The sequence below is a fragment of the Microbulbifer maximicatervae (SeqCode) genome (genome assembly GCF_052467825.1).
In genome coordinates this window covers 870,828-928,498 of sequence record NZ_CP174327.1, presented here as the reverse complement: position 1 = coordinate 928,498, position 57,671 = coordinate 870,828, and the positions used below count along the sequence as shown (strand labels likewise).

Below are 57,671 nucleotides of genomic sequence, written 5' to 3'. Positions count from 1 at the left end.
GAAGCCCAGGCGCTGGCGCACCAGTGGCGGGGGGGGGCTTCCAGGCCTATATGGCTGGCGGCTAGTACCCATGTGGGTGAAGATGAGGTGGTCCTGGAAGCTTTCTCTATTTTAAAGAAAGAATATAGAGACCTATTACTCGTGCTGGTGCCCAGGCATCCCCAGCGTTTTGATAGTGTTGCTCGCTTGTGTCGGGAGCGTGGCTTTGCCTTGGCTCGAAGGAGTGAAGGCACAGCCGTTAAAGCTAGTGATGAGGTTATTCTGGGAGACACCATGGGGGAGTTACTGTGCTTCTATGGGGCCAGTGATATTGCTTTTGTGGGAGGTAGCCTGGCCTCTGTTGGTGGCCATAACATGATTGAACCCGCTGCCTGGGGTGTACCAGTTATTTCCGGTCCCCACCTGCATAACTTCGCTACTGTATCCAGTTTGTTACAGGAGGCTGGAGCCATGGTTGTAGTCGAAGACAGTGAATCGATGGCTTCACAGGTTCAGGCTTGGCTGGAAGATGTGGGGCAAAGAAAAGCCGCCGGTCAGAGAGCGAAAAAAGTAGCTTCAGAAAATAGTGGTGCTTTGCAGCGCTTACTGGGCGAAGTGGAGCGGCTGGCTACACAAAATGAAGACCAGAGAGAGAATAAAAATCCTGCTCTCTGGTAGATCGTATACGCAGTTACTTCGAAGGTGCTGGAAGGCTGGTGCCTCCAGTTTCCTCTACGCGAGAGACATTATTTGTAGGATTCAGCATCATATCCAGATCCTGAAGGTCTTTAGGGGATAAGAGTCCTGCAGCTTGCTTTAAGCTCAGTGAATTTAGAATGTAGTCATAGAGGGAGTTGGCATAATCGGTTTGCGACTGGAACAGTGTGCGCTGTGCCAGCAGTACATCAACAATATTACGGGTGCCTACTTCATATCCTGCTTGGGTGGCATCCAGGGCGCTTTTAGCAGAGATAACGGCTTGCTCACGGGCGGACACTCGGGATACATCTGTGACTACGGCGCGGTGTAGGGTGCGGGTGGTTTGTATTGTATCTCTCTCTGTCAGTATGCTCAGGTCCTGGGCCTCGAAAGCCTGGTTGCGGGCTTGGCGGCGATTGGCACTGAGAAGGCCCCCGGTGAATAGAGGCATGGAAACTGTAACCGCTGCTGATGACTCCCATGACTCAGTATCTTCTGGGAATCTGGTGAACTGAGTTCCAGATACATCAGTAGTTCGGACCCTCTGCTTACCATCAGAGCTAAAGTTCGAATAAGCCAGTGTTCCGGTGACTGTGGGAAGGTGCTCACTGGCCACTGCACGGGCATTGTAACGGGCTGCATCCGATCCAAGGCGCGCCGCCTTCAAAACAAAATTATTGGCCAAGGCAAACTCAACCCAATCAGCACGATCGGATGGAACAGGTGGCGTTACCTTAAAGCTGGCAACCAAAGGTGCCACTTCGTCGTGATAACCGCCGGTCAAAACAGACAGGGCGTCAAAGTTGCTGAGCAAGTCATCCTGGGCGGTAAGGCGGCGGGCGACAGAGCTGTCATAGGCCGCTTGGGAGTCGTAGACGTCGGTAATAGCTGTGAGGCCGACTTCAAAGCGCTGTTGCGTCTGCTCTAACTGCTTGGCCAGAGCCTGCTCTTCAGCAATAGCTGCTTCGAGAACATCGTATGCTCGCAATACGTCAAAATATGCTGTGGCAACACGAAGTATCATTCCCTGTTGATTGGCACTGAACTCAGCCGTTGCTTGTTCGGTAAGCATCTTGCCGCGTTGGAAATCAAACCAGGCTGGAGCATCAAAAATAGCTTGGTTTAGAGTGGCGGCATAAGTCCTTTCTTGTACAGATTTACTGCTTCTGGGTCTGAAGTTAATTAGCTGTATATCTTCCGGTTCACCCTCTTCACTTACATCTACAAGTTGGAAGTTGTTTGAAGCGCTATATTGATGGCTTCTCTCGGCTATGTAGTTAGCCTCCACTTGAGGAAGCAGGAATGCGCGGAATTGATATTTGGCCTCGATACCCGCGTGGTAAGCAGCGCGATCAGCTGCTAGTTGAGGGTCATTCTCCAGGGCCTGTGTATAGATATCCCACAGGGTGTCGGCTTGCGCCTGCATGGCGCCCAGGCCCAGCAGCGTAGCGGCGATTAGTTTTTTCAGCGGACGCAACTTGCGGCCTTGCGGCTCTGTGCGGTTACTTCTTTTCATCTGTTTCGACTTCCTGTGGAGGGTACGGTCTTCAAGCTTTTGCAAGTTATTTGGAGCTGATGTCATGTAGTGGGGATATAGAGGGCTCCAGCTTGCGGTTATTACTAATATTGCCAGTCTCCCCAATAGCAGTCGCGAGAGTTTACCCGGGGTCAAACCGACCGTCGAGACGGCAATCGGCTTTTTGCTATATCTTCGTTAAACCGACATCTATGTGCGTTTATCGGTAATTTTTTGGCAATAACACGGGCCCATTGAATAAGGTTGAGGGCCTATATTTCAATAGACGCGCCTCATAAGCATTTGGATGCGGCAAAAATTGTGCAGAATAAGGCAAGGACTGACTGTCCATGAATGAGGAGCGCAACGCAGTGCTGACCGATTGGCAGAGGGTCTGTCACGAATGCGATCTACTTTTAACCGGCGGCTTGGCGCCTCCGGGACAAAAGCTAATTTGCCCCCGATGTCGCTGTACTTTGCATCGCAATGGCAATCATAGTATTTACTACACACTGGCTCTCAGTCTAACCGGCCTATTACTGTTTATTCCCTCTGTCAGCTTGCCATTACTCGACTTTTCCCTGTTCTCATTTGGTGCAGAAAGTACATTGCTTAATGGCGTTTACTCTCTTTTCAAGGCGGGGTTTATTTGGCTCTCGGCACTGGTGCTTTTCTGTAGCGTTCTGGCTCCGGTAGGTAAATTTGCCCTGTTGTTATTTATTTGTTGGGGCAGTGCTTGGGCCTGGCTTGACCGGCCGGTATCCAATGCTGTTCGTTTTTACCAGCACTTAAAAGAGTGGGGCATGCTCGATGTCTATATGCTCGGAATTTTGGTAGCCCTGATTAAATTACGGGACTTGGGCAAGATGGAGGTAGAACCTGGTCTGTACTGTTTTGGTGCCATGATGCTACTGGCAAATCTCTCTTCCCTGAGTTTTGACCAAACAGCAATTTGGCACCGCTTAGCACAGCGTCGTGCGCTTAAGGGACAAGCTTGTGAATAGCGTACCAAATAAAGGTTTAAAAAAAGGCTTAACCAGCTGCCTGTGCTGTCATCAATTAATTATTCTTCCCCAAAATGGTCGTTGCCGATGTCCGCGCTGTGGAGCGAGAGTACACAGCAGAATCGAAGGAAGCTTAATGTTAACTTGGGCTCTGACGATTACTGGCACTTTATTGCTTTTACCTGCCAATGTGCTACCGATAATGACGGTAGTTTATTTAGGTGCCGGTGATCCCAGCACTATCATTAGCGGGGTCATGCAACTCTATAACTCGGGAATGTGGGGAATAGCTTTAATTGTCTTTGTTGCCAGTATTGCAGTTCCTGTGATGAAGCTACTGGGATTGGGATTGCTCCTGATCCAAATTCAGTTGCGCCTGTCCTTCGACCCCATTCAGTCCATGAAAATATATCGAGTAGTTTCCGGCATCGGGCGCTGGTCACTCTTAGACTTATTTATGATTTCAATTTTGGTGTCGCTAGTGGATATGGGATTTATTTCCCAGGTAACTGCTGGAGCTGGTGCGACAGCTTTTGCCTCTGTGGTAGTGGTAACCATGTTGGCGGCACGAACTTTCGATTCCCGTTTAATTTGGGATGCCTATGACGGAGATTTATATGAGTCTGCAGTAGAGCCAGAAACGGCTCATAGGAGCGCCGCAGAAAATGGCTGATGAGCTGCCCCCGCAGGATACGAGTGATGCGTCTCGCTTGGATGGAGGCGCTCAGCGGGGAGTAGTGCGCGCAAGCAGGGGGTTACCCCTAGTGTGGATTTTACCTTTGATCGCGGGGCTGATTGCTCTCTGGTTGCTCTATCAGGATTTGTCAGAGGGAGACGTTAAAGCCACTATTTTATTTCATTCTGGCGACGGCCTGGTAAAAGGAAAAACGGTGGTCAAATATTCCGGGGTCGATATTGGTATGGTCCAGGATGTGCGCCTTGTACCTAATGCGAAAGAGCTGAATGGAGCCGATGGCGTTCTGGCCGAAGTTAGTTTAAATCGCAGTGCAGAATATTTATTGGTAGAGGGCACTGAGTTTTGGGTAGTAAAACCCGAGTTATCTATTACCGGAATTAGCGGCTTGGAAACACTACTTTCTGGCAATTATATTGCCGTTGAATCAGGTAGTGGTAAGCGCAAACGCAACTTTGTTGCCCTGGATCAGCCTCCTGCATTTATCCGTGGGGATGGCTTGCGTGTTGTTTTGCAGTCCCGTCGTTTGGGCTCTTTAAGTCGTGGATCGCCAGTATATTATCGTCAGCTGCGAGTTGGTCAGGTAGCGGATTACCGTTTGGATCGAAACGGAACTGAAGTCAGTATCGAATTATTTATTCGTCGGGAATATGCCTATCTGGTTCATCGGGGCAGCCGCTTTTGGAATAGTTCAGGGATCTCTATTGAAGGCGGTATTAGCGGTATCAGTGTCAATTTAGAATCCCTGGCAGCACTTTTTGCCGGGGGCGTAAGTTTTTATACCCCGGAAAATCAACGTCAGTCTCCACTCGCTGTAAATGGCAGTGAGTTTGAGTTATATAAAAATTTTGCCGCAGCAGATGCGGGAATTCCAGTGACGTTAAATTTCGATCAGGGGGTGAATGTTACTCCGGATTCTACGAAGGTTTACTACCAGGGCATACAGGTAGGGGAAGTCAGTGGGACCAAGGCAAACCGCCGTTTGAATGGTATGGAAGTCAAAGTTCTGATGGATCCGACAACGGATGAATTGCTCACCGAAAATACACGTTTTTGGCTAGCCCCCCCGAGCTTCGATTTTACTGGCGGACTAAACGATTTAATCCAAGGTAATCGCATAGAAGTAGATTTGCGCAAAGGACAGCGCTCCCAGCGCAATTTCACTGCGCGAACCTCTGCGCCACCGATGGACCCCCGTGTGCCGGGGCTGCATTTACGCCTCACTTCACGCAATCCCGGGTCTTTGCAGCGGGGCGCGCCGGTTTATTTTCGCCGTATAGAGGTAGGAAAAGTCCAGGGAATGGAATTGCGTAGGGATGGCGAGGGGGTAGAGGTTTATGTGGTGATAGAGCCCCGCTATGCCCACTTTGTGCAGGAAGGCGTTCGGTTCTGGAATGTGAGCGGATTGCGGGCAACAGCAAGCTTGACCGAGGGGGTGGAAGTGGAGGCAGATTCTCTGATGTCACTCCTGCGTGGCGGTATCGCCTTTGGCATACGCCGGGAAGACCTTGGAAAAGGCGGGCAGGCAAAAAATGGAGACCAGTTCCCTCTTTTCAGCAGTCGGGAAGCGGCTATGGAGGGGGGAATACAAATTCAAGTCAGCCTTGTCAGTGCCGAGGGGCTGAGAGTTGGAGCACCGTTGCGCTACCGTGGGGTACAAGTTGGAGAGATTACTCGCCTGAGACTCGATCGCTCTTTGGGCGAGGTGTGGGCCAGGGCCAAGCTTTATCATCGCGGAGAGCAGTTTGCTCGGGAGGGCACACGTATATGGGTGGTTTCCCCGCAAATTAGCATCGATAAGATTGCCCATCTGGATACCCTGATTACAGGGCGCTACCTGGCGCTTGAGCCTGGCTTAGGAGATCCACAGACAAAGTTTTACGCTTTGGAACAGGCACCGGAAGAGGATCTTGCAGAAACTTTTACTCGCCCTGGACTGGGAATTATTCTGGATGCTGCGAGGCGAGGATCTCTGGTGGCAGGGAGTCCGGTTTATTACCGCCAGGTAAAAGTGGGAGAGGTTACAGGTTTTTCCTTGGGGGAGTATGCTGATCGAGTGTATATCTATGTTCATATCGAACCCCAATACCAGCCCTTGGTGCGAGAGCACACGGTGTTTTGGAATGCCAGTGGCGTCGATGTGAATTTCGGTCTGAAAAGTGGGCTTAATATCAACACAGAATCGGCTCAGGCCCTGTTGCAGGGGGGGATCGCATTTGCCACGCCAGAAGCCCCTTTTATGGGATTTGAAGTGGAGTCGGGCAGCCATTTCCCTCTCTACCCGAAAGCTGAACCCAAGTGGTATACCTGGAGTCCTAAGATAGAACTTTACGGCACGGTCGAACCAGTAAAATAAGTACGGGAATGTAGGAGTTTTTATGCGCTATTTATTAACAGGCTTGCTGAGTATCTTGGTATTGGCGAGTTGCCAGGAGATACAGGTTGAAAAAGCCGCTACCGGGGAGCCACCGGTTGCCTTTGCCACGTATAAATGGGGGGTAGCGCCGTTGAGTGGCTCAGAAGATGCCTCTGCCCAGCTGGTGGAGTTGGATGAAGAAATGCGGGATACCGTTGCCGCAGAGTTACAGCAACGAGGATATCGCCAAGTCTCCCAGGACCAGGATGCGGATATGGTGGTGGATTACCAGGTTGCGGTAGTCGATGAGTTTTTCTCCGGTGATACCCGGGATCCCAGCTGGGACAAACAGTTTGATAGCAATGCGCCACAGGATGTGGTGGAACTACCGCCCCTGACAGATGCCCCCTTGGTGATTATGAGTGTGGGTATTGGGCGCCCGGGCGGGGCTGTGATTTGGGGGGGGAGAGCCAGCGAATTGTTAACACGCCCCGATAGTATTGAGCAGCGTCAACGACTGATCGCCAATGGGGTTAGCGCTCTTTTGCGGGATTTGCCCCCGGCCTATCAATAAGTACGATTTGGCACGAAACGAAAAATACGATTTAGCAGCCACCGGGTATTCGGTGGCTGCCATTCACCGCTAGCGCCCTTTCTTCATCAGGTTTTCGTATAGATCGATATAGGAGTCGACGATAACCTGTTTCGCATAAGTCGTTGCGTACTCCTCAGCCGCATTTTCGATCAGGCTTTGGCGCAATTCCGGCGACTCGATAACGGACTTCATGGCTTTGGTCAGTTCATCGGCATTATCGATAGGGGTAATCAGACCGGTTTTGCCATTGGTAATCACTTCTCCAGGGCCCTGAGAGTCCGTCGCCACTATAGGGCAGCGATGGGCCCAGGACTCCATCACAATAGAGCCCAGGCCCTCATGTCGAGAAGGGCACACGAACATATCCGCAGTGCGCATTAACGTGGTGACATCGTTGCGCCAACCCAGGAAGCGTACTCTCTCCTCCAGGCCAAGCTGGTGACACAGAGATTTCAATTTACTCTCTTCGGGACCGCTACCGGCGAGCCACAAAGTGGCATTGGGAACCTGGGTGAGTGAATGCAGGAGGGTGTCGAACCCTTTATTGATATGCAGGCGGCCTGCAGCCAGGATCAGGGGCCGGTCTTCCGGAGTATTGAAGCTGTTTCTAGGCAGCGGATTAACTGGTGTCTCATCGGCAAAATTGGGGATATGGAAAATTTTATCCTTGGGGATGCCTCCGTCCCTTAAATGCTGGCAGATACCTTTGCTGATGCCGATCCAATAATCTGCGTGACGGTAATACTTCAGGTTGTAATAGTGCCCTAGGCGGCTTACCAACCGGTATTTTTCAGAGTTGGGGGTGATTGAAGTGGCACGCCCCATCCAAGTCATCACGATATCCGGTTGCCATTGGTTCAGGGCATCCCGGTATTTTTTTCGGCCGAGAAAATCCAGCTTGCCACCAAACTTAAAACCTTCGGTTTCAACACTGTTGCTACGCAGTGCCTGTACCCGGTGATCGTGGTTGCGAATAAACGCTTTTTCTGTAATTTCGCTGCGGGGATTTAATCCACTGACGAGACGCACAAAGAAATTCTCAGCACCACCGTGCTCAGCACCGGCGAGTATCTGTGCGACTCGAATTGGGTTGTTACTCATAATCTATTGCATCTGATCGAATAGAGTGGGTGCAACACTACCTGAGTGTGCCATCCAGATTGATATCTTGAGCCCAAGCATAGTCGTGGCTAAAAGGCAGTAAGCTTGTGGCTTCGACAATGTACTGAGCGTAGAGCTTCGAGTTCATTTCATTGTGGAAAAATTCTCTGGCCCGTGCGGCCCAGGCACGTCGCTTGGCATCGTCACCGTTAAATTCGCGGATTTTTTCCAGTAGGTCCTGCTCATCGGAGAAATAAACGACGCTCTCAGCAGGCAACAAGTCGTCAAAATGTAATTTATCACTGGTGAACTGCAAAATACCGTTGCCCGCCAACTGCGCCATACGTGCTGAGGAATACCAGTAATGGGTATCCTGGCGATTGAAATTCAATCCCATTTTGGTTTGAGATAGGGCGTGGTCGTAGTCGCGGCCCCAAACGGGAGCCTCGCCGAAGCTGCCATAGGTTTTAAAGTTCAGCGAATCCCCCAATGCATCTTTCAGGTTTTTAACCATTTGCAGACGCTTGGTGAAATTATTGCTGTTACTGCAGAAAAGCAGGTCGATAGCTAAATCTGTGCGTTCAGCGTTATTGAGATTTTCAATCGAGGGTTCAACCGGGTTCGGCATGTGATAAACACGAGCACCAAAGCCCTCAAATATTTTCAGTTCTCTTCGCCCAGTAGATACAAATACTGCATCGGTGACTTCCGCGCGGTATTTGATTCGCTCGACATTGCTGGGAACAAAGAGGGGATCATTATTGCAGTGAGCGATAAAGCAATTGGGCAGGCGTTGCTTAATGGCCTTCAGGGTGTCGTTAGTGATCATATCGCAGTGGCCTGCGATGATCAGGTCTGGCTCAAAGGCCTCGACAGTTTCCATCAAGCGTCGGTTCGCCTTTTTTACACCCAGGTCGCGAATACCAAAGGGTGCCTCAAACGCGGCGATATCGCGGTCGCTGAACACTTGGGTGTAGTGGTCATTTTTAATCAGGCCGAAGGTGAGCTTTTGTGCCCAGCTAACCCTTGTCTTGCCATAGCGCCGTAGCTGCTGATAGGCGATATTCAGCACTCTCATGTTGTGTACTCTCGAAATTCAACACGGAAACCCGGATAGCCTCTGCAGTCAGCGGCTGGTACGGTGGGCGCAGAGTATAACAGCTGGTACCCCGGTCTTGTCGCGGAAGCAGCGCGGCAAAACCGAAACCTAGGGAAAGACGAACCATGCCACAAGATAACAGTCGAACTGATTTAAACCCGGAGTTCACCGCTGATTCGGTAGACATAATTTCCAGGGAAACCGTGTTTAAGGGATTTTTCACTATGGTGCGCCTGCGATTGCGCCACCGCTTGTTTCGCGGGGGTTGGAGCAATGAAATAGAGCGGGAACTGTTTCAGCGCGGAGAGGCCGTTGGAGTCTTACTTTACGATCCTGTCAGGGACCTGTTGGCACTTACCGAGCAATTCCGCACTGGTGCCCTGGGGCGCCCAGCAGGGCCTTGGTGTCTTGAAGTGGTAGCCGGTATGGTGGAGAAAGGGGAGAGTCTGGAGGATGTAGCGCGCAGAGAGGTGTTGGAAGAGTCTGGATGTACTGTGGACGCCCTGCATTTTATCCACAGTTATATCCCCAGCCCAGGGGGCAGCTCGGAGCGGATACATCTGTATTGTGCCCTGGTAGATTTGGAGCAGGCCGAGGGCGTATTCGGCTTGGCTGAGGAAAATGAGGATATCCGTTTGCGGGTATTCCCGAGGCAGAACGTCGTAGATGCGATGCGGGGGAATTACGGCCCGGGAGAAAACCCGATAGACAATGCCACCACACTGATTTCGGTGCAGTGGCTAGAGTTAAATCGGAAGCAGTCTACTCATATGACGCCACCCTCCTGAGCGGTCACAGCTCTTTGCGCTACTTTACCCGCACAAAAGGTAAACTGAGATGTAAGTCACGGCGGCAAATGAATTGGAGTGTTGATAATGGCTCTAGTACGTGAGGTAGGTGCGCGCCAGCGCAGGCAGATGAAAATGTCGCCAAATGGCAACGGTAAAGCAGTATATCGCGTCGATTTACCGTCTTATCATGCCGACTGCGACGCTAACTACCTACGTCTACTGAGGCTGCTACCTGAGCTTTCAGAGAGAGAGCAATGGTGCTATCAAATCCCTGGTGGCAGCTTAAAGCTGAGAGTGGTAGCGAGATCCAGGTACACCACAGAAGTGTCACTGGACGCAGAGGTAAATCTCAGTGAAAGCCACTGGCTGGCATCTCCTAACCTGACCGCTCGTCTCTATCACGATGCGCGGATGGCAGAGGTGATAGCAGTTAATGGCTGTGGACCGGTAGGTGGTAAAGGAGTGGATATCGCTTACCCAAATTCCCGTATGCAGCGCGCAGATGAGAGGCCTCAGGCCAACCGTTTTCTCGGTGAGTGGCTTGAGTACTGTCTTGCAAATGGTCGCGCAGAATTTCAATTAGTGCTGGATGGCCGAAAAATTTAATTCTGCGGTAGAACACATGGATGTGATTACAAGGTGAGCAAGTGATTCGCGAGCACAATGAGCCTAGCAGGTCCGATAAGACCAATTCATATCGTCTGATCCAAATAACAGACCCACACATTGGCAGCCGGCCGGATTATCAACTACTGGGTTTGGATACCGGTCATACTTTGGATGAGGTACTGTCCGCAATCGTTTCCAGGCAGCAGGCAGCGCAGCTGCTGGTGGCGACAGGAGATATTAGCGCGAATGGGGCCGAGGCCTCTTACCGCCGGTTTCTTCAGAAAATGCGCAGGGTGCAGAAACCTTGGTATTGGCTACCGGGGAATCACGACTTAAGCTCTCGTATGAAACAGCTGGCCCCACAACGCTGTACAGAAGTGGTTGCCCTAGGAAATTGGCGCCTCTTGCTTCTTGATACCAGTGTTGAAAACCAGATATGTGGCGGTCTCAGCGAAGCTCAGCTTGAGCGTTTGCAGCTGCTGCTTTGGGAAACCCGGGAACACCCGGTAATGATCATGATGCACCACCAACCGGTACAGGTGGGTAGTAAGTGGATTGATGGCCATATGTTGCGAGATGGACGTGAGCAATTCTTGCAAATGGTATCCATAGCGCCCCAAGTCAAAGCGCTCGTGTGGGGCCATGTACATCAGCAGTTTGATAATCATGAGGGTCGGGTCGGCTTACATGCGACACCTTCCACGTCTGTACAATTTACTCCGGGTAGTGGGCCTTTTGCTGTAGACGACGAGATGCCGGGATATCGTTGGTTCGATTTATATGATGACGGTAGCTATAAAACCGGGGTCGAACGGGTTGAGGTTTCAAAATACTCTGTCGATTTTGCGTCTTCCGGCTACTGAGTCACCTCTCCTTGAAATGTGCCTACTTTTTTGAAGTCCCACTTTGTGGGATTTCTGTCGTGTTATTTAAGAGTTTCTAGCTCGCCTTTATTTGTAAAGCCTCCCTTTACGAACTTACCGTTATCTTTTTTGTCTTCTGACCGTACAATGAAATTTCCCCAGACTTATGATCATTGATGATATTTGTTTAATGGGGCATACCAGAATCAATAGTAGTATTTGACAGTTGATAAAATACGCTAATAGGTACTGGGGTTTTATTTGCGCTACTGCCCCTCATTTCATGCGTATTTTGCAGCTACTCCGTCCGCTAAGTGGATAACATCGGGAAGTGAGGAATAATAATGAACAGAATATTTGTTTTACCGCTCATTGGCTTGGCGTTATTAGTCGGTGCCTGTGCTCATGATCCCAGTAAGGTGGGGGACTCAAAGTTGGCTGAACAGGAGGATAGCCAAGGTTTGGTTCCCAGATCCAGCTCGCTGGATGAAGTTGCCGCGGCCTTTGCTTTTGATATGAGCGGCTCCAAAGTGTTTATTGCCCCTGTGCAAATTGACTACACCAAGCGTTTTTCTTCGTTGCCACGCACCCGCTACAGAGAGAAAGATTACGAGCTGGATGATAGGGACCTACAGCAGATGAATGCACTGTTGGTCAAAACCTTTGCCGAGAAGTTTCTCGAACCGCGTAACAGCGTGGTAGCAGAGGAGCAGGAAGAGGCAGATTACACATTGTCCTTATCCCTGGAGAAATTTTCGGTAGCTGCGCCACTGGACCCCTCTCCCTGGACCTGGCGCGTCTACACCGAGCAGAGTGCCTATGGCGTACTGGTTGGAACTCTTTATGATCGAGAAGGCAATGCAGTGATGCGCTTCCGGGATCGCCGCGATATCGGTGAGAACTTTGGTGCCTATGGCCCGGGTGGACGCTTGGAGCGCTTTACCAGTGTTACTTTCTGGTCTGATATGCGTGTAGATATGGGGCGGGTTTTTGCCAGTTTGAATCGCACATTGCTGTGATTCCCACACGGTTTGAGGCTTCTGGTTACATAGCGCCCCCGATTGACGATATGGGCGCTATAATCACCGCATATGCAAACTAATGATCTTCAGGGAAGGCCGGTGCTGATATATCTGCACGGCTTCCTTTCATCACCACAGTCCTTCAAATGCCAGTTGATGCGAGAACGGCTCCAGGCCCAATACCCGCATGTTACCTTCTGTGCACCGCAGATTCCTCCCTATACAGAGGAGGCGCAGAAATCTTTGGTGGCTCTTGTGGAGGATCTCCTTCGGCAGTCCGATAGGGGACCCATTGGATTGGTGGGGAGTTCTATGGGGGGCTTTTGGTGCACTTACCTTGGTGAGCGCTTCCGATTGCCCGCTGTACTGATAAATCCCGCAGTGCGCCCCGCGCGCTTTATTCCAGCCTATGTGGGGAAGGTTTTAAAACCCTATAGCGGTGAAGAAGAGGAATTCCGTCTTACCCAGGTTGATGTAGATGCCATGCAGCGGGTACAGGCTGAATTGGAGAAGCCGTTGCAGAGTTGCTACTGGTTACTTGCCCAGCGCGGGGATGAAGTTCTGGATTATCGCGATGCGCAGGATTTCTACCAAGGGCAACGCCAGACCATTGAAGACGGTGGCGATCATAGTTTCCAGGAGTTCGCACGCTATTGCGACCCTATCACCGAATTTCTATTTAACGAGCAGTAATCAATAAGAATTATGGCTAATTATTCCGCCGAAGATATTGAGGTACTCACGGGACTAGATCCGGTGCGTAAGCGCCCCGGGATGTATACCGATACCGCACGCCCAAATCACCTGGCTCAGGAGGTAATCGACAACAGTGTCGACGAAGCCCTGGCCGGACATGCCAAGAAAATTGAAGTGGTGTTACACAAGGACCACTCGCTTTCTGTCAGCGACAACGGCCGCGGTATGCCTGTCGATATCCACCCCGAGCAGGGACGGCCTGGTGTAGAGGTTATCCTCTCCACTCTGCACGCCGGCGGTAAGTTTTCCAATGACAATTACCAATTCTCCGGCGGCCTTCACGGTGTTGGTGTTTCGGTGGTTAATGCCCTCTCAAAAGTACTGGAGGTTACTATCCAGCGAGATGGCAAAGTTCATCGCATTGGCTTTAAGGATGGAGAAAAGGCCTCCGACCTGGAAGTAGTAGGTGAGTGCGGCAAGCGCACAACAGGCACCAGTGTTCGCTTCTTACCTGACCCCAAGTATTTTGATTCCGCCAAATTTTCAGTGGTGCGCTTGCGACATCTTCTGCGTGCCAAGGCGGTTCTCTGCCCGGGTCTCACGGTTACGTTTATCAATGAGCAGGATGGCGAGTCCGATGAGTGGTATTACGAAGATGGCCTCAAGGACTATTTGGCCGCTGCAAATCAGGGCTGGGAAGTACTGCCAGCAGAACCATTTGTAGGTAGTTTTGCAGCTACCACTGAGGCGGCAGACTGGGCGGTCCAATGGTTGCCAGAGGGCGGAGAGGTCACCGCTGAATCCTACGTAAACCTGATTCCCACCGCCCAGGGCGGTACCCATGTTAACGGTTTGCGGGCCGGCCTGCTGGAAGCAATGCGCGAATACTGTGAAATCCGCAATCTGCTACCGCGCGGAATTAAATTGGGACCAGAAGATATTTGGAGCCAGTGTTCTTACGTTCTCTCTGCCAAACTGGCTGATCCCCAATTCTCGGGCCAGACAAAAGAAAGACTTTCCTCCCGTGAAGCGACCGCATTTATTTCCGGTGTCGCCAAAGATGCATTCAGCTTGTGGCTGAACCAGCATACGGAAGAGGGCGATAAACTGGCGGAACTGTGTATTGGCAATGCACAGAAGCGCATGCGCTCCGCGAAAAAAGTTGCACGTAAAAAAGTTACTCAGGGACCGGCCTTACCTGGCAAGCTGGCAGACTGCTCCAGTGGCGATACCACGCGCTCCGAACTCTTTCTGGTGGAGGGTGATTCGGCCGGTGGCTCCGCCAAGCAGGCGCGAGACCGGGAGTTCCAGGCTATCATGCCGCTGCGCGGTAAAATCCTGAATACCTGGGAAGTTGACTCAGGGGAAATTCTCGCTAGCCAGGAGGTACATGATATTGCTGTAGCCCTCGGTGTGGACCCGGGCAGCGATAACCTGGAAGGCTTGCGTTACAACAAGGTCTGTATCCTCGCCGATGCCGACTCGGATGGCCTGCACATTGCCACGCTGTTATGCGCGCTTTTCTTGCGTCATTTCCGTCCGTTGGTTACTAACGGTCATGTCTATGTGGCCATGCCCCCACTGTTCCGAATTGATATCGGTAAAGACGTTTATTATGCATTGGATGAAGCTGAGAAACAGGGCATCCTTGATCGTATCAGTGCAGAAAAGAAAAAGGGCAAGATTCAGGTAACCCGATTTAAGGGATTGGGAGAAATGAATCCTATGCAATTGCGTGAAACTACGATGGATCCCAATACCCGACGTCTCGTACAGCTCTATATCGATACCGGTGATGATAGCAACCAGCTTTTGGATATGTTATTGGCCAAGAAGCGTGCTGGGGATCGCAAGCAATGGCTGGAAAGTAAAGGGAATCTGGCTGAAGTGGGTTAAGCTTTCTAACATAGGTATTGGTGTTGCCTTAGTGTACTAAGGCAACAGATCAATGCATATGATTAATATGGAGCGCTCTTCCTTTTGAGGGGCTCTATCTCTCTTTCAGAAGTTGTATCAGTTATTCAGCTTAATGGATGCTAATTCAGCTGCATATTATTTAATTCCTTCAGTTTAAATTTCTTGTTTTAGCATTATACTTATTTAAAACAGATAACTTCATTGATACGAAAATATATAGCCTTAGCATCTATGTGATTTTTTCGATAAAAAAGAAGTGCACAAATCCATTCTATTGGTTTTACTATTTTGTCATTTCTAATTACCTATAGTCTAAATTTTTTAAAAGATGAAATAAGCACCATGTGACAAGTGCCTATATAATGTCTCAATAGTAAGGCTAGCAGTGTTGGGTATTTTGAAAGTCTAAAGCGACAGCATCAAAAGTTATATAATTAATGCCTGCTTGACGAGATTAAATTTTGAGTATGCTGTGGGATACATTAAGTGCCGTTGGTGAGCTTGTTGGTGCCTTTGCGGTTGTCGCATCTTTAGTCTATCTTGCCGCTTTAATAAGAGTTCAGAATAAAGAATCGAAGATCGCTTCTATGCATGAGATATCCATTGCTCATCGAGAAGCTGTAGCAGCAATTTGTGACGGACCAATGGCAGACATCTTTGCGAAGGCGATGAAGGATTTTGATTCTTTGTCGAGTGCCGATACTTTAAGGATCATTGGTTTTGTATATCGTTTTTTTAAGATCTGGGAAGAAGCTTATTTCCAATACAAGGCAAACAGACTCGATTTTACTATTTGGGACTCAATGACTCGTCAATATACAGCATACTTATCAATGGAACCTTTTAAAAGGATATGGGAGTTGCGCTCTGAATATGTAGCTCCCGAATTCCGTGATTATGTCAATTCAAGAAAACCAGTGGATTTGGTTTTACCAAATTCAATTAGTAATAGGGGTGACTCCAAAGGTTAATCTTAAATCATGCCTTAATAGGGCTATGATTTATCTAGATGTTGTAAAAGGAATCGTCATATTAAATTTGGCTGCTGGTGGCATTACACTCAATAAGATCAAGTTGTGAAAGAGGTGTTTTCTCTCTCCAAGTGCCAACAGGAGCTTGTACAACCGATAGTCAACCAAAAATATATAATGAATGAATATTGCGAGGCCATGGGAGTTAGTAAACCCAGGATGAGGCTGTGGATTCGAAAAATACGTGCAGAGCGAGCTGGAAGAGTAGTTGAGTATCTAATAGTTTGAGCTCCAAATAAATATTGAAATACTCACAGATTTTTGTTGCAAGAAATGACTGCCACATATTTTTAAACTGCTTTCATGTATAAAAATTATGAGATACGATAAAAGTATTACTCTATTATCTAAATGGACAGAAGCTCACACTTCTTAATTTTGACGCCCGAAAATTGTTAAGCTGTCATCTCTTCATCGATTTATTTTGTGTAATCATGTGGGATATCTGGTTTAAAATTTCTAAAAGCTATTCGTATTTTTGTTTGCTAAGAAATTTTTAGTCACATTTCTTTATGAAAACGTACCCTCAAGTTCGGACAGATGTCTAGCCATTAAAGACTTTTAGTTGGGCCTATTGTTCTAATTTGGAGGATGAAAATATATTTATTAAAAAAAGTTCACTCTGTCAGTTGAATCTTGTAGGCTGCTTAAAAGTATCAGAATGTTTAGATAGCAGTTTCATTATAGGTGCCTTATAAAGTCTCGGCTGTAATGTGAAGGGTGATAGTTTATAGGTTAAATTAATAAGTTATGTTTATAGGTGTTGCTATTGATTTTGTATTGGTCGGTTGCTCCATTTGGTGTGCAGGATAATTGGCGCAAACCCAATAATAAAAGATAAATAGTATAGACGTTGATAAGTTTTTTGCACCTTATTTAGTAGTTATCACTGCCGGCTGCTGAACAAATAAAATATACATAATAATGTCTGCTCGTCTGAGTGTTTGCTTTATATGTTTTTCATGCTGGTTAATTGGCTATTGTGAATTCAAGAATGAATTTCTAAGTCTTAATTGGCAAGTTAATAAAGCAGTCTGAGCCCTTAATCCTGTCAAGGCTCTAAAAGAGAATCAAACATAAATCTATAAAAGGGGATGTTTATTTACGAATATATTCGAAGTTTATTCTAATTTTACTTCTCGCAGTGGTTCTTGTTGGAGATATTTTAGTGCTAAGGCGATGCGAGAATAGTCTGTATTTTCGTGTTGACAATAAAAATCATATCTAATTAAGGGCTAAGGATGAGAGAGTTTTGAAAAATGATACGATGACCTATAAGGAAAGCATATAGTGAAATTTAATATTAACCTAGCAATCTTGATGTTCAGTGTCTATCTTTCAGGTTGTAATGGATCTTCGAGCGGGGGAGATGATCCAGACACAGGTGGCGAGCTTACAGCTGCTACGATGGCGGTCTATTATGAGAAACCTAAAACGCTAACCTTTCGCTGGAGCGATGTTTCTGGGGCAACTTATTATCAGTTGTTTGAAAATGCTGATGGGCACTCTGGGTTTGAACCTATTGGAAATCCCATTACGCCAAAAGAAGAGCGCATTGAATTAGTGGTGCCTTTATTCAAAAAGCTTAATGCCCAATACTTATTGCAAACCTGCGATGATCAGAGATGTATCGATTCTGATGCAGTAGCGATTGATCAGGATGTGATAGGCAGTATCGGTTATTTTAAACCCAGTAATACGGATGCTGACGATCAGTTTGGTTGGAATCTAGCAATTAGCGATGATGGCAACCTGCTTGCAGTAGGTGCTCCTCGCGAAGATAGCGGTGGTGACCAAGAGGATAACCTGACACCTGATTCAGGTGCAGTTTATATTTTTAGTCGGGAAGATGGCGAATGGACACAGCAAGCCTATCTTAAGTCTCCAGATCCTCAAGAAGCTGCAGAGTTTGGAACTGCATTGAGTCTTAGCGATGATGGTTATACGCTTGCAGTAGGGGCATTCAAGGAGAACGGGGAAAATGATAATTTTTCTGCGGGCGCTGTTCATATTTTTTCCCGAAGTAATGAAGGTTGGGTCCATAGCGCCCGACTTCAAGCAGACAATCAAGGAAATAATGACCTATTTGGCTATGCCCTTAGCCTTAGTGGGAATGGTTCTACTTTAGCAGTAACCGCACCCAGTGAAGATGGTGGTCTTGATGGCGATTCTATTGAAGATTCTGGAGCGGTATATGTGTTCCGTAATGAGGAGGGAAGTTGGTCACAGTATGCCTACATTAAGGCTGCTGATAGTTCTGAGGGGTTAGGTTTTGGTTCTTCGATAAGCCTTGATGATGCCGGGGCTTCATTCGCAGTTGGGGCTTATGCTGACAATGCAGAGGCAGGTTCCGTTTATCTATACCAGTTGGATGGTGAATCCTGGGTGGAAGATAGTAAGATATCGGCTAGTAATCCTGTCGCTGGTGATTGGTTTGGATTTGCGCTCAATTTAAGTGGTAATGGGGAAACTCTAGCAGTTGGCGCCCCATTACAAAGTGGATCTAACAGTGGCTCTGCCTACATTTTTTCTCGAAAAGAAAACGCTTGGGAGCAAACTGCCTATTTGAAAGCTTCCAATCCTCATGTATCGGCTTACTTTGGAGAGGCGGTAAACCTGAGTGATGATGGCAGTTTTATCGCCGTGGGAGCATGGGGAGAGAAAAGCTATAGCCAAGGATTGTTCGGAGATAGTACAGACGAATCTTCAACTAGAGCAGGAGCAGTTTATACCTATTTATTTAATGGCGTAGACTGGTCTAGTGAAGCTTATATTAAGGCGAGCAACACAGACTCGGGAGACCATTTTGGTGGCTCTGTTGCGCTAAGTGGAGATGGAGCTAGTTTAGCAGTAGGGGCGAACGGTGAGGATGGAGCGGATAGCGGTTTGTTCGCAAACCCTGAGAGCAATGAAGCTGAAAATGCAGGAGCGGTCTATATTTATTAATTAGGCTGTATAATTTATATTTACGTATAAAGCTAGTTGTTTGAGTTTAAATGGTATTGTTATCATTAATCTAGACCGAACGGAATACGCACAATGTAAATTTTAGATATCTTTATTCTAAGTATAGATTTTAGGCTGCTCAGGTAAATCAAAAGATTTTCCTAGAGCAGCAATATATCTAGAATTTTAGCTAAAACTTAGCTGGATAGTGAAAGAAAAGGATATCTTTAAAATTTATAGCTCTCTTGAAGTCTGAGCTTGTTATCAAGTTCTGGTAGTAAGGTATCTACAAGAGAGCTATTCTGCTCAATAGTTTTGCGAGTTTTTAAAAGTTTCCATAGAAGCTTATTTTTGGTTTGATGCCAGATAAACCGAAAAGCAAGGAAAGTAAAAATACACTTGCTCGCTGTAATATATATGCCATAAATTTGATGGGGTGCTTTAAGTTAAATGTTGGAGTTCGGATGTGAGGAATATTCTATGAATAATCCCGCGAAAAGGTTTAATACTGTTTCTAGAGTGTTTAAAGGTCCGATTTCTATGTAAAGTGAAAATTCTGAATTTAACAATCTGGAACTCAAGAATGCACTGTATATTTATCGGCGGCCCATTTTGAAAGGGTATGGGGCTTCGATTTGAATATATGGCTATGATTATGTAAATCCAAATAAACTTGTTAGTTTAGCTGGTCAAACTCGTCTAGTGAAGTGTAAGTTCGACCCTGAATATCAACCTCATATCTTTATTTAATACAATTCCTTAATGCAGAGTCATTTGACCTCTTTTTCGTGAGAATGGCGCGAAGCTCTTTTTTGCTAATCTGAGACAGTCCTTTGATCGATACTGGGGAGGCAGTCAAATGTGTGGGCTGCTAGGGGTATTCTCTATTGTTGCTACGTATAGCCGGGAACAGATCTCTCGTGCACTACAGACCCTTACCCATCGAGGACCAGACGGTGAGGGATTCTGGTCATCAGGTGATGGCCGAGCCTGGCTGGCGCATAAAAGGCTCAGTATTATTGACTTAGAGGGTGGTCAGCAGCCTCTGTTGAGCAGTGACGGGGAAATAATTTGTATTGTTAATGGTGAGTTTTATGATTATGTGAAAATAAAAAATGATCTTATTCGACGAGGATATAGTTTTCTCACGCAGTCGGATAGTGAAATTTTGATTGCTCTTTATCAAGAGTATGGTGTTTATTGCCTGGACTATCTTCGAGGAGAGTTTTCTTTCGTACTGTACGATAGAGGGAAGAAACTAATATTCTCTGCTCGAGACAGGTTTGGAATAAAACCTCTCTTTTATTACTGGGCAGATGGATGTTTAAGTTTTTCATCAGAAGTTAAGGCCTTAAAAGCCCTTGGCTTGCCGGTAGAGTGGAACCCTCATACTTACTGGCAGGAAATTAGTTTCTTGCATACTCCTGCTGCTAGCTCATTTATTAATATTTTTGAATTACCTCCTGGTCATTACGGTATTGCCTATTTGGATGATCTGCAATTTTCGACCCATCTTTATTGGGATCTCTATTTCCCTACTATTGTTGAGCAAAGAAAGACTCAGTTTAGAGAAGAAGAAGTTATAAGCGAAGTGCGAAAAAGATTCACTGAGGCGATTAAGTTAAGACTCAAAGCTGATGTGCCAGTTGCTTGCTACCTGAGTGGAGGATTAGATGCATCCTCTGTTTTAGGAATTGCTCAGAGCATGCTTGACAAGCCGATAGATGCATTCACCTTGTCTTTTGACCACCCGACTTATGATGAATCATCCGATGCCAGGTCCATGACCGAATATGCGGGGAGTAATTATCATCCAGTTGAAATTAATGGCGATATATTGGTTTCCTGTTTTGAAGAAACGGCCTACATCGGTGAAAAAATGTTCTTCAATGGGAACGCTATTACTAAATATGTGCTTAGTCGGGCTGTCCGAGATCTAGGGTATAAAGTCGTAATAACTGGGGATGGGGCTGATGAGGTTTTTGCTGGTTACGGTTGGTTTAGGCAAGACTTTATCGAGAATTACTTAGAAGATCTTCCCCAGGAAGAAAAAGAATTGATTCTAAAAGATTTGGAGAGTGGCGACCCTGTTTCTGATGGAGTTTTTATGTCCTCTGCGAGACTGCATCAGTCAAGGGTAGTGAAGTCTGCCCTTGGTTTCTTTCCAAATTGGATGCAGAGTTTTATGGATATGGGTATAAAAATATTTCCATTATTTTGTAAAGATTATGCTGATTATATAAAGAACAATCAGATTGCAGATACTCTCATGGAAAATTTAGGTGGCATGTCTGTATTAAAAAATAGACCTGTTTTATCTAAAAGCTTGTATACTTTTACCAAGTCTATGTTTCCTCATTTTGTCTTAACAATGATGGGTGATAGAACAGAAATGGCTCACTCGATTGAAGGTCGCCAACCATTTCTTGACCACCACTTAGTAGACTATCTATCAGTATTGCCAGAAAAATATAAAATTCGAGGATTAACTGAGAAATATGTATTGCGAGAGGCTATGAAGTCGGTGTTAACAGACAGGGCCTACAAGAAGCAAAAACAACCGCTATGGACTCCGCCTCTTACAGATAAGAAAAACAAGAAACTTCATGAGTATATGAAGGATATTATCCATAGCCGTGAGACTCTAGATATGCCATTTCTAGATCAAAAAAAGCTTATTAGATTTTTTGAAAAAGATGAGGGGCACTCGCAGGCAGACCAGAATGTAGTTGATGCTATTAAATTTCTTACCGTTAGTAGTATATTAATACATAAACGATTGGTGATGTGCTAGAAGTTAATTCTCTACTCTAGGCGGTTTTGATGGTTTACTCTGGATATTAAAATAAAATTTCTTTAGCAGGATTTGCAGTGCAGGAATTTCTCAAAATTGAGCCCGAATAAAATACTTCTATCCGGGCGTTTTGGTATTCTAATTTCTCCCAGCAATTACCCCGCCATCAGCGTCCCAAATGGCTCCAGTTACCCAACTTGCTTTGTCGCTTAAAAGAAAGTCTACGACATCAGCGATGTCCTTGGGGGTACCAACTCTGCCAATAGGGTGAAAGCTATCGAAGGAGGCAAGTACTTGGTCTATTTCCCCTGGATCGATAAAGGAATCATAAATAGGCGTCTTAACCACCGCAGGGGATACTGCATTAACCCGAATATTGTGATCGGCCAGCTCCATCGCCATATGTTGGGTGAGCGAATGTAAACCGGCTTTGGCCATTGAATAGGCAGAGGAGGGTGTCGCCTTTACGGATTGCTTGGCCCACATGGAGCCAATATTCACTACACTCCCTCCGCAGTTGTCAACCATGTTTCTTGTTACGGCCTGGCTAATAAAGAAGGTGGCACGGTTGAGGTCGAGATAAGTGTCGTAGTCTTCCCGAGTATGTTCAAGAAATGCAGTAGGATTAAAATATCCAGCGGCGTTTACCAGGTATTTAAAATGATGATTGCTGGATTTTATATATTCGATAATATTGCTGATATCAGCCTGTTGATAGAGGTCTGCCTGAAGTGCTTCTGCAGAGCCCATCTGAGTTAATTCGTTGTGGGCTCTTTCAAGTTTGTTGAGATTATTGCCAATAATAACTGTGTGAATTCCCTGTTTCACCAGCAGGTTTGCAATGGCGAGCCCCATACCACTGGAACCACCAACGATTAAGGCAACTTCTTTTTGTTCAGCAGAATCTGGTCTTTTAGTGGAGTCACTCATATTATTTCCTCACTGAGATATGCTCATTACGTGAGTGAAGTTTAGAAAAGAACCGGACAGGTTGAAAAGCAAGCACAAAATGGTGTACTAGTTACTTTTTGGTAAGTATTGATGAAATCAGAGAAAAATATGCTCACGCGAAAGCGCCCGCCCAAGAGAAGTGCCAGAATGGTTGAGACTATCTATGGTTGTAAATGGTCCCTTACTGTCTATCAGCTTCTGGCTAGAGGGGTAAATCGACCGGGGGAAATGGTTCGCAGCGTTGAGGGTTTGACCACCAAGGTCCTGAATGAATGTTTACGTAGAAATATGGAGTTCGGGATACTGGAGCGGATCAGCTATGCAGAGATTCCTCCCCGGGTGGAATATAACGTTACAGCATTTGGACAGAAATTCCTGAGAATTCTGGACGACTTGGAAAAGCTACAGGAAGAAATTGATGGCTCAGAATTACCTGAAAGTAAATAACTTTATCCCGCCAATACCTTCGAGTTACACTAAGTGTCTAAATGATACTTGTCGCTCCCTATGAATGAAGAAGACTATATAGCTCGCTATGAGAAGCGTAACTTTGACGCTCCTTTAGTTACTGTGGATGCAGTTCTATTTACCTATCACGAAGGTCTACTCAAGGTGCTCTTGGTGCAGCGTTCTACTCACCCAGAGAAAGGGAAGTGGGCTTTGCCTGGAGGATTTGTCTCTGAAATCGAAGATAATAGTCTGGAGGCGACAGCTAACCGAAAGCTAAAAGAAAAGACATCAGTTATACCGCCCTATTTAGAGCAGCTTTATACTTTTGGAGGGCCCAGCAGGGATAAACGGGGGTGGTCGGTAACGGTTGCCTATACTGCCTTGATTGCCCACCAATGCTGTGCAAGTGCAATCAATACTGTGTCGAGTGTGGACTGGTTGCCTTACTCTCAGATATCTCAATTATCTCTGGCTTTTGATCATCAGGAAATTATTAGTCGTGCCCATGAGCGTTTGGTTCAAAAAGCGCTCTATACGATTGTGCCTGCATTTGCATTACCGGAAACTTTTACCTTGCCAGAGTTGCAGCAAGTACATGAGGCAATAATTGGGAAACCAATACAGAAAAAATCATTTCGCAGGCGAATTGAGCAGGCCAATCTGTTAGTAGATACTGGTGAAAAACGTTCCGAAAAAGGTCGGCCTGCAGCGCTCTATCGTTTGAGCGAAAGCTCTGCTTATCATAAGTTTGTACGAAATCTGGAGCTTTAATAGTGTGATTTTTTGAATCCTCATGTCGATTGATTTTAATTCTCGTGGGAATTTTCGAAAATCGGTTGTGCTAGTAATATAGATGGAAGCGAGCTTGCGAATTTCAAGCTCGCTAATGATGAAAATTTTCTAAAAATTTATCTCAACTGGCAACAGCCAATATATCTCTACCCTCAACAATAACTGCCCGTTCCCGAATAGTTTCCAGATCTTGTTCTATAAGTAATTTCCCATTGCGGTAGACAGTTTCCAGCAGATTATTACGGCCGCCAATATCTTGCTCACGAATAGTGTAGGGCGTTCCGTCGGTACGATTTATTAATGCCAAGCGCCCTCTCTTGGAGCGCTTACCGCTATCGGTGGCGGGGTCTTTGTAAACATCCCGCCATAGGCCATCGACTCGAACCGCACTGGCTTTCATGGCGAACCTCATGGTATCTCGGTTAACTTTTTGTAAAAGCTCACCTCCCATACCGAAGCTAATATTTTCAGCGCTCTGTTTTCTGGCCTTCATTGCGCTGAGGATGCCCTCAATGGTGTGTAGAGAAATCCCGTCACCCTGGATCACCCGAATAAAGTCAGGAAGTACTCGGAAACCTTTACTATTAATGGTTGCTCCGAATATTCTCATCAAGCGCTCAATAGTCTGAGTGACTATATCAACGGGATCGCCGCTATCCGGGCGAATTACCAGGGTGCCGCCATTATTTTCTACCCTCTCTTTTAATTCACCGCCCCAGATATTCTCGATTGCACTCCAAAGATCGTAGCTGTCACTCACTACGGCGACCAGACGGTTGTCACCGCTGAATTGCGTCAGCATATTTTCATAGGCTTTGGCTTCCTGCTCGCGTCCCCAACTGGTCATGGTGCTGTGCTCTGCAGCGGGTATTGAAAATCCGGCCATTGGAGCTGCGTAGTAGCGGCGGCCGGCGAGTACGGCGGCAATGGTGTCTGTGCCTTGGAAATTTACCAGGTGGGCCAAGCCCCCAATCGCAGCTGTCTCTTCGCTGCTAGCACCGCGTGCGCCAAAGTCATGTAGCTTAAAGGGCAGTGAGTCGAGACCCTCAGCAGTTTCCAGTAAATATCGTTGAATGACCTTTTTGGCTTCCCGGCTTTGGGTGGCAACTGTGGTGGGGTACCAAATTGCGCGCAGCAGGGCGGTTTCGATATAGCTGGTTAGCCAGAAGCACTGAGGGTCTGTATTGACTACTTGGGCTAAGACATTCCTAGTCGGGATAACGCTGCCCTCGGGAACTGCTTGAATCTCAATGGGCAGGTAACCCTGATGCTCCTGGAGAATGTATTCCCATCCCTCGCGATTAAATGGCAGGCCATGGGCCAGACAGAGCTCCTCTGCCTCTTCGATGTGCTCTGCGTTGATCGGCGTAGTCAGGTACTGCTTGATAAATGCCTGTAGGCCAAAGAAAACAGCCTCTTTGAACTGGCCACCCCGGCTCTCGATATAGCTGCTGACATACTGGGTTCCCTCTGGGTACTGAAGGTAGTGGCTGGTTTTATAGCTGTCGACATTCAGGATTGGGTTGTACTGGTTCATCGCGGAAATCCTCCGTGAGTAGTTGTTAGCACCGGTCTCTCCAGTGCGGGCCTTGTCAATTATTGTCTAAAGGACACTAATAGAGCTAATAGTGTCTTTTAGATACTAAGTTGTCAAGTGTCGGCGTGTTTTTTTTGGGTATTGGTGGGGTAATGCGAGTTGTTGAATGTGCAAGAGGTGGCAATTGGCCACCTCCTACCAGCTTTAGGCGCCGCCAATCAGGGATTGAATGATGAAATAGTGGTCTTCAAATAGCTGCTGAGGGTCCAGATCAGCGAGGGGAACCCAGCGGGCATGGCGAGCGTCGTCACCGCCCTTTACCTTGGGAAGCTGTTGGCTGGGAGCCAGTTCTATGTAATAGGCGTGCGTGATGGTCCTTCCACGAGCCGAGCGATAGGGTTCATCGAATACATCCTGCCGGCGTATAGATCCTTTCAACACTGGTGTCGGGACTTTAAGGCGTGTTTCCTCTCGCAATTCTCGCAGGCAAGCATCGATCAGTCGCTCACCGGGGTCGACAAAACCACCGGGCAGCGCCCATAAACCCCGCCCGGGAAAAGCTCGTCGCTCTATCAGCAGGATATGGCCAGATTGGACCACTACAGCATCGACAGTAACGTGAGTTGGCGGATAGGGAGCGGTGGCCCAGGAGGATCTGTAGCGCTGGATAAATGCCATTTCTTCGCGCATCTCGCCGTAGGCTGGGTTGGTCTCCACAAACTCTCTTAAAGCGCCAACAGTGCCCTCTGGCAATTGCATTTCCTGGCCGAGTGAATTCAACAAGCTATCGGCGCTGTCGGTAAATAGTGCCTCCCTAAAGGGGGTTGCACTGATTTCGTTGTGATTCTCCACCCCAAGGGATTCCCACTGGGGGAAGAGGTTGAGGTAAAAACCGCTCTGGTCTTTCTGGTGCCCGATTAATGCAATTTGGGGTGGCTTGTGGGGAATGGTGTGACGAGCAGTCACTATGCCGTTAACTGAGTTTTGTACATTGCGTACCCACAGTTCATCATTGTAAGGCACATCCATTAAAGGTAGGCAGGTCAGGCGCTTGTTGTCACTCTGGCTTAAGCTTTTCCTGATAAATTGTTCCCGCTCGCGATGAGTCCAGGGGTTGCGAGGATTGCGGGGCTGGTTGGCGGAGCCAATCAGGATAATCAGGTGCTGGGCCTGAGCTAATCCGCACTGGACTACTTTTAGATGTCCGGAATGGAATGGCTGGAATCGACCGATGAAAACGGCAAAATCGTAGTGCTGGGCCATAGCAGCAAGCTCCTTGCTGTGAATAAACCCCGGTCTCTCCAGGGCTTGAATAATAGGTCTTGAAATATTATGTGTCCAATAGACACTAATGGCAAGTGGGCTCAAACTCAATTTTTAGTGGTTTATCGAAGAGGTGGGGTTATATTCCAGTGTTCGAGCCGATTTACTTTTTTCGAGTGTGTGAGTAGAACTGATGTGCCGCTGGTTATTGTTCATTTCCTTATTGAGTTTGGAAGCCTTTGCGCAGGAAATAGAACCATTTACTACTGATGGTTGTAGCGCATTTCCCGATGGAACTTTTGATCAACAGGAGTTGTGGCTCGACTGCTGTATTGCCCATGATTATGCCTACTGGAAAGGGGGCACATACGATGAACGGGAGCAGGCGGATAAAGATCTGGAAGTCTGTGTAGCTGGAACCGGGGAAGAAGAAGTTGCACTAATGATGTTACTTGGAGTTCGGGTTGGCGGTACGCCTTTTTTACCCACCCCATTTCGTTGGGGGTATGGCTGGCCCTATTTGCGTGGCTACAAGGCCTTGTCACCGGTGGAATTACAGGCAATAAAAAAATCAGAAGGTGAACTTTGACTGTAATCAGAAAAAGCTAGTCACATAGACAAATTGTTCATGTCTATTTGAGATACTATTATTCAATAGGGCTAACGGCTAAAGCCTGTAAATAAATATCCGCAAAACCCTCCTTGAGCCACTGCATCAAATTGCGCACCCGTAATAATTGGTGGCGTAGGGGCGGGCATACCATGGAGAGTTCGGTAGATTGAGACCAGCCGGGCAGAATTTCAACCAGGCGTCCACTGGCAATATCTGCCTGGACATAGATATCTGCCAGTCGGGTAATTCCAAGTCCCTCAATTGCAGCGCGATGCATTACCCTTCCGCTAATCAATTTAGTGCTGTTTTCAACTTGCACAACCTGTTGATTCTTACCTTGTGTCAGCAGCCATTGATCCACACTGCCAGAAATTAGCGGTACAGATGCTAAATCAGCAGGTTTTTCTATAGGTCCATATTCCTTAAGGAACTGTGGGCTGGCTACGTATCGGGTTTTGATAGTGTGAAGTTTACGCACGATCAGTGAGGAGTCCGGCAAACTGCCCATACGAATAACCAAATCGTACTGGTCTTGAATCAAATCTACTCGGGTGCTGGAAAAGTCCAGATGAACTCTAACTCCTGGATTGGCCTGCTGAAACTTGATCACCAGCGGAGCAATCAAGCTCTCTCCGATAACGCCACCAACAGCGTTGATGCGGATGTTTCCCTCCAGTCCTCCCTTTGATTCACTGGCCCACTCGGCGGCTGAATCCAACTGCTGCATCGCTTGCTTGCAACGCAAATAGTAACCCTCACCAATCTCGGTAAGACGCAGTTGTCTTGTCGTGCGGTAGAGAAGCTGTATATCCAGGGTTGTTTCCAGCTCTGTGACCAGTTGGCTCAAATTGGCCTTGGAAAAGCCGCTGTCCCGCGCTGCAGCGGTGAAGCTTCCGGCATCGGCCACGTGAATAAATGCACGAATAGCGCGCCATGAGATATTGTTCATAAAAACCAAACAATGTTTTCCAATTGGTTGGGCTAATCATATTAGTCGGAATTCCTATACTGGGTCTACTTAAACAAAACTATCCGCCGGGATAACTCATTGAAGGAGAGAGAGCCCATGTCCAAACCACTCGTTGTTATTACTGGAGCCAGTTCAGGTATTGGTGCTGCCATTGCCCAACATATGTCTGCTGCCGGGCATCCTTTATTATTGTTGGCAAGGCGTGTGGACAAACTGGAAGCTTTAAATCTGCCAAATACTCTTTGCAGGAAAGTGGATGTGACTGATATGGCAGCCTTGCGCGGGGCAATTCGTGAGGCTGAGACTCAGTTCGGTCCGGTTGACTGTCTGATTAACAATGCCGGCAAAATGTTACTGGGCAATATTGAAACCCAGAACCCCGATGAGTGGCGGCAAATGTTCGATGTGAATGTATTGGCCTTGCTTAACGGTATGCAGGCAGTTTTGGAAGATATGAAAACTCGCCATTCCGGGACCATTATCAATATCAGTTCTATTGCTGGAGTAAAAACATTTATCAATCATGCTGCGTACTGTGGTACCAAATATGCTGTCTCTGCTATTGGTGAAACCGTGCGCGAGGAAGTGGCGCCTACCGGGGTACGTGTAATGACCATATGCCCCGGCGCGGTGGAAACAGAGCTGCTAAGCCACACTACATCAGCAGAAATTATTGAGGCCTATCAACAATGGAAAGAATCCATTGGTGGTGCAATTAATGCAGAGGATATTGCTCGCACAGCAATGTTCATGTACTCCCAGCCCCAGCATGTAAATATTCGAGAGGTTCAAATTGCAGCAACAGGGCAGGGACAGTAATCCTGATTTTGTACTGCCCAAGCACTAATCGTTTTTCCAGGTAATATTTCTTTTGCTAATATTCCCAGCCTAAGCCAGCTAACCGGAGCTTGCTTAGGCTGGAATGGATAGTAAAGGATATGGAGATATCAGTGCGAAGAACGATTTTAATTGCCGGCCTGATTTTATGTTCCTCTGCGTTTGCACAGCAAAATACAGATGAGCAGGAGAGTGGCGTAGCGGAAACGGCAAAATCAGTGATGTCTAACATCGTCAGCTTTGGTAAAAACCTGATGGATGGTGCCAGTGAAGGTGTGGTTGATGGACGTAAAACAGGGCAGAGTACTGATGGTGCTGTACTTATCAATACGCTGGAAGATCTCAATAAGTATCTGGAAACCGATGTTATCGCAGTGACCGCCCATGCAGAGAGTGGTTGCTATGTTGAAGTTGGTTTTAAAAATCAAAATGACTTCCCCGTGCGGTTAATCGACCTGGATAACTCCGAGGCAGTGATCCTTATTGACCAGGATGGCTATGCAACCAACTTGTTTAGGGGAAAAGGAAACCCTGAAGAACTCACGATCCCCAGTAATGCTGGACGCAAACAAAAGTTCTACTTTGCTATAGAGTGGGATCAAGTGCGTGAAATCCGAATTCTCGGTAAAGTCATGCAACCATAGCTAGTAACGGGCGCGGAAAGAAGTGGAGCTGCGGCTGGGGTTGTGGATACCCAGCCTGCTACGCGGCTAATCCACTTCTTGAAATAGCTTTTGAATAGATGAGAAGTCCAAATCACTACCTCCCCGCAAATTGAGAATTCCATAGAGATTGCGCGCCATTGAGCCGAGAGGCGTATAGCTCTTACTCTGAGTGGCTGCTTCCTGCGCCAACCCCAGGTCCTTACACATAAGTTTTACCATAAAGCCACCGCTATAGTTTTTACTCGCTGGAACTTCGGGCATTACTCCGGGATAGGGATTGTAATTTTGTAGGGACCAGTTGGCTCCTGAACTCTTTAACATAATGTCGGAGAGCACATTGGGGTCGAGTCCATTATCTACCCCCATTTGTAGGGCTTCAGCGGTACCAATCATATGAATAGCCAGCAGCATATTGTTACAAATCTTTGCTGTTTGGCCAGATCCCGCTGCTCCGGCATAGAAAATATTGCTACCCATTGGCTCTAGAACTTCCCGGGCCCTGTCGACATCACCGGCCTCTCCCCCACACATAAAACTCAAAGTTCCTTTGCTAGCACCCGCCACTCCCCCGGAAACAGGGGCTTCAATGGCTTGCAGGCCTTTGATTCTGGCTTCACGAATAAGGCGCTTAGAACTGTTGGAAGAAATAGTGGAGCAGTCGATAATCAAACAGTCGCGAGAAATACTGTCGAGTAGTTTGTCGGTATCAATATACAGGCACTCAACCGCCGCGCTATTAGGCAGCATGCTTACCACAAAATCTGCTTCCTCGACGGACTCTTGGGGAGAGGAGCACTTTTTGATACCGCTTTCTACAGCGGTATCCAGTATTTCAGTGACCGGGTCAAACCCTTTAACTTCAAAGCCCGCCTGGACCAGGTTGGTGGCCATAGGCAGTCCCATATGGCCCAACCCTAAAAATGCGACTGTTTTAGTCATGCTGCTCTCCAGTTAACATTATTTGAGCTGTATGGTTAAGTTGGTGTGCTCTGCATGCTCTATATCACTGTCAAACCAGCGTGCCGTAACAGTTTTGGTTTCGGTATAAAACCGTACAGCTTGTTTTCCATAAGCGTGTTGATCACCGTAAAAAGACGCTCGCCAGCCGGTAAAACTAAAGAAAGGTAATGGCACTGGAATAGGTACATTAATACCGACTTGCCCCACTAATATTTCGTGTTGGAACTTACGTGCGGCAGCGCCACTAGCCGTAAATATTGAGGTGCCATTGCCATAGGGGCAGTTATTGATTAATTGGATTGCTTCTTCCAGGGAGTCGGCATTTACCAGGCAAAGTACGGGACCAAAAATCTCGTCGGTATAGATCGACATGTCCGAAGTTACATCGGCAAATAGGGTGGGACCAACCCAGTTTCCATTGGGAAACCCTTCGACAGTAATTTCAGAGCCATCTAATACACAGCGGGCGCCTTCCTTTTTGCCCTGGGCGATATACCCAAGCACCCTCGCACGAGCAGCGGGTGATATTAGTGGACCGAAGCCCGCTTGCGTATCCTTCCAATGACCGGGCTTGATAGCTGACATAGCGTCTTTAATGTCGTCTACCCATTGTTGTGTCTCTCCAACAAGTACAGCGACGGAAATCGCCATGCAGCGTTGCCCGGCAGCTCCGATGGATGATCCAACAATATTATTAATAGCCGCAGCCTTATTGGCATCGGGCATTACGACCATATGATTTTTAGCACCGGCAAAAGCTTGAACACGTTTTAGGTGCTGGGTACCCGTCTGGTAAATATGCCGCCCCACGGGGACTGAACCAACGAATGAAATGGCCTGAATACCGGGATGTGTTAGAAGAAAATCCACCTGCTCCCTGCCGCCATGTACTACCTGTAAAACACCTGCTGGAGCCCCCGCTTCAGCAAATAATTCGGCCAGTTTGCAAGGCGTGACAGGGTCCTGTTCAGAAGGTTTCAGAATAAAAGTATTCCCACAGGCAATCGCCATTGGAAACATCCACAGTGGAATCATTGCGGGGAAATTAAATGGTGTGATCCCCGCACAAACTCCAATAGGTTGTAGATAGGAGTAACAGTCGATGGTGTTGGCAACATTCTCTACGGTTTCACCCATCATTAGTGAAGCGATATTGGCTGCATGCTCAACAACCTCAATGCCGCGCCAGACGTCCCCTTTGGCATCCTCAAAAGTTTTACCTGTTTCCTCGCTGAGGATTTCAGCCAGCAGCTCCTGATTTTCTTTCAGAAGCGCCTGGTACCTCAACATAATCCGTGCTCTTGCGGTAACCGGCGTATTTCGCCATTGGTCAAATGTTTCTTTGGCGGAAATTATTGCATTCTCCAGCTCAATCTTGGTAGACAATGGTGCCTGTGTAAGAACATCGCCGGTAGCGGGGTTGGTTACATCCAGCCACTCAGTACTTTTGGACTGAATCCACTCACCACCAATCAATATTGGTAACTTGGAAGGAATATTCTTATTCATGTTAATTAAAGCGCCGAGAGGAGGGAATTTTATCCAACAGTTTAGGTGTTTATTCGCGATTAAAGAGGAATATCACGCTGCTTTTATGACTATCCACTTTTATTGAGTAGAAGGTTGATTGACCAAAAAATTAAAATAAATGTATTTGATTATCTTTGTAGAATAGATCGCAAATAATTAATACCCATAAGAAATGAAAAATAATCTTGTACTGTACGGCTAGTATCTTGTGGCTGGCAATTCGGCTTTGGATTAATGCCCAGCTTAAACGTTGTTGTCGTAATGTAACTAGTGAAGAGTAAAAGAGGATTATTCAATGTATTTTATGATAAAAAGAATACTGATTGTAATCGGATTAATGATATCTCCCATATTTGTTGGTGCTACCACTCTAAGTGACTTAAGTGCACATGAGCCTAGCTCTGATGAAACCTGGGCTGAGCAATGGTTCTATAACATTGCAATTCCCGATGTGGGATATTTCAAAGTTAGCTTACAAACCTATATTGCACCTGACTTTGCAGTTGCCAAGCCTAAAGCCTATATCCATTTAGCTTTTTCTTCAGAGGCCGGAGCTACCACGAAGTATGATCTCTTTTTTGATGAAGTGATCTTGAAGCACCCTGAAGGTATTGATGAGTTCTACTATGAAGTACCGGGAGTAGTTGTGGCCGATGAGCAGGGTGTACAGGTCTTACACCCAGATTTCCTGTTTAATATGGAGTGGGCTGGTGAACACCACCATTACTGGCATGGGTTAAACCCCGGTCAAACCCCTTTTGGATTTATTCCTGAGATACCTGGGGTAGGAGGAAAGTGGTTCCTATATACGGTCGGTACCCCAGTCAATTACAGTTACTTTGATGGTTCTATGTCTCTAGCCGGTGTTGGCTATGCGCAATTGGATAAGGGCTGGTATGACAAAGAATCCAGTGCCGGTATGATCTATTCAATGGGGCTAACAGGTGACCTCTACTATATGATTACCGGAGCTAAACTGGGTGACTCAGAGATTGAAATGTGGGCGGGGCGATATGTTTCTGAAGAGTATGACCTGATTTTTTTACCGGCTTTTAATGGTTTCTCTGTTAAGCGGGAAGCTGATGCTTGTTCAGGTTATCTACAAGTTGAACTTAACAAAATTTCATACAAGTTAGTTGTCGAAGCAAAAGCAGATATTGCCAGCTTTTATCCGCTGGAGTTTCCCTCTGTAATTATTTTTGGTGGTGAGCAGAGTTATATGAAATCCATGCAGGCAGATGTCAACTTCTATCTGTATCAATTTGGACAGCTGAAGGAGCAAATTCAAATGCCCCAGGCCTTGCTCGAATTTAGTGGGCCATTGGCGTGTGATGATTTTTTTGACTAAAGAAGAGTGATATAAAAGAAGAACTTATTGGGTTTGCAGGAGTTAAATTAACTCCTGCAAATACTTTATTGTATCTGATGGAGAGCGTATTGTATCCATGCAATGAAAATAGGTTTTCGAAATTTGTGTGAGCAATTGCAAAGCTTTGAGGCATTTTAGTTGTACATAGTTCTTTATGAAAAAGCTTAAATTCAATGTTTTTGGTAGAGAAGTCTTGATCGAAAGGCAGTCGAATAGCTGGGCCACATTCTATCAGGGCAATGAAGGTAAGCGTCGCAGTGCCGGGATATCAATACCTTCAGAAATTAGTGAGAAAGCTTTAGCCCAATACTTGGCAGATATCTGCCATGAATGGGCAAGTGAGCGGTACCCTGTTGTGGAGCGTATAAATACAAAATAAGTATATGGAAATTTGGCGGACGGTGGTGATCCAACTTTTCTTGAGGTCGTATTATAAAAGACCAATAACTGTAAGAAATCTGAGGTCGCCAAGGCTGTATTAGGAAAACGATGTAAAGTTAAGTAGAAAATAGGTGAAGCAAGTACCAAGGGCACCTGCTTCATATAGATAAATAAATATAAATATGGACTTAAATTCTAAAATTGCTCACTTACTCCAAATTTATTCGGGAAACTTCCTCTTTGTGACTAAAGCCATTAGTCTCAAGATTAGTTTTCAACTCTAGTGTATAGGTGAGCAGGGTATAGTCTTTGGCATCGGCTTTACAGGTAAAGCCCATGGATTTTGCGAAACTGTCCACTCGTCTATTTTGTGCTGACTCAATCGAATAGATTCGTTCAAGCCCCTGATCCTGAGCGCAGTTGATGAGTCGCTTTAACATTAAGCGTCCCAAACCTAACCCCTGCCAGTCATCGCTCACCACAACGGCACACTCACAAGCGCGTCCGTCAACGTCAAGTGCGTAGTGTGCTATAGCAACAGCTCTCTGTGCTCTGTCACTACTGCAGAGTGCAATAAAAGCTTCATGTACATGGTGGTCGTTATCTGTGAGTAACTCCAATAGCTTTTGGCTGGCTTTACAGCTTCCGCCAATAAAGCGATCGCGGCGAGTTTCTGGAGACAACTGTTCAATTAGTTCTTTCTCAAGCTGGCCATCACTGCGACAGATGGGGCGTATTGAGACTTTGCGTCCATTGCCGAGGGTGATCAGCTCAACTTGGTGTTCAGTATTCACACTGTTGTTGGGTGACATAACGGTTCCTATCCTGGCTGCTTTGAGCAGCTTTGTTTTACAAGTTCGCAACGGGATGGGGTACCTCAAAGATAGACGCTCGCGCTGCGAACGTGAAACTATGTTACGGTCCTGAAGACGACCTCCCCAACAACTGCTCTGTATAAACCTATAAAGGAAAGGAGTTTGGCTGGGTGAAACTATACAGTCAGCCTTTGTGTGGTATAGTACCGCCGCTGATTTTTCTCAGCTGCGTCATTTGTAGGCCGGTGATCCGCCGGTAGCCCCTCCGGAACTTTTCAAAAATTCTTCCAGGAAATTTCTACTGAATGCCGCGCGCCGGTTACGAGGACTGGCGATTAGACGGCTGTACACGCTGGGAGCAATACAGGCTCCCGATGTCGACTCCGATTTCTCTCTTCATTCCCTCAGGGGGAGTGAGTGTGTTTGATTGCGCCTGCGGCGCAGTTCGAGGTTTATTTATGTTGTTTGAAGATCTGGGCCTTGCCCAGGAGATTGCCCGTGCCGTTGCAGAGCAGGGATACACTGCGCCTACGCCAATCCAGGCACAAGCTATTCCAGCGGTAATGAAGGGCAGCGATATTATGGCCGCAGCCCAAACTGGTACCGGTAAGACGGCTGGCTTCACTTTGCCGCTGTTGCATCGTCTTAGCCAGGGTGAGCGCGCTAGAAAAGGGCAAGTACGCGCACTGGTGCTCACTCCAACCCGTGAATTGGCGGCTCAGGTTTTCGATAATGTGCAGGGGTACAGCCAGTACCTGCCTATGCGCCATGCGGTGGTGTTTGGTGGTGTGAAGATCAACCCCCAGATTTCTCGTCTGCGAGGCGGAGCGGATATTTTGGTAGCTACCCCTGGGCGCTTGCTGGATCTGCACAATCAAGGTGCAATTCGCTTCGATCGCTTAGAAGCTCTAGTACTTGATGAAGCAGACCGCATGCTGGATATGGGCTTCATCCACGATATCAAACGAGTATTGAGGATTTTACCGGCTAAGCGTCAGAACCTTCTATTCTCCGCAACTTTTTCACCAGATATTCGTCAGCTGGCGAAAGGCTTGGTAAAAGATCCGCTGGAAATTGATGTCAGTCCACGCAACTCCACTACTAAAACGGTGCGACAGAAGCTCCATCCTGTGGATAAGGCTCGAAAAACGAAACTGCTTAGTCATTTGATTAGGGATAATAACTGGCACCAAGCTTTGGTCTTTAGTCGAACTAAACATGGTGCCAACAGGCTGGTAAAACAGCTCGAAGGTGACGGCATCCTGGCAGCAGCCATTCATGGTAATAAAAGTCAAAATGCACGAACTCGTGCCCTGGCGGACTTTAAAGCCGGCAAAGTACAGATTCTTGTGGCGACTGATATCGCAGCCCGAGGCATCGACATTGACCAGCTGCCCCAGGTAGTAAATTTTGATTTGCCCAATGTGCCTGAGGACTATGTCCACCGTATTGGCCGCACAGGGCGTGCGGGCGCTCAGGGGCAAGCGGTATCCCTTGTTAGCGCTGATGAGATTAAGCAGCTTCGCGATATTGAGCGCTTGATCGGCAAGCCAATTCCGCGCGAGGAAATCGAAGAGTTTGAGCCGGACCACCAGGTGCCCGCATCCGGTAATCCAAAGCGGGGTGGGTTGCAAAAGCCCGGCTCCAGCAAGCGCCCAGCGGGTAACTCTCAGAAGAGTGAAGGGCGGCGTGAAGCGCGCGGCAATAGCGAGGAACGTCGGGGCAACCGCGGCAATGGACGCGGTAAGCCTGAGGGGCGTGGAAATTCTAGCAGCCGCAGTGGGAACGCCTCTGCGGGTAAAGGGGCCCCAGCCAAGCGCGCGGGCGGTAACGGTAAAGGGCGCGGTGCTGAGGCTGGTCGCAGTGATGGACAGAAACCACAACGAGCTCCGAGACGGCGTCCTACTACTAGAGGGCGCTCTGAAAGTGCCTAGTATTTTGCTGGACTCTTAATGCCGATAATAAGGTATTCACCTGCGAAGGTGTTGTAATCTTTAATATCGAGTTATAAGAGTGACAAGCATCTAAAAAAGAGCCTCAAAATGAGGCTCTTTTTACAATTACTGTTTTTTATAGTTCGCCATATAATCCAAAGTTAACAGAGTCAGCGCTTCAGTACCCTTGCGCAAAGCGTCCTCATCCACATAGAAAAGCGGTGAGTGGTTGCTTGGAGCTTGGCTGGCATCCTGATCCCTAGGAGTTACTCCCAGGAAGTAGAAAAAGCCAGGGACCTCATTGGCGTAGTAGGAAAAATCTTCTGCCCCCGTGATTTTGGGTACTTCTACAACATTCTTGTCGCCGACAGCAGATCTCAGAATAGGCAGGGCCATTTCTGTCAGCTCCGCATTATTTATTGTTACCGGATAGCCCTCCAGAATCTCCACATCTGCGCTTGCCCCGGAGCTTTCAGCAATTAACTCCGCAGTGGTTTTTAAGCGTTTGAAAATTTCTGCACGGTTATCCATATCAAAATTACGGATGGTGCCATTCAGATAGACACTATCGGGAATGATATTGTTGCGGACACCACCGTCAATACGTCCGAAAGAAACGACTGCGGGCTCTTTGGTGATGTCGATCTGGCGGCTGACAATGGCTTGGGTGCCCATTACGACTTGTGCTGCGGCGACAATAGGGTCCACTCCACCCCAGGGGCGTGAGCCATGGGTTTGGCGGCCATTGATGGTAATACGGAATTCATCGGCAGCGGCCATAAGCGGGCCCGAGCGATAGCCGATGACGCCGGTGGGTAGCGAGGAAGTGACATGCTGGCCAAAGGCCACGTCCGGCTTGTACTTCTTGAAGATCCCTTCTTTGAGCATCAACTCAGCGCCACCTTCTTCATTGTCCGGTGCGCCTTCTTCTGCGGGCTGGAATATAAACAAGACGTTTCCAGCCAGCTCATCGCGAAGGCCTGCCAGGACCTCGGCAGTGCCCATCAGCATGGCCACATGGGTATCGTGGCCACAGGCATGCATAACGCCAACATCTTTACCTTGGTAAGTGGTTCTCGCTTTGGAAGCGAAGGGCACATCGGTTCTCTCGGTGACTGGCAGAGCGTCCATGTCCGCGCGCAAGGCCACAGTTGGTCCCGGTTTGCCGCCTCTCAAAAAGCCCACAAGGCCGGTATGGGCGATACCTGTTTCAACTTCAAGGCCCAGTGCACGTAAGTGTTTTTCAATATATTTGGCTGTTTCAAATTCGCGATTGCCCAGTTCTGGGTTCTGGTGCAGGTGGCGGCGCCACTCAATCACTTTGGACTCAGTGTTTTCCAGCAATTGCTGAGGCTTAGGGTCGCTTGCAGAAGCATGGGTAGCTAGCAGCGATGCACCGATTGCGATGGGCAGGAGCAGTTTTTTCACAGCACAATTCCTTCATTCTCATTATCGTCGGCCGATTCTACCCCAGATTTTGCGTAACCGACTCCCTCGAGCTGGCTTGCCTTTATATATTTTCAGTTTCCGCTGTTGACATGATGAACCAAGCGGTTCAAGATGTTCTGCATAGGTTGTGGAAAGAGCTATAACCACAGAACAATGAGGATTGCAGGAGGCTCTCAAGGTTTTCACGAGACTGAGTGGCACAGAAAGTTATACTGATAGGTCATAGGTTGGAAATAATTAGAGATGTTTAACTTGTCGAGCCCTCTAATTATTTCTTAGAGGATAATTAACGGGTTAATTTATAGTGATAATAATAGGCAGGTTACGAATATATCTGTATGTCTCAGGCATATATAAATAATTATTATATTTATTGTTAGATTTACGACACTGTAAATTAGGTATTCTCTTAACTCGGTGGCTCTCTCGTGATGGGGAAAGTTAAGCTTTGCCTGATTATTGGCTACCATTAATTACAAAGAAGTGGTTTTTATAACGCCTAAAGCGATAACTCTTTATTGATGTCTCGGCCACATTTACGGTTTGGCTGATGGCATTAGTGTGCCTTTTTATCAAATTTTGTAGCTGATCTTATATTGGCTAATACGAGATTCTGTGGCCGTAAGTAAATACCCATTTGCTTAGGTTGTTGATTAATTATTTTTCTATTAAGTTGTTTGAAGAAGCTGATTTAATGTCATCCCCCCAATTACCTTCGAATTGGGTCAGCCGTTATGCGGATTGGCTTATTCGATATCGATGGCTGGTAGCCATTGGCGCACTATTGTTAGCCTTCTTTGCGGTAAGCGGAGCAAGATTCCTGGGTTTCAACAATGACTACCGGGCATTCTTTAGTGAAGCTAATCCTCAACTACAAGCTTATGAGCAAATCCAGCGCACTTACACCAAGAATGACAATATTCTGTTTGCGGTAGTGCCTAAAGATGGCAATGCCTTTTCCAATGATGCCCTGGCAGCTGTAGAGGAGATGACCGAGAAATCCTGGTTGTTACCCTATGCGCTGCGGGTGGATTCAATCACCAACTTCCAGCACACCATTGCCGAGGAAGATGACCTCCTGGTACAGGACTTGGTGGAAAATGCCAGCAATTTAGATGCAGAAACCCTGGCCTCTATCAAGGCTGTAGCGCTGGCAGATCCCACCTTGAAGGAGCGCCTGGTAAATAGTGATGGTTCCGTTACAGGGATAAATATCACCTTCCAGCTTCCACAAAAATCCATGCATGAAACCCCTGAAGCGGCTGAAGCTGCACAGGCATTGATGGAAGAGATTGAGGCAAAATACGATGTAGAGGTCTATGCGACCGGTATTATTTTACTGAGTAATGCATTTTTTGAAGCCTCTCAGTCAGATATGAGCACCTTAGTTCCGCTCATGTACCTGGTGATTATTGCAGTTGTATTTTTGTTGGTGCGGAGCTTCAGTGCGACTTTTGCAGCGCTGCTGGTTATCGTCTTCTCCATGGCCGCAGGAATGGGTTTGGCCGGTTTTATAGGTGTTAAATTGACACCGCCCTCCGCTTCTGCGCCCACCATTATTATGACTCTCGCAGTGGCGGATTCGATACATATATTGGTGAGCCTGTTTGCTGCAATGCGCCGTGGACTCAGCAAGCACGATGCAATTAAAGAGAGCTTGCAGCTCAACATGGGGCCTGTGTTCTTAACTTCGATCACTACCGCCATTGGCTTCCTGTCGATGAACTTTTCCGATGCGCCTCCTTTCCACGATCTGGGTAATATTACCGCGATGGGTGTGATGGTGGCTTTCTTCTTATCGGTTACCTTACTGCCTGCATTGATGGCGATACTGCCAGCCAAGAGTCGCGCCAGTGAGTCCAAAATTGGACGCTCCATGGATACTCTGGGAGATTTTGTGATTCGCCGTCAGCGCCCGATATTACTCGCGGGAGTCATTGTCTCGTTGGGATTACTGGCAATGATTCCAAACAATGAGATTAATGATGACTTTGTTGGTTACTTTGATGAATCTGTGGAGTTCCGAACCGATTCAGATTATATCAATGATAACCTCTCTGGTATTTACCAGCTGATTTACTCGATCGAATCCGGTGACAACAATGGTGTCAGCAATCCGGAATTTCTTGCCAATCTGGAGCGTTTCACTAAGTGGATGCAGGCCCAGCCCGGGGTGCGCCATGTCAATACCATTGGCGATACTTTCAAGCGCTTGAACAAAAATCTGCATGCTGACGATCCGTCCTACTACAGGTTGCCCGAAGACCAGGAATTGGCAGCCCAGTATTTATTACTGTACGAGCTGTCTCTCCCCTATGGCTTGGATTTAAATAATCAGCTGAATGTGGCTAAGTCGTCAACGCAGATTATTGTAACTCTCGATAACCTCAAGTCGAAAGAACTCAAAGCGGTAGCTGATGCCGGCAGTAATTGGCTGGAGAAAAACATTGGTGTAACTGCCTATGGTGTAGGTCCGGCGATCATGTTTGCCAATATTGCCGAGCGCAATATGGAGGGCATGTTGGTGGGCACTCTGGTTGCGCTGGTGTTAATTTCTGCACTGATTGGTATTGCCCTGCGCAGTGTCAAACTCGGTTTCTTAAGCTTAATTCCCAACTTGTTGCCGGCCGGCCTGGCATTTGGCCTCTGGGGTGCACTGGTAGCTGAAGTCAATGTGGCTGTCACTATGGTGACCGGTATGGCACTGGGTATTGTGGTAGATGACACAGTGCACTTCCTCAGTAAATACCTGCGCCAGCGCCGTGCAGGCTATAACGTGGAGGACGGACTGCGTTACGCCTTCTCTTCAGTGGGTGTAGCGATAGTTGTGACCTCAGTCATTCTGATTGCCGGATTTATGGTGTTGGCCCAGTCCTCCTTCGGTATGAATTCTTCCATGGCACTTCTGACTGCAATTTGCATTTTGATGGCCTTGCTGGCGGATTTCCTACTTCTTCCGATTCTCTTGATGAAGCTCGATGCCAAGGCGTACGACCCCGCTATTACCCCTATTGAAAATAAGGAGCAAAACTATGCAACCCAGCCGCTCTAAAAAACAGTTTTTGACACGGGCCCTAGCAGGTGCCCTGGCTCTGGCAGCTTTATCTGTTTCTGCCAGTGAACTGGATCTGGCCGCAGAAAAAGGTCTGGAAATTGCCAAGGAGGCGGACCGCCGCGACTTGGGATTCGGCGATCTCAGCAACAGCCTAACAATGACCCTGCGCAATAAATATGGAGAGGAGAGTGTGCGGGCTATGCGCACCAAAACTCTGGAGCAGGAAAATGACGGAGATAAATCCCTGGTGATTTTTGACAACCCTCGGGATGTAAAGGGCACAGCATTTTTGTCCTTTACTCATAAAGTGGGCTCCGATGACCAGTGGCTCTATTTGCCTGCTTTAAAGCGAGTAAAGCGTATTTCCTCCAGTAACAAGTCTGGACCATTTATGGGTAGTGAATTCTCCTATGAAGATATCGCCTCACAGGAGGTGGAGAAATACACCTACAAATATCTGCGCAACGAGTCTTTCGATGGCCGCGATCACTTTGTTCTGGAGTTGGACCCGGTTGATCCTAAATCCGGTTATTCCATTCAACACCTTTGGGTTGATACAGAGGAGTACCGCGCATGGAGAACCGACTATTATGACCGAAAAGGGGACCTGATGAAGACCCTCACGATTTCCGACTACAACCAGTACGCCGATCAATACTGGCGAGCCAATAAAATGGAAATGGTTAATCACCAGACTGGTAAATCCACGGAGTTGTTGTACGGCGACTGGGTATTTGGCAATGGTTTTACCGATCGCGACTTCACCAAAAATAGTCTCTCCAGGGCGAAATAGGGATTGCGCCCATGGCTAACCGAAAAATACTCACTTTGTTGCCACTACTGGCGGCGTTGAGTCATATGGCTGGAGCAAATGAGTTGAGCGGTTATGCGGGCCTGGAGGCCCGCGGATTCACCGCAGACCCTTTGGATTCAGCACAAAGTGATGCTGGTCTTTCTGCGTCTTTAAATCTCGAGTACTACCGGGATTTTGACGATGGAAACCAGCGTGTTGTGGCCAGTGTCTTTGGGCGCTGGGACAGTGAGGATAGCGATCGCAATCACGCGGATCTCGGTGAGCTTTACTGGTGGAAAGCTTACGATAGTTTCGAGCTTTACGCCGGGGTGCGCAAAGTATTTTGGGGAGTTACTGAAACCGTGCACTTGGTGGATGTGATTAACCAGGATGATGCACTGGAAAATATCGATGGTGAAGACAAGCTTGGCCAACCCATGATTAACCTCCTGATGGAGCGTGATTGGGGAACACTGGAGGTGTACGGTTTACTGGGTTTTCGCGAGCGTCAGTTTGCTGGCCGGGAAGGGCGATTGCGTACTCCGCTGCCGGTGGATGAGGATGCTGCGGTCTATCAATCTGACCGGGAGGAGAAGCACATAGATTGGGCCTTGCGTTACAGCCATGTGCTTGGAGATTGGGACCTGGGCCTCAGCCATTTTTCCGGCACTAATCGGGATCCATTATTATTGCTTACGGAAGATGGCTTGCTTGCGCCTTACTATGCACAGATCGATCAGACGGGTGTGGACATCCAAACTACCCGTGGAGATTGGTTGTGGAAGTTTGAAGCTATTTCATTTAAACCTCGCGGTGAAGATCGACAGACAGCAGCTGTCGGCGGTTTCGAATATACATTTTATGGTATTGGCGAAACGGTCTCAGATCTTGGGGTATTAATGGAGTATCAATTTGATGATCGTACCGGACCTTGGTCTACGGCCAGTCAAAATGACATTGCAATAGGTGCGCGATACGCCCTAAATAATACCCAGGATACGGAGCTTTTATTTGCCGTAAGTACCGATTTGGATAACGGTAGTCGTTTTTCCAATCTGGAACTGACCCACCGACTAAATGACCGTTGGTTAATGGAAGCGGAAGCGCGTTTTTTCGGTAATGCCGATGAAGAAGATCCTACCTACAATTTGCGCAACGACGACTATTTTCAGTTGGAATTACGTCGCTATTTTTAAAAGTTAATTCTCACAGGAATACCCCCATTCCCACCCCAAAGAGGTAAGAAGTTTTGGGGTGGGCTTTTTTTAGGGAAGTGTATACTGGTCCAGAATTGTGGATAGCTGTTGGTAACTGTTTTTGCCTGCTGTGGTACTGCCCGTGCCTTTATTCAGGGCCACTACGCCTCGGCTTACCGCCATAACCATCGCGGCGAGGGCGGCACAATCGACATCGGCCTGCAATTGGCCATCGTCAATAGCCTTCTGCATACGGGTTTCGATCCGGTTCAGCATATCATTGGTACCCTTGGCTACCAGGTCAGCGAGAAATCCTTCACTGGCACCCACCTCCATAGCTGCCATAGTAGCGATACAGCCTTCAGGAGTTTCAGAGCTCTCCATACCTGACTGAAGCATTTCCAGGAAGCCGCCCATAGCTGTGCGGAAGTCCGGGTGGTTCAAGGTATCCATAGCATCGCAGGCATATTGGGTGTGGAAATGTTCCAGACAGCGGCCATACAACCCTTCCTTGCTTTGGAAGGTGTTGTAGATACTGGATTTATTCAGTCCCATGGCCGATTCAAGATCCGACAAGGAAGTTGCTTTGTAGCCTTTTTCCCAGAAAACGCGCATGGCCTTGTCTAGTACTTGTGACTCATCGAACTGCTTGCGCCCACTCATTTATCGTTACCAAACCTCAAAAAAATGATAGTGACACATCAATCTGGGGTGGGCAAGACGAGAGGGGGAGAGTCTCGAAATTATAGGGGTAAATAGGTTTTGGTATGAATAATCCAGCGGATTTGCCGCTTCATGAATAGTTGGTCAGCATATTTTGTACAAAGGCCTGGTGCTGACTAATGGGCCCCTTTTAACTGGGTACTCAAAGCCTCTGCTGTAAGTGACCAGCTCGTCTTAACCTTTGATTGTTGTTGCCCCGAGGTGGAGTCAGGGCTACCTGCTTGCGGTTCCTAAAAATAGATATTTAACCTATGATTTCGGCCGCGAATGAATAGAGAAGGAATAGGAAATTATGGGTATTTTTGATAAAGCCAAGGAACTCGGTGAAAGGGTCAATGAGTCCGTAACTGCTTTTAGCAGTGATGAAGTAATAGCCAATACCGTTATCAAAGCGGTTGAGAAGCAGGAGAAGGTGAATGCCATTCTCAAAGCCAGGGGATGCAATTATCGTGTTGCGGACATCGATCTGGGGATGGGCATTCCACCAACGGTGACTTTTGGGGTGAGGCGAGTTGATGAGCTGGCAGAAAAAAAGGCTGATGAAAATGGCGTCATGACTTCACCTGCGCCTGAAGAATCCGCCTTATAGTTACCGACTCTCTAAATGATGGTTCCGGAAATTTTATAAAGCGATATTGGAATAAACATTATGAAAATAGTGCGTAGCAGAGATTTTACCGGTAGTAAGCCCTGGGAATCGCAACTTATCGCAAATATGAACGGGATTACCACTAAACTGCATTGGACTAATAAACCTTATATTTGGCATATCAATGATGGCCAGGAAGTCTTCGCTGTTCTCGATGGTCATGTAGAAATGTTTTACAAAGTGGCAGGTAGAACCGAATCGGAACTTCTTGGACCTGGTGATATATTCCACGCTTCTGAGGGCACGGAACATGTAGCTCATCCTGTTGGTGAGGCTCGCATTCTGGTTGTGGAATCTGAGGGAAGTGTCTAAGTTGGTTTTCCTTTCTTAGAAATTAATTAATGTGGTTATCTTATCAAGAGATAGTCATCAATTTGATGGATTGGGTAAGCATTTTGCAATGTTGATTTTGTAACAGTTGAGCATGTCGGAATTTGTCGATTTACTGTCATTTTAATACCACTATTGGAGAGAGTAAGTCGTTAATATAAAAAGCTATTTAATCTTCCATATATAAAGCTTATACAGATTTTATGTAGTCATTTTTTGTTGGGATAACTTCCTTTGTGTAGGGAGGTTGAGCGAGAAATTAAGACTAATAAACTTCAAAAAATTATTTAGCGAACAAGGAGGGAACTGGGATGCTGGAGTTAAGGCCGAACTGTGAGAATTGCGATAAAGATCTACCGCCAAACTCGGAAGAGGCGATGATTTGTACTTACGAATGTACTTTCTGCCAGCCCTGCGTCGAGACATTACTCAGTAACGTCTGCCCTAACTGTGGCGGTAATTTTTGCCCCCGCCCCATTCGACCCCAGGTTGCATGGCGTAGCGGTGTGGGTATTAGCTATCAACCAGCCTCACAGAAGCGAGTCAATACTCGATTTAGTAAAGATGAAATCTGCTCGTTTACCGATAGCGTGAAAAATATCCCCCCCGCTGATCGCTAAAATAAAGTGACTGAAAGTTGCAGTTTGGTTTTCTGTTGCGAGGTTTACCGAGCTTATCTGGGTCATGCATGGGGTTATGCGGTTTCTTTATAGGGTGAGTTGTCCTCTGTAGTAAGCTTTGGGGCTGGCAATATTTTGTCTGACGCCTTAAGTTATATCGCCTTTTTTAGGGGGAAGTTAGAAGGATAACTATGACGAGTATCGTAGCGGATATCGGTGGGACCAACGCCCGATTTGCCATCGCCAAGCCTGTAGCAGAGGGTTACCAGCTGGAAGAACTGAAAGTCGTTGATTGCCAACGCTTCGAGGGATTTGATGCAGCACTACAGCACTGGCTCGATGAGTTAAACCAGCCGCGCCCAGAAAAGGCGTGTATTGCAGCAGCCGGTCCGCTGGAGATGACTCCAACAGGTGGAAAGGTTTATATGACCAATTTGGGCTGGACTATTGACGCCGGGGAGCTGGCGCAAGAGTTTAGCTTTCCCCACCTAGAGCTGATTAATGATTTTGCCGCCTTGGCTCAGTCTCTGCCCCGTCTGGCCGAATCAGATTACCAGGTACTGCGCGATACTCCCCGGCAGGCAGGTGCCCCTATGGCGGTGCTCGGTCCCGGAACTGGGCTCGGTGTTGCTGGACTGGCTGAAGCTGATGGTCGATACCATGTGCTGGCGGGAGAGGGCGGGCATGCCAACCTGACAGTCTCCACTGAGCGTGAATTGCAGTTGCTGCAAATCCTGATGAAAACCCAGTTACCCGTTTTCAATGAATGGGTTTTATCGGGCAATGGGCTGGTTAATCTCTATCGCGCAGTTTGCGAGCTGAACGGAGAGATTGCTGAGGACCTGACGCCCCCCGATATCAGCGCCCGTGGCCTTGAAGGTTCAGATCCGCTGTGCCGTGAAGCTCTGATAGATTTCCTCAATTTCCTAGGCAGTGCGGCCGGGGATGCGGCTTTGTACATGGGCGCGCGTGGCGGGGTATTTTTGGGTGGTGGTATACTGCCCAGGATCGCTGAATTGCTACCTGAGAGTGAGTTTGAGCAGCGTTTCCTGACGAAAGGGCGTGTCGCTCAATGGATGGAGGCCGTTCCGGTATACGCGTTGAATGCGGGTTATCAGGCCTTGATTGGCGCTGCAGTACAGCTTGAGGGGTAATTGCCCGGTACTTTTGTTGGGTTATGGCCTGACAAACGTGTATTAAATTACACCTGTGATTGATCTCACACTTTTTCCCGTCTCCTCCCCCCTCGGGGGAGGATGTTATGGATTAGGGGCCGCCCTAGGATGCAGGGTCTCAACATAACGATAAGTCCAGGGAGAAGATGATGAGTCTATCCAATAAAGGTAAAGGGGCGCTCAGACCCACTTTGCTATCTGCTGCCATTGCGGCCTCCGTGTCCGGGGCCTATGCGCAGGAGCAGGAAACACTGGAAGAAGTAACAGTTACCGGTATTCGCACCAGCGTTTTGGACTCCGTTGAAGCCAAGCGCGCCGCCGATGTTGTGGCCGATGTGGTAGATGCGGGCGCTCTGTCATCTCTTCCCGACCAATCAATCGCCGATGCCTTGGGTCGTCTGCCCGGCGTAACCACCGTGCGATCCAACGGTCAGTCCTCACAGCTAAATATCCGCGGTATGAACGGCGACTTCCTGCAAACCACCCTGAATGGTCGTGAGCAGGCCTCTACCAGTGGTTATACCGAAAGTACTCGCTGGATGTCTTTTGACCAGTACCCTGCTGAGCTGATTAATCAGGCGGCGGTTTACAAGACTCCGAAAGCCTCTCATATTGAAGGTGGCGTGGCGGGCTCTGTAGAGCTGAAAACAGCCAATCCTCTCGACGCCGACAAAGAACACAACTTTAATGCCAATGTGCGTATGTCGTTTAACGATGCAGCAGACGACGTCGGTGCCGACGAATTCGGTGAGCGCGTCACGCTGTCGTACATGGGTAAATTTATGGATGACAAGGTGGGCGTAGCCCTGGGTTATTCTCACCTTGAGCAGCCGAACAGCTTTGTAAAGTCCCGCACGGGTGCAGACGGCCAAATCGGTTATGAGCCGGGGAACGATTTCGATGGTGATGGCAGTGAAGATGTTTTACCGCGAGCGTTCCAGTGGCAATCCGGTGATGGTACCGATACTCGTAATGGTTACCTGGCCAGCGTCGTTTTCGAGCCTACCGATAGCTTCAAGGCCCAGTTAGATTATTTTAAGTCAGACTTTGAGCGTGTTGATACTCGCCACGGTATTACGGTTGGTGGCCTGGCCAATACAAACTTTTACACCCTTTCCGATACCGAAGTGAATGGTGGTGTGGTTACCGATGGTACGGTAATTATTACCGACCCTAAGACAACTGATGATTCCAGCCCCTGGTTTGAATCCCGCTCTGAGGATCAATCGACCCAGGCGGATAGCGATAGTATTGGTCTGAACCTGGAGTGGAATTTAGGTGATCGCCACACCCTGGCCGTTGACTACTCCTACAGTAAGGGCACCAAGACGCGCAAGGACCAGATTGTGTCCATGCACGCTTACGACCTGACCTACGATGACGATGGTAACTTAGATACCTGGGAGGAGGCTGCTGGGCAGAGCTTTGCCTATTCCCTCAATGGCGACGGTATTCCCTCAGGCGTTTTCTCCAATGTAGATTTCACCGATCTGGATACCATGCGTTTGTCGCGCTACGAAGAATACCCCCACGAGTACACCGATAAGGTTGAAGCCTTCAAGTTCGATTACAAGTTCGATTTGGAGTGGCGAGCCATTGCATCTATTGAGGCAGGATTCCGTGTCTCTGAGCGCACTTTCGACTCTGAGCGTGGAGCCTTCCTATACGGTAGCCGCGATGGCCAGTTCAATGGCTACTGTGCGGATAACCTGTCCGACATCGATTGTGAGCCGCAACTACTGGACGGCTATGTCAGTGTTGAATCCACCAGCGGGATACCACAGTTCGTAGTCAACGATATGGATGCCCTGGCCTCCAGTATTTTTGGTGCCGGTAATTACCAAGGTAAAAAGGTATTTAGCCAGGACTGGACTTTCGTTGAGTCCGGGACGATGAAAGAGGAAGTCTTTGCCTACTACTTGATGGCCAATATCGATACTCAGCTGGGGAGCATTCCAGTAACAGGTAATTTCGGTGTACGGGTTGTTGAAACCGATGTGAAGTCCAGCGGTATCCAAAATGTGGGTGCAGGCAATGGTATCGAGATTACTGATGATGTGGGTGTAACTTCAGATAGCTATGACTATGTTGAGTACGGCCCCGAATACACAGACACCCTGCCTTCTCTTAACTTGAACTTTGAGCTGACCGAGCAGGACTATATTCGCTTTGCTGCTGCTAAAGTGATGGGCCGTCCGCCGGTTGGGCAGTTGAAGGGCGGCGCTGGTTCCTGGAACAGCGTTAATAACGAAACGAAAGATACTGAATACAATGTATGGACCAAGGGTTCTCCCTACCTCGATCCTTTCCGTGCAAACCAGTTTGACCTGGCTTATGAGCACTATTTTGAAGATGGCGGTGCGGTAACTGCAGCCGTTTTCTGGAAAGATATCGAAAGCCTGGTAGAAAAGCAGTATATCTACCTGGACGACCAGGCAGATCGAACGGCGCTGTTTGATTCCCTGGGCATTGAAATTCCCGTTGGTCTGGAAGCCGGCGCTTTCGAAACATACGTGAACAACGACAAGGGTGGTTATATTCGAGGCATTGAGCTTGCGGGTACCAAAACCTTTGATCAGCTGCCGGGTATTTGGGCTGGCTTGGGTATGACCGCCAGCTATTCATATACTGAGAGTGAAACCGAAGTGAGTGGCGGTAACCTCTATGGTGAAAACCTGCCGTTGCCGGGCCTCTCTGAAAATGTCTGGAGCACTACAGTATTCTGGGACATCGGTAATTTCAGCTCCCACTTCAATGTTCGCTATCGGGATGAATTTATCCTGATTATGCCGATACCGGGAGGCTCTACTCCGGCCTTAGCTCAGGCGTACACTACCGTTGATGCTCAGATATCCTATGCATTCGATAATGGTATCGATGTGGTTTTCTCAGCGAACAATCTTACTGATGAGGCTGATGTGAAATCATATGGAATAGATGGTGTCCTCGGTGAATATACTGAGTTTGGGCGTCAGTTCTACCTCGGCTTGAATTATAGCTACTAAGTATCGCTGATTCTTTCGGTGTAAAACTGAAGGTGTGATAAGAAACCGCCCGCTGAGCTACGCTTGCCGGGCGGTTTTTTTTTAAAATATTAAAGGGCCCGACAATAAGTGCGGTACCGAGTTTTTTGAGAGTCGCCATGAGCAATCAACGCAAAAAAATAATTATTCTTGGCGGGGGCACCGCTGGCTGGATAACCGCTAATCTGATGGCGACCCATTGGCAGAATAAAGGGTTTGAAATCACCCTGGTGGAATCACCGGATATTGGAATTATCGGTGTGGGGGAGGGATCAACTCCGCCGCTAAAAGGTTTTATGGAAACTATAGGAGTTAGCGAATCTGAGTGGATGCCAGCTTGTAACGCTACTTACAAAGTGGGAATTACCTTTAGGGATTGGTCGGTTAAACCGGGCTTTACCGAGTATGTTCATCCCTTTGTCGGCCAGCCTGATCAATTTACTATCCCGGCATTTTTTCATAATAGTTATCTGCGCAGGAAAGGCGTTGATTTGGAGGGACATCCGGATCACTTCTTTCTGGCAACTGAGATGATCCGGAAAAAATTATCTCCAGTCGCGCCGGAAAACTTCCCTTTTGAAATTGCCTATGGCTACCATTTTGATTCTGGTTTATTGGGCCAGTTCCTGCGTCGTGTTGCAGAACAGAAAGGCGTTCGCTATAAGGTGGCGACAGTGGCTGGCGCCATGCTCGATGCGCAGGGGAGTATTGATCACCTGAAAACTACTGATGGTGAGGTTCTCAAAGCGGATCTGTATGTGGATAGTTCCGGCTTTCGTGGAAGTCTCATACAACAATCCCTGAAGGTTCCTTTTATTAGTAGCGCTGAGAGTCTGTTTAACGATTCTGCGGTTGTATTTGCTACGGACCAGGAAAGGGAGTATGCACCGCACACTATTTCTACTGCGATGAAATATGGCTGGGCCTGGAAAATCCCCCTGACTAATCGCAATGGCAACGGCTATGTTTACAGCTCTCGCTTTGTCGACGATGACAAGGCAGAAACAGAATTTCGCGCTCACTTGGGTTTGCTGGACAGTGATGTCGAGGCGCGTAGATTAAAGTTCAAGGTGGGACGGGTTGCCCAACATTGGGCCAAGAACTGCCTGGCGGTGGGGCTCTCCCAAGGCTTTATTGAGCCTTTGGAGGCAACGGCGCTTGATATGGTTCAGGAGACTGTTGTGCGCTTTATAGAGGCCTATAATAATGGTGATCATACAGATAAGTATAGGGATGATTTTAATAATCGTATCAGCGCTCGTTTTGATGCAGTGCGGGACTATATCGTCTGTCACTACCGTATTAGTTCGAGAACAGATACGGATTATTGGATTGCCAATGGCACTAATGAAAAGATATCTCCCTCCCTTCGTTCAATCTTGATGTCCTGGATGGCAGGCAAGAATATTACTGATGAACTACTGGGTCAAAAACTGGATGTCTATTTCCCGAATGTATCCTGGAATTGCCTGTTGACTGGCAAGGGGATTTACCCGGGGCAGGAACAGTTGCGTCCAGGTAATGAGTTTGCACACAAATATAAACTGGAAGAAATTAGGGATTTTAACCGTCGCTGTGCTCTGAACTTTATGCCGCACATGGATCAGTTAAATCAATTAAGGGTGGGGTAGAAGAAAACCTGGAATAGTGCTCGGGTTACTTCTGAGCACTATTCCACTTTAATAAGATAGGGGGTAAATCGTTTTAAATTAATAAATGACTATTCGCTATCCTTTACTTCTATTTTCTCTGATTCTTTTATACGTAGTATGTGCTTTTCTCCACGCTCACCACGAATTTTAACCCGATCTCCAGATTTCATACCTTTGAGCTTGGCTTCATCGGCATCCAGGAAGAAGTAGCGGCCAGTCTGCTCATCTTTCAGGGAAAACTTACGTTCGGATTTTCCCGTTTCAAAATCTTCAGAGATAATTTCCTCCAAGGTGCCAGTTACAATCTCCTCTGCTTGTACAAACAGGGATAAGCTCAATGCAAATGCTATTAGAATGAACTTTTTCATAGTATTTATCCTGCGGTAACGGATTTATAGTCTAATCACTGTAACTGACTAAGATAGTGGCCGACTGTTTGTCTGAGGCCATAGATTGAAACTCAATGGTTAATCCAATATTTGAGTCGGTAAAGCTATCTCCTGGCTCCTTGAGTTCTGCTACATGGTTAAAGAGTCTATTATCGAGATAATGAACGGATACTGAATTTTCCATATGAGACGATGGGTTCAGTATGTCATGGCCTACATGGTAGTTCACGTAGTAGTAGTCTTCCCCATTCTGACTACCTGCACTCTCAACTTTCAGCTGCTGGGGCAGATTTCCTGAGAGCTCTCCCGCAGTCAGCTCAATAGCCTCAATCTCCACCTCTTCTGTGCTGCCGGCGGTCTGGGTTACCGTTTGGGTATATTCGGGGAATAAATCATACCAGCCCATGTACTCTCGGTGACCACTGCCAAATAAGCGCGAAGTCCAGGTATTCCCCATAAAGCTCCCATCTGTTCCATACTCACTTTCGCCACTATCGAAGGTATCGCCATCATTGTTGTCATCATTGCCGGCATGGCCGAGTCCAATATTGTGGCCAAGTTCATGGCCCATAATTATTTGGTCTGTATAAGCGGTAACGATGCTCCACTTACCACCAACAGAGGCGACACCGGCCCCAACCAGCCCAGCACTTTTGGCTTTTGGCGGGTAGATGTAAACGCGGTGGCGCCAGTCACTTAGGTTGATAGGGTTATTATTTTCGTCAACTAAATTGGTTTCCGCCCATTCTGTTGCATTGTCACGCCAAGTGTATCCTCCGTCTGTATATTCTCCTCCCTGGCTGGAGCGGGCTGCCGCATCGTCAACACTTAAAGTGTCACCGTCTTGGTTATCGGGAATGTTGTAACTGATACAGTCAATGGAGCTGTCTTCATTGCTACCTTCTCCATAGCAGTAATGCTCCAGGGAGCTGTCGCTGATGCGATGGCGCAAGAATTTTAGTTGTCCCAATGAATTCTTTAGGTAGGTATTATCGAGAGAGTCTTCGTCGTTAAAGACCATATCTGCAATATCAGAGATATCAGTGGTATCTGTAGGTACGGCATCAGAGAAGTTCATGAAAATGAATACGATACTGCTTTCATCAGGCTCTAAAGTGACGACAGAGAAGGTAATCGATTGAGTAGTGCCATCGCTAAGTTGAAATGAAATGGTATCTTCTGTCGTTTCACCATTTTTTAAACTGTCTGCAGAATCATTCAGGCTGTATTCCCAATCTCCGTTGCTGTATAACTTGAAATCGCCGTAGGATCCGTTAAGTGTTTCCTCGATAAACTCCGGAGTATTGCCATCGACATCCTCCAAAAGGAATGTTCCCGAAGAAAATTCCTTACCTTCAACAATCAAAGTGGCCAGTGGGCTGGCGGGGTTGAACGTGTAGGCATCGTCGTAACCGGTTATGGAAACGGATATAGTGGCTTCTGAATCACTGGAACCGATACCAATATTAAATGCGTCGGTCACTAATTCTGAGCCAGCAATTGGATCGGATAGTTCACGGTCCAAAGTATAGGTCCAGCTGCCATCGCTGGATATTTCAAGCTCTCCGTAAGTCCCTTGAAAATTTCCGGATTCAAAGGTTTGATTGCTGTTTGAGTTATCGACGAGTTGCCCTGATACCGTTGTCTCGACATCTTCACTGACGCTGCCGCTGTCACCGCTTATGCTAGGGGAGTCATCGCCGTCGTCGTCATCCGAATCTGAACTGTCATCATCATCAGAGCTGGAGCTGTCATCATCAGAGCCAGTATTGCCACCGTCATCATCGCCGTCAGAGTTTGCCCCTGAATCGCTATCGCTGCTTACTGGAGTGCCGTCAGGTTCGTTGTCATCGGAGCTTCCGCCCCCACCGCAAGCAGTAAGAAATACAGATAAACTGATAGCCGTGAGTAACTTCAGTGAATAGGTCATATCGCCTCGATAGATCCGTTAAACCAAATGTAATTGGCGCGGAGTATAAAGAGCTGTCAGTCATATTCTGTGATGGCTGGCTTGCTTTTGGGGCTGACCTTTTGCTTGAGCAAAAATTGGTGCTATCGGTCGCACCTAGAAATTTTTTGCCAACAAAAATAAAGAAAATAGTTGGGGATTTTAAGGTAGGAAAAAGAGTGGTTTGGGAGCCTGTTGGCAAAATAAAGTTGAGCGCGGTCAACTATTCTCTGTGAATAGTCGACCGCAAAAAGTATCTTATTCTACAGGGAGTCCACTCAGAAACTGTTTTAAGTGTGAGACATTGCACTCTTCTGTGTCAGTGCAGTTTTTCAGGAATTGTTTCAACTGTTGGTCGTCACTTTGTTCGGTAGCCAAATTCAAATAGTAACGTACCTGATCAAGGTTTTTGCCTGGATTTTCGTCTTGACTATAGGCCTTAGCAATTTTCAGTGAAGCTATGCCATGCCCTCTCTTTGAGGCTTCCTCGTAGAGTGACATTGCTCGGTCTAGATTAGCTTCTACACCAAGCCCCTGTTCATACATACGGGCTTGGTTAAAGTATCCATACTTTGAATTTTGATTCGCTGCCTGCTCGAACCAATGAAGAGCCTCGGGATAGTTATGGAAAGAATCACTACCGGAGTCCAAGTATATGAGCCCCAGCTTATTCATAGCGCTTGCTAATCCCCTCTCTGCTGCTTGAGTGTAATAATAGATTGCCTGTTCCAGGTCCTTTTCTACTCCGTTACCTGCCTCGTAGAGTCCGGCCAACCTGGCACTGGAGTTGGCTGAGCCTTCCGCAGCTGCGAGCCTATAAAGTTGTGCTGCATGGGTCGGATTTTGTTCCACTCCATAACCATTTTCGGCGGAGTAACCCATATTGGTAATACACTCCAGGTGGCCGGCCCGTCCACACAGTAAATACCAGGCATAGGCAATATCGGCGTTGGCATCTGCAATAATATTCTTGGAATGCAGGATCCCCATTTTTAATTGTGCAGGAAGATGATTACGATATGCCGCAGCTTGATAGTCCCTGATAGATTGATTGATATTAACCGGTTGGCCATGGGCGCCTAGTTGTGTGATACGCCCTCTCTCAAAGAGTGCGGCGGGGTTGCCTGCAATAGCGGCCTCATTGAGAAGTGCCATGCCCTCACTGGCTTCTTTTTTCTCCTCCAGCAGGTAGCTGGCATAAAAAAACTGGGCTGGTGAAAAGCCGTTATCGGAAGCTTTTTGAATAAGCTGTTCAAATTGATAGTAATTATTCTGCTCAAGGTAACCAATAGCCTGGGTAAAGTGGGCTATGGGGTAACCTTTATTAGCGCTGGCTTGCAAGAATTGTGCAGCACCGGATTCATTAGTTGAGTTAAATTCCTCTGACGCAAAAAGGGAGTAGAGTTCATACTCCGCCTGGCCTTTCTTCAAATGTTGTTCGGCACTGGAGAGTAGTGAAGTTGCTAACTCTTTGTCCGGATCAATTCCCAGGCCCATAAAGGCTATATAGGCTAGGTAAACCTTCGCCTCTTCGAGGCCCAGATCCGCAGCAGCAACAAATAATTGTGCGCACTCGTTAACTGCGAATTTTTCAGTTTTGCCACTGAGACACAGCCGCCCTAAACTGATATTGGCGGAAATGGATCCCATAATAATAGCGTCCAGATAAGCCTGTTCAGCCTGTGGATACTGCCCCTCCGCATGAAACACAATGCCTTCGGCGTGTCGAGCGGCATAATCTGTAGAGGCTAGTACCTGGATCACATCTGTATAGAGCTGATCTGATGTGCCGGCAAATGGATACCGGATCGCGATCAGTCGATGTAGAAAGCGGGCATTATCGAAGTAGATTTTCGATACCTGATAACCGCCTACTTCCTTTACGTTATATACGCGGTATATAGCATTGCGACTATTTGCAAATTCAAAATAGCTATCAATAATTTCATAGCCGGATATGGTGAGCAGGTCTTCTGCATCTGCCCAGCTCCCGACCTCAAAGGCACTGTAGCTATACTCACCACTGCGTCCGGAGAGGATACCAGTAGCAATAAATTCAAACAGGTTTTTATGGTAGTTGGCGGCTTCTAACTGTCCCACAGACTCATAGCATTCTGCAGCGCTGAGATGGGGCGTCAGTGATAGGATGTTGTTGTTTGTTACGGCCTTCCAGTCCACGGCTTCACAAGACTTATCCCCAGATTCAATCGCGGATAGCTCCGCCTGGTAGCGCTCTCTGGCCGCGATATTATTCAGGGGTTGCTGAGACTCAAGATAGGCAACCCAGAAATCCTCATAAGCAACTTTATCTGGAGCGCTAGCAATTTGTTCGGTTAGCCGCCTTATTTCACTATCGCCGGGTTCGATGGAAGTGTGGGCCGCACAAGAGGCCAGTAAGTAAATAACGGGGGCAAAAAGGAATTTTTTCATTATTTACTTCCTGATCAGTGACTTAACCAGGTTTTTCATTGCCTTGCTGGTCTCCTGGGTATTCGAATTATCGCCCTTGGCCCAGAACTGATATTGAAGTGCTTCATCCAGTTTATCGAGTTGCTCCATATACTCGGCAATATCCGTATTGCGGACATGGTCCGCTTTGGATTTAAAGGCGTAGTTCACCGAGATGTTATTGCCAATATGATTGGAGGTTCTGGAGAAGGTGAACCAGGGATTGTCTATCTGTAGATCCTGGGATTCCTCTCTCCACAAAACCTCTCCAGTAATTTTGGCTACTGCTTTGTGGTTGATATCCACAGGATGTGCCAGCGCTAATGGGCTCTGGCGAATACGCTTCTGGGGGCTGGTGATATAAGAGGCGATACTGGAGCCATACAGTGAGAAAATCTTCCGGGCAGAGTTCAACTCGGCAAAATCACTGATCTCATATAGCTCCGATACCTGAAGTACATTTTCACCCCGATTGTCCTGGTGCTTGATATTGGATGTGATTTCAATACCGGGGTAGTAAGTTGCCATAAAGTTTGCGTAATTACTCTTTATGTATTCAGAGTCCGCTGACTGGAAAAATTGACGCATCTGCTCCGCTTTGAGAGCGCTGTAGGTGGACTCAACAGTTAGCCCTGCGGTATTGGCACCGGCATTGATTTCAAAATTTTCGGTGACATCCAATTGCAGAGTGCCATTGGCGGGATAAATCGTGGTTACTTGTTTTAATGCTTGGGTTCCCTTTCGAATGGGGAGTGCCAATTCATAATCAAAGAAGCCTTTGCTTTTGATATTGGAGCCCTGTCCGGAAGCGGTGCCGTCAACCCAATAATCTTGTCCATTGAGCTCAATGACGCTGATTACATGATCAAACGAACTGGGAGAGGGGATATCATTGGCAAGGTCACGCCCGCGTCCTGAAGACACCAAAGCGGGGTAAGAGTTAACCCCCAGGTGAGACAACATAGCGGTTATTAATATGGCCTTGTCTTTACAGTCGCCATAGCGCTTATCCAAAGTCTCTCTCGGCGTTCGCGGTTGGTGTGAGTTGATTCCAAACTCGATCCCAAAGTAGCGAATGTCCTCCTGAACGTAGGCAATAGCCTGGCTGACCGCTCCCTCAAGGCCTTCCTCTGCGCGCCATTGATCCAATTGCCGGGTGAGTTCCTGTGGCAGGGAGAGGTCAATATCGTAGAGTGTCATTGCCCAGTCGTTTACTTCAGCCCAGCTGTTATAGCCTGAATATTGGATGTAGTTGAATGGGTCATGCCAGTGAGGATATTCCCCCTCCTGAAGGATCGGAGATACCTGCTTCAGGTCCAGCGTGTACTGGTAAGTGCTGTTATTGCGGGTAACGTTCACCGGTACTTTTTCATTGTTAAAACGGTAGTTGAGCTTGTTGTCACTGGTAATTTTTACATAGCGCCTGTCGATGGCATCCGGCC

General features: G+C 47.5%; 47 protein-coding genes (2 of these 47 cut by a window edge). 31 read left to right on the top strand and 16 right to left on the bottom strand.

Annotation, left to right across the window (positions count from 1 at the left end):
* Positions 1–657, top strand: partial view of a lipid IV(A) 3-deoxy-D-manno-octulosonic acid transferase gene (gene waaA, locus ACJJII_RS04085; RefSeq protein ID WP_444918391.1) — the 3' portion only. 669 nt of this gene lie to the left of the window's left edge; 657 of the gene's 1,326 nt are visible here — the last part of the coding sequence; its start codon lies beyond the left edge, outside the window; its stop codon occupies positions 655–657.
* A 13-nt stretch (positions 658–670) separates the two neighbouring features.
* Here waaA and ACJJII_RS04080 read toward each other — a convergent pair whose 3' ends face one another.
* Positions 671–2,194 (bottom strand): TolC family outer membrane protein, encoded by a 1,524-nt coding sequence (locus ACJJII_RS04080; RefSeq protein WP_444918390.1) that lies wholly within the window; start codon positions 2,192–2,194, stop codon positions 671–673.
* Between the two features lie 350 nt (positions 2,195–2,544).
* Between ACJJII_RS04080 and ACJJII_RS04075 the strand changes: the two genes are divergently transcribed.
* The 4 genes from ACJJII_RS04075 to ACJJII_RS04060 all read left to right on the top strand — a co-directional run bounded on the left by ACJJII_RS04075 (position 2,545) and on the right by ACJJII_RS04060 (position 6,822).
* Complete coding sequence (locus ACJJII_RS04075; protein ID WP_444918389.1) at positions 2,545–3,198, top strand: paraquat-inducible protein A; 654 nt, start codon at positions 2,545–2,547, stop codon at positions 3,196–3,198.
* Positions 3,199–3,334: 136 nt separating this feature from the next.
* Complete coding sequence (locus tag ACJJII_RS04070) at positions 3,335–3,871, top strand: paraquat-inducible protein A (protein ID WP_413663550.1); 537 nt, start codon at positions 3,335–3,337, stop codon at positions 3,869–3,871.
* A complete protein-coding gene (locus ACJJII_RS04065) occupies positions 3,864–6,248 on the top strand; it encodes a PqiB family protein (RefSeq protein ID WP_444918388.1) in 2,385 nt (794 codons plus the stop codon). The genes ACJJII_RS04070 and ACJJII_RS04065 overlap by 8 nt, the downstream gene beginning before the upstream one ends.
* A 22-nt stretch (positions 6,249–6,270) precedes the next feature.
* Positions 6,271–6,822 carry a DUF4136 domain-containing protein gene (locus ACJJII_RS04060; RefSeq protein ID WP_444918387.1) on the top strand — a complete coding sequence of 184 codons (552 nt, stop codon included), beginning with the start codon at positions 6,271–6,273 and terminating at the stop codon, positions 6,820–6,822.
* Positions 6,823–6,891: 69 nt separating this feature from the next.
* Here ACJJII_RS04060 and ACJJII_RS04055 read toward each other — a convergent pair whose 3' ends face one another.
* On the bottom strand, positions 6,892–7,944 hold the full coding sequence (locus tag ACJJII_RS04055; RefSeq protein ID WP_444918386.1) for a glycosyltransferase: 1,053 nt from the start codon (positions 7,942–7,944) through the stop codon (positions 6,892–6,894).
* A 37-nt stretch (positions 7,945–7,981) separates the two neighbouring features.
* Positions 7,982–9,022, bottom strand: a complete 1,041-nt coding sequence (locus ACJJII_RS04050; protein ID WP_444918385.1) for a glycosyltransferase family protein — start codon at positions 9,020–9,022, stop codon at positions 7,982–7,984.
* Between the two features lie 146 nt (positions 9,023–9,168).
* Between ACJJII_RS04050 and ACJJII_RS04045 the strand changes: the two genes are divergently transcribed.
* The 9 genes from ACJJII_RS04045 to asnB all read left to right on the top strand — a co-directional run bounded on the left by ACJJII_RS04045 (position 9,169) and on the right by asnB (position 21,712).
* A complete protein-coding gene (locus ACJJII_RS04045; RefSeq protein WP_444918384.1) occupies positions 9,169–9,831 on the top strand; it encodes an NUDIX domain-containing protein in 663 nt (220 codons plus the stop codon).
* Between the two features lie 87 nt (positions 9,832–9,918).
* On the top strand, positions 9,919–10,440 hold the full coding sequence (locus tag ACJJII_RS04040) for a DUF1249 domain-containing protein (RefSeq protein WP_413663544.1): 522 nt from the start codon (positions 9,919–9,921) through the stop codon (positions 10,438–10,440).
* A gap of 41 nt (positions 10,441–10,481) precedes the next feature.
* The gene (gene cpdA / locus ACJJII_RS04035; protein WP_444918383.1) at positions 10,482–11,306 is read left to right on the top strand and encodes a 3',5'-cyclic-AMP phosphodiesterase; all 825 of its coding nucleotides are present in this window, start codon (positions 10,482–10,484) and stop codon (positions 11,304–11,306) included.
* A 344-nt stretch (positions 11,307–11,650) separates the two neighbouring features.
* Positions 11,651–12,325 carry a hypothetical protein gene (locus tag ACJJII_RS04030; protein WP_444918382.1) on the top strand — a complete coding sequence of 225 codons (675 nt, stop codon included), beginning with the start codon at positions 11,651–11,653 and terminating at the stop codon, positions 12,323–12,325.
* A 102-nt stretch (positions 12,326–12,427) separates the two neighbouring features.
* Positions 12,428–13,021 carry a YqiA/YcfP family alpha/beta fold hydrolase gene (locus tag ACJJII_RS04025; protein WP_444918381.1) on the top strand — a complete coding sequence of 198 codons (594 nt, stop codon included), beginning with the start codon at positions 12,428–12,430 and terminating at the stop codon, positions 13,019–13,021.
* Between the two features lie 12 nt (positions 13,022–13,033).
* Entirely contained in the window at positions 13,034–14,920 is a 1,887-nt protein-coding gene (gene parE / locus ACJJII_RS04020) for a DNA topoisomerase IV subunit B (RefSeq protein ID WP_444918380.1), read from the top strand.
* Between the two features lie 482 nt (positions 14,921–15,402).
* Positions 15,403–15,912, top strand: coding sequence for a hypothetical protein (locus ACJJII_RS04015; RefSeq protein WP_444918379.1), 510 nt, complete (start codon positions 15,403–15,405; stop codon positions 15,910–15,912).
* A 1,350-nt stretch (positions 15,913–17,262) separates the two neighbouring features.
* Positions 17,263–18,918: a histidine kinase gene (locus ACJJII_RS04010; RefSeq protein ID WP_444918378.1), complete on the top strand. Its 1,656-nt coding sequence runs from the start codon at positions 17,263–17,265 to the stop codon at positions 18,916–18,918.
* A gap of 859 nt (positions 18,919–19,777) precedes the next feature.
* Positions 19,778–21,712, top strand: a complete 1,935-nt coding sequence (asnB, locus tag ACJJII_RS04005) for an asparagine synthase (glutamine-hydrolyzing) (RefSeq protein WP_444918377.1) — start codon at positions 19,778–19,780, stop codon at positions 21,710–21,712.
* A gap of 138 nt (positions 21,713–21,850) precedes the next feature.
* On the opposite strand, the gene ACJJII_RS04000 is transcribed toward asnB, so the two are convergent.
* Positions 21,851–22,642: an SDR family NAD(P)-dependent oxidoreductase gene (locus ACJJII_RS04000; RefSeq protein ID WP_444918376.1), complete on the bottom strand. Its 792-nt coding sequence runs from the start codon at positions 22,640–22,642 to the stop codon at positions 21,851–21,853.
* Between the two features lie 111 nt (positions 22,643–22,753).
* On the opposite strand from ACJJII_RS04000, the gene ACJJII_RS03995 reads away from it, so the two are divergent.
* Together ACJJII_RS03995 and ACJJII_RS03990 are read left to right on the top strand one after the other, a co-directional pair.
* Positions 22,754–23,110, top strand: a complete 357-nt coding sequence (locus ACJJII_RS03995) for a winged helix-turn-helix transcriptional regulator (RefSeq protein ID WP_444918375.1) — start codon at positions 22,754–22,756, stop codon at positions 23,108–23,110.
* Positions 23,111–23,170: 60 nt separating this feature from the next.
* Complete coding sequence (locus ACJJII_RS03990; protein ID WP_444918374.1) at positions 23,171–23,884, top strand: NUDIX hydrolase; 714 nt, start codon at positions 23,171–23,173, stop codon at positions 23,882–23,884.
* Between the two features lie 142 nt (positions 23,885–24,026).
* Here the strand turns inward: ACJJII_RS03990 and ACJJII_RS03985 are convergent, their stop codons facing one another.
* Positions 24,027–25,442 carry a nicotinate phosphoribosyltransferase gene (locus ACJJII_RS03985; RefSeq protein ID WP_444918373.1) on the bottom strand — a complete coding sequence of 472 codons (1,416 nt, stop codon included), beginning with the start codon at positions 25,440–25,442 and terminating at the stop codon, positions 24,027–24,029.
* A gap of 204 nt (positions 25,443–25,646) precedes the next feature.
* A complete protein-coding gene (locus ACJJII_RS03980) occupies positions 25,647–26,810 on the bottom strand; it encodes a bifunctional nicotinamide-nucleotide adenylyltransferase/Nudix hydroxylase (protein WP_444918372.1) in 1,164 nt (387 codons plus the stop codon).
* Positions 26,811–26,898: 88 nt separating this feature from the next.
* Here ACJJII_RS03980 and ACJJII_RS03975 point away from each other — a divergent pair, with 88 nt between their 5' ends.
* Positions 26,899–27,294, top strand: coding sequence for a hypothetical protein (locus ACJJII_RS03975; protein WP_108734714.1), 396 nt, complete (start codon positions 26,899–26,901; stop codon positions 27,292–27,294).
* A 58-nt stretch (positions 27,295–27,352) separates the two neighbouring features.
* Here ACJJII_RS03975 and ACJJII_RS03970 read toward each other — a convergent pair whose 3' ends face one another.
* Entirely contained in the window at positions 27,353–28,267 is a 915-nt protein-coding gene (locus ACJJII_RS03970) for a LysR family transcriptional regulator (RefSeq protein WP_444918371.1), read from the bottom strand.
* 117 nt (positions 28,268–28,384) lie between these two features.
* Here ACJJII_RS03970 and ACJJII_RS03965 point away from each other — a divergent pair, with 117 nt between their 5' ends.
* Positions 28,385–29,107, top strand: coding sequence for an SDR family oxidoreductase (locus ACJJII_RS03965; protein ID WP_282931032.1), 723 nt, complete (start codon positions 28,385–28,387; stop codon positions 29,105–29,107).
* A gap of 131 nt (positions 29,108–29,238) precedes the next feature.
* A complete protein-coding gene (locus ACJJII_RS03960; RefSeq protein WP_444918370.1) occupies positions 29,239–29,769 on the top strand; it encodes a hypothetical protein in 531 nt (176 codons plus the stop codon).
* A 66-nt stretch (positions 29,770–29,835) separates the two neighbouring features.
* On the opposite strand, the gene mmsB is transcribed toward ACJJII_RS03960, so the two are convergent.
* Positions 29,836–30,729, bottom strand: coding sequence for a 3-hydroxyisobutyrate dehydrogenase (gene mmsB / locus ACJJII_RS03955; RefSeq protein ID WP_444911636.1), 894 nt, complete (start codon positions 30,727–30,729; stop codon positions 29,836–29,838).
* Between the two features lie 18 nt (positions 30,730–30,747).
* Complete coding sequence (locus ACJJII_RS03950; protein ID WP_444918369.1) at positions 30,748–32,259, bottom strand: CoA-acylating methylmalonate-semialdehyde dehydrogenase; 1,512 nt, start codon at positions 32,257–32,259, stop codon at positions 30,748–30,750.
* Between the two features lie 325 nt (positions 32,260–32,584).
* On the opposite strand from ACJJII_RS03950, the gene ACJJII_RS03945 reads away from it, so the two are divergent.
* Complete coding sequence (locus tag ACJJII_RS03945) at positions 32,585–33,628, top strand: hypothetical protein (RefSeq protein WP_444918368.1); 1,044 nt, start codon at positions 32,585–32,587, stop codon at positions 33,626–33,628.
* A gap of 175 nt (positions 33,629–33,803) precedes the next feature.
* Complete coding sequence (locus tag ACJJII_RS03940; protein WP_444918367.1) at positions 33,804–34,028, top strand: DUF7661 family protein; 225 nt, start codon at positions 33,804–33,806, stop codon at positions 34,026–34,028.
* A 211-nt stretch (positions 34,029–34,239) separates the two neighbouring features.
* Here ACJJII_RS03940 and ACJJII_RS03935 read toward each other — a convergent pair whose 3' ends face one another.
* Positions 34,240–34,842: a GNAT family N-acetyltransferase gene (locus ACJJII_RS03935; protein WP_282931039.1), complete on the bottom strand. Its 603-nt coding sequence runs from the start codon at positions 34,840–34,842 to the stop codon at positions 34,240–34,242.
* Between the two features lie 461 nt (positions 34,843–35,303).
* On the opposite strand from ACJJII_RS03935, the gene ACJJII_RS03930 reads away from it, so the two are divergent.
* Positions 35,304–36,779 carry a DEAD/DEAH box helicase gene (locus ACJJII_RS03930; RefSeq protein WP_444919254.1) on the top strand — a complete coding sequence of 492 codons (1,476 nt, stop codon included), beginning with the start codon at positions 35,304–35,306 and terminating at the stop codon, positions 36,777–36,779.
* A 126-nt stretch (positions 36,780–36,905) separates the two neighbouring features.
* Here ACJJII_RS03930 and ACJJII_RS03925 read toward each other — a convergent pair whose 3' ends face one another.
* The gene (locus ACJJII_RS03925) at positions 36,906–38,207 is read right to left on the bottom strand and encodes a M20 family metallopeptidase (RefSeq protein WP_444918366.1); all 1,302 of its coding nucleotides are present in this window, start codon (positions 38,205–38,207) and stop codon (positions 36,906–36,908) included.
* 715 nt (positions 38,208–38,922) lie between these two features.
* On the opposite strand from ACJJII_RS03925, the gene ACJJII_RS03920 reads away from it, so the two are divergent.
* Genes ACJJII_RS03920 through ACJJII_RS03910 form a run of 3 tightly spaced genes read left to right on the top strand, consistent with a single transcriptional unit; the run spans position 38,923 to position 43,272 of the window.
* Entirely contained in the window at positions 38,923–41,280 is a 2,358-nt protein-coding gene (locus ACJJII_RS03920) for an efflux RND transporter permease subunit (RefSeq protein ID WP_444918365.1), read from the top strand.
* A complete protein-coding gene (locus ACJJII_RS03915) occupies positions 41,261–42,076 on the top strand; it encodes an outer membrane lipoprotein-sorting protein (RefSeq protein ID WP_444918364.1) in 816 nt (271 codons plus the stop codon). The genes ACJJII_RS03920 and ACJJII_RS03915 overlap by 20 nt, the downstream gene beginning before the upstream one ends.
* 11 nt (positions 42,077–42,087) lie before the next feature.
* Positions 42,088–43,272, top strand: coding sequence for a hypothetical protein (locus ACJJII_RS03910; protein ID WP_444918363.1), 1,185 nt, complete (start codon positions 42,088–42,090; stop codon positions 43,270–43,272).
* A 69-nt stretch (positions 43,273–43,341) separates the two neighbouring features.
* Here the strand turns inward: ACJJII_RS03910 and ACJJII_RS03905 are convergent, their stop codons facing one another.
* Positions 43,342–43,935, bottom strand: coding sequence for a TetR/AcrR family transcriptional regulator (locus ACJJII_RS03905; RefSeq protein ID WP_413663519.1), 594 nt, complete (start codon positions 43,933–43,935; stop codon positions 43,342–43,344).
* 352 nt (positions 43,936–44,287) lie between these two features.
* Here ACJJII_RS03905 and ACJJII_RS03900 point away from each other — a divergent pair, with 352 nt between their 5' ends.
* The 6 genes from ACJJII_RS03900 (at position 44,288) to ACJJII_RS03875 (ending at position 51,423) form a co-directional block, all read left to right on the top strand.
* Positions 44,288–44,584: a hypothetical protein gene (locus tag ACJJII_RS03900; RefSeq protein ID WP_413663518.1), complete on the top strand. Its 297-nt coding sequence runs from the start codon at positions 44,288–44,290 to the stop codon at positions 44,582–44,584.
* A 60-nt stretch (positions 44,585–44,644) separates the two neighbouring features.
* Positions 44,645–44,956: a cupin domain-containing protein gene (locus tag ACJJII_RS03895; protein WP_444911629.1), complete on the top strand. Its 312-nt coding sequence runs from the start codon at positions 44,645–44,647 to the stop codon at positions 44,954–44,956.
* Between the two features lie 329 nt (positions 44,957–45,285).
* Positions 45,286–45,594 carry a DUF1272 domain-containing protein gene (locus tag ACJJII_RS03890; protein WP_444918362.1) on the top strand — a complete coding sequence of 103 codons (309 nt, stop codon included), beginning with the start codon at positions 45,286–45,288 and terminating at the stop codon, positions 45,592–45,594.
* A gap of 191 nt (positions 45,595–45,785) precedes the next feature.
* Entirely contained in the window at positions 45,786–46,748 is a 963-nt protein-coding gene (gene glk / locus ACJJII_RS03885) for a glucokinase (protein ID WP_444918361.1), read from the top strand.
* 170 nt (positions 46,749–46,918) lie between these two features.
* Positions 46,919–49,774 (top strand): TonB-dependent receptor, encoded by a 2,856-nt coding sequence (locus tag ACJJII_RS03880; RefSeq protein WP_444918360.1) that lies wholly within the window; start codon positions 46,919–46,921, stop codon positions 49,772–49,774.
* Positions 49,775–49,911: 137 nt separating this feature from the next.
* Complete coding sequence (locus ACJJII_RS03875; RefSeq protein WP_444918359.1) at positions 49,912–51,423, top strand: tryptophan halogenase family protein; 1,512 nt, start codon at positions 49,912–49,914, stop codon at positions 51,421–51,423.
* Positions 51,424–51,512: 89 nt separating this feature from the next.
* Here ACJJII_RS03875 and ACJJII_RS03870 read toward each other — a convergent pair whose 3' ends face one another.
* The 4 genes from ACJJII_RS03870 to ACJJII_RS03855 form a co-directional block, all read right to left on the bottom strand.
* The gene (locus ACJJII_RS03870) at positions 51,513–51,812 is read right to left on the bottom strand and encodes a hypothetical protein (RefSeq protein WP_444918358.1); all 300 of its coding nucleotides are present in this window, start codon (positions 51,810–51,812) and stop codon (positions 51,513–51,515) included.
* Between the two features lie 31 nt (positions 51,813–51,843).
* The gene (locus tag ACJJII_RS03865; RefSeq protein ID WP_444918357.1) at positions 51,844–53,763 is read right to left on the bottom strand and encodes a VCBS domain-containing protein; all 1,920 of its coding nucleotides are present in this window, start codon (positions 53,761–53,763) and stop codon (positions 51,844–51,846) included.
* Positions 53,764–54,039: 276 nt separating this feature from the next.
* Positions 54,040–56,211: a tetratricopeptide repeat protein gene (locus tag ACJJII_RS03860; RefSeq protein WP_444918356.1), complete on the bottom strand. Its 2,172-nt coding sequence runs from the start codon at positions 56,209–56,211 to the stop codon at positions 54,040–54,042.
* A 3-nt stretch (positions 56,212–56,214) separates the two neighbouring features.
* Positions 56,215–57,671, bottom strand: partial view of a DUF3857 domain-containing transglutaminase family protein gene (locus ACJJII_RS03855; protein WP_444918355.1) — the 3' portion only. It continues 541 nt past the right edge of the window; only the last 1,457 of its 1,998 coding nucleotides appear in the window; its start codon lies off the right edge, out of view — the gene reads right to left on this strand; it ends in the stop codon at positions 56,215–56,217.

What these genes read in the sequence shown, in the direction of transcription:
- ACJJII_RS03950 (WP_444918369.1), bottom strand. Translation starts at nt 32,259, where the DNA reads ATGAATAAGAATATTCCTTCCAAGTTACCAATATTGATTGGTGGTGAG.
- ACJJII_RS03985 (WP_444918373.1), bottom strand. Translation starts at nt 25,442, where the DNA reads ATGAACCAGTACAACCCAATCCTGAATGTCGACAGCTATAAAACCAGC.
- ACJJII_RS04050 (WP_444918385.1), bottom strand. Translation starts at nt 9,022, where the DNA reads ATGAGAGTGCTGAATATCGCCTATCAGCAGCTACGGCGCTATGGCAAG.
- ACJJII_RS03865 (WP_444918357.1), bottom strand. Translation starts at nt 53,763, where the DNA reads ATGACCTATTCACTGAAGTTACTCACGGCTATCAGTTTATCTGTATTT.
- ACJJII_RS04060 (WP_444918387.1), top strand. Translation starts at nt 6,271, where the DNA reads ATGCGCTATTTATTAACAGGCTTGCTGAGTATCTTGGTATTGGCGAGT.
- ACJJII_RS03990 (WP_444918374.1), top strand. Translation starts at nt 23,171, where the DNA reads ATGAATGAAGAAGACTATATAGCTCGCTATGAGAAGCGTAACTTTGAC.
- asnB (WP_444918377.1), top strand. Translation starts at nt 19,778, where the DNA reads ATGTGTGGGCTGCTAGGGGTATTCTCTATTGTTGCTACGTATAGCCGG.
- glk (WP_444918361.1), top strand. Translation starts at nt 45,786, where the DNA reads ATGACGAGTATCGTAGCGGATATCGGTGGGACCAACGCCCGATTTGCC.
- ACJJII_RS03880 (WP_444918360.1), top strand. Translation starts at nt 46,919, where the DNA reads ATGAGTCTATCCAATAAAGGTAAAGGGGCGCTCAGACCCACTTTGCTA.
- ACJJII_RS03910 (WP_444918363.1), top strand. Translation starts at nt 42,088, where the DNA reads ATGGCTAACCGAAAAATACTCACTTTGTTGCCACTACTGGCGGCGTTG.
- ACJJII_RS03995 (WP_444918375.1), top strand. Translation starts at nt 22,754, where the DNA reads ATGAAATCAGAGAAAAATATGCTCACGCGAAAGCGCCCGCCCAAGAGA.
- ACJJII_RS03875 (WP_444918359.1), top strand. Translation starts at nt 49,912, where the DNA reads ATGAGCAATCAACGCAAAAAAATAATTATTCTTGGCGGGGGCACCGCT.
- ACJJII_RS03975 (WP_108734714.1), top strand. Translation starts at nt 26,899, where the DNA reads ATGTGCCGCTGGTTATTGTTCATTTCCTTATTGAGTTTGGAAGCCTTT.
- ACJJII_RS03915 (WP_444918364.1), top strand. Translation starts at nt 41,261, where the DNA reads ATGCAACCCAGCCGCTCTAAAAAACAGTTTTTGACACGGGCCCTAGCA.
- ACJJII_RS04065 (WP_444918388.1), top strand. Translation starts at nt 3,864, where the DNA reads ATGGCTGATGAGCTGCCCCCGCAGGATACGAGTGATGCGTCTCGCTTG.
- ACJJII_RS03895 (WP_444911629.1), top strand. Translation starts at nt 44,645, where the DNA reads ATGAAAATAGTGCGTAGCAGAGATTTTACCGGTAGTAAGCCCTGGGAA.
- ACJJII_RS03930 (WP_444919254.1), top strand. Translation starts at nt 35,304, where the DNA reads ATGTTGTTTGAAGATCTGGGCCTTGCCCAGGAGATTGCCCGTGCCGTT.
- ACJJII_RS03860 (WP_444918356.1), bottom strand. Translation starts at nt 56,211, where the DNA reads ATGAAAAAATTCCTTTTTGCCCCCGTTATTTACTTACTGGCCTCTTGT.
- ACJJII_RS04040 (WP_413663544.1), top strand. Translation starts at nt 9,919, where the DNA reads ATGGCTCTAGTACGTGAGGTAGGTGCGCGCCAGCGCAGGCAGATGAAA.
- ACJJII_RS03945 (WP_444918368.1), top strand. Translation starts at nt 32,585, where the DNA reads ATGATAAAAAGAATACTGATTGTAATCGGATTAATGATATCTCCCATA.
- ACJJII_RS03905 (WP_413663519.1), bottom strand. Translation starts at nt 43,935, where the DNA reads ATGAGTGGGCGCAAGCAGTTCGATGAGTCACAAGTACTAGACAAGGCC.
- ACJJII_RS04030 (WP_444918382.1), top strand. Translation starts at nt 11,651, where the DNA reads ATGAACAGAATATTTGTTTTACCGCTCATTGGCTTGGCGTTATTAGTC.
- ACJJII_RS03890 (WP_444918362.1), top strand. Translation starts at nt 45,286, where the DNA reads ATGCTGGAGTTAAGGCCGAACTGTGAGAATTGCGATAAAGATCTACCG.
- ACJJII_RS03870 (WP_444918358.1), bottom strand. Translation starts at nt 51,812, where the DNA reads ATGAAAAAGTTCATTCTAATAGCATTTGCATTGAGCTTATCCCTGTTT.
- mmsB (WP_444911636.1), bottom strand. Translation starts at nt 30,729, where the DNA reads ATGACTAAAACAGTCGCATTTTTAGGGTTGGGCCATATGGGACTGCCT.
- ACJJII_RS03970 (WP_444918371.1), bottom strand. Translation starts at nt 28,267, where the DNA reads ATGAACAATATCTCATGGCGCGCTATTCGTGCATTTATTCACGTGGCC.
- ACJJII_RS03935 (WP_282931039.1), bottom strand. Translation starts at nt 34,842, where the DNA reads ATGTCACCCAACAACAGTGTGAATACTGAACACCAAGTTGAGCTGATC.
- parE (WP_444918380.1), top strand. Translation starts at nt 13,034, where the DNA reads ATGGCTAATTATTCCGCCGAAGATATTGAGGTACTCACGGGACTAGAT.
- ACJJII_RS03900 (WP_413663518.1), top strand. Translation starts at nt 44,288, where the DNA reads ATGGGTATTTTTGATAAAGCCAAGGAACTCGGTGAAAGGGTCAATGAG.
- ACJJII_RS04070 (WP_413663550.1), top strand. Translation starts at nt 3,335, where the DNA reads ATGTTAACTTGGGCTCTGACGATTACTGGCACTTTATTGCTTTTACCT.
- ACJJII_RS04075 (WP_444918389.1), top strand. Translation starts at nt 2,545, where the DNA reads ATGAATGAGGAGCGCAACGCAGTGCTGACCGATTGGCAGAGGGTCTGT.
- ACJJII_RS03920 (WP_444918365.1), top strand. Translation starts at nt 38,923, where the DNA reads ATGTCATCCCCCCAATTACCTTCGAATTGGGTCAGCCGTTATGCGGAT.
- ACJJII_RS03965 (WP_282931032.1), top strand. Translation starts at nt 28,385, where the DNA reads ATGTCCAAACCACTCGTTGTTATTACTGGAGCCAGTTCAGGTATTGGT.
- ACJJII_RS03940 (WP_444918367.1), top strand. Translation starts at nt 33,804, where the DNA reads ATGAAAAAGCTTAAATTCAATGTTTTTGGTAGAGAAGTCTTGATCGAA.
- ACJJII_RS04000 (WP_444918376.1), bottom strand. Translation starts at nt 22,642, where the DNA reads ATGAGTGACTCCACTAAAAGACCAGATTCTGCTGAACAAAAAGAAGTT.
- ACJJII_RS04055 (WP_444918386.1), bottom strand. Translation starts at nt 7,944, where the DNA reads ATGAGTAACAACCCAATTCGAGTCGCACAGATACTCGCCGGTGCTGAG.
- ACJJII_RS04080 (WP_444918390.1), bottom strand. Translation starts at nt 2,194, where the DNA reads ATGAAAAGAAGTAACCGCACAGAGCCGCAAGGCCGCAAGTTGCGTCCG.
- ACJJII_RS04045 (WP_444918384.1), top strand. Translation starts at nt 9,169, where the DNA reads ATGCCACAAGATAACAGTCGAACTGATTTAAACCCGGAGTTCACCGCT.